Origin of the sequence: Clostridium sp. KLE 1755 (genome assembly GCF_000466465.2) — a bacterium.
In the GTDB taxonomy this organism is placed as follows: domain Bacteria; phylum Bacillota; class Clostridia; order Lachnospirales; family Lachnospiraceae; genus Eisenbergiella; species Eisenbergiella porci.
In genome coordinates, this window is sequence record NZ_KE992760.1 from 1 (window position 1) to 57671 (window position 57671).

Below are 57671 nucleotides of genomic sequence, written 5' to 3' on the forward strand. Positions count from 1 at the left end.
AACGTGATTCCGGAAAAGATGCCGCCGCCCGCCCGCCGCGCTCGGAAAGATATGAATCCCGTCAGGGCTCGCAGACACCCCGTATGGCGGATTCCGAACGGCCCAACAGGACATCCTCCGCTGCGATGGCTGCAAGAAACGGCGCCGAACGCAGCGCGAACTCCAAAGCTGCGGCAGCTGGCCCGGAAAAAAGCAAGAGGGCTTCGGAATACAGAGGAACTGAAAGGGAAGAATATATACGCCGTTCACAGTCGGATAGAAATGCCGGAAAACGCCGTCCCCGTGAGAATGACAACTGGGACGAGGAAGCTGAAGTACGCACGGCCAATGCGAAAAAACGTACCCAGCCGCCTTCCGGTAAAAGCAGGGACTATGCAGAAAATACCTCTTCCCGGAATCCCGGCAGAAAAAGCGCATCCCATAAAAAACAGGAAAATCCTGTGGTGGAATTTTGGAACAGCCTGCATACAATGGACAAAGTAGTAGGTTTCATGGGGATTTTCGTATGCATTTTTGCCGTAGTTACGTTCTCCGTACTTGCGAATGCCAAGTCTGTAGATGAACAGGTGGAGGCTTTTGCCTCTGTGGGACAAAATCTTTCACAGCTCAATATAGCAGGGGAAAGTACTTTCATGGCCGTTGCGGATGCGCATAAGGCGAAACAGGAAGCGGCGGATTTCTCGGAGTCCATGGAGGAATCGGAGGAGTATAACGAAAAGGATGATAATTCCGACGTTCAGGTAGGTCTGAACATGACTTCTGTGGAAAAGGATCTGAAAATCAAGTTCGTTAACAGGAAGACCGGAAAGCTGATTCCTCATGTGGATTTCCAGGTGGAGATCAAGGGACCGGATAAAACATATAACAAAGATGATGATAATACGGACGGAATTATTTATCTGACCGGAATTACCCCTGGCAAATATACGGTTAGAATAACCGGCCCGGAGAACCAGGATGGATATGCCATGCCTTCGGATGCCCAGGAGGTTACCGTAAAGGATCATATTGAATATAAGAAAATTGATGTCAGTGATGAGGTCAAAAAAGAATCTGAGGTAAACGCCGCCAAAGAGGATACACAGGTTAAAACCCAGACGGAATCGGTAATCCAGGATACCGTGGAATGGGTGGAATCCACCAAAACACCGATAGGCAGCACCGACGGCAAGGGGGAATATGTGGAAGTGAAGAAATCCGATATTCCGGATCCTTCTGCTTCGGCGGGCATTGCATTTGATAAATTGTCCGGCATGAAGCCGCAGAAGGCCTGGATAATGAGGGAAAATGATACGGCACAGCCAATAACCGAAGGCGGCGGCACAAAAACATCGGATACAAATCAACCGTCTGTTTCTGATGAGGAACCCGGCTCCAAACCTTCGGAGTCTACGGAGAATCCATCGGAGCCTTCCAAGCCTGACCCGGATCCTTCCAAACCGGATCCGGATCCCGATCCTTCTAAACCGGATCCTGAGCCGTCAGATCCGGATCCCGGCCCGGTGGAGGTAACAGGCGTATCTTTAAGCCCGTCCAGCCTTTCGGGAAAGGTAGGAGAGAGTGCAACACTCATTGCCCAGGTCAGCCCGGATAATGCTGCGGATAAGAGTATCAGTTGGTCCAGCAGCAACGAAAGCGTAGCAAAGGTAAGCGGCGGAACCGTTAACTTTGTAGGAGCAGGTAATGCAACAATCACCGTAACCACCAACAGCGGAGGTAAGACGGCAACCGCGGATGTAACAGTATCTGCCAAAGAAAATCCGGTAGACACTGTAACGGTTACCGGAGATTCTACCGTAACCGTAGGCGGCAGCATTACCCTGACGGCTAAAGTCTCGCCTGATGGCGCCGGCTATGACGGCATCAGGTGGTCGTCCTCGGATACAAGTATCGCAACCGTGGACGGCGGCAAGGTAACTGGCATAAAGGCCGGAACCGTAACCATCACAGCGGAAGCGGGAGGAAAATCAGGGAATATTTCCGTGACAGTAAAAGAGGCGGAGGCCGTATTAAAGAGCATTAAAATAACCGGTGCAGACAGCGGTAAGAAAGGAACCACGGTTCAGCTTTCCATTACTCCTGATCCGGCCAATGCAGATGCATCCGTTAACTGGAAATCCTCGGATGACAAGATTGCCAAAGTGGATGCAAACGGTAAAGTGACCTGCGTCAATACCGGTAAGGTTACCATTACCGCAACCTCCAAGAAGGACACAGGTAAAACAGCAACATTTTCCTTCCAGGTTACAGCTGATGAAAAAAATGAGTTTGACGTGAGAGAAGTAAAGGTAACGGCAGGCGAAACCAAAAACGATTATTTCACCATTAAAGGAGATGTGGAAAGCCGTTCCTTCTCCATCGCCAACACCAAGTATGCGACGGTGGATGGCAATGGCAAGATCAGGGCAATCCGCTCCGGCGAAACGGAAATAACGGTTACTGCGAAATACAGAAACGGCGATACCAGGTCCAAAAAAGTGAAATTAACCGTAGTTGCAGCCAAGGTTGAAAAAATCGTCCTTGACAAGGATAAATTGACCATGAAGGTAGGGGATACGGTAAAGCTGAATCCCACGATTACCACATCGGGATATACAGGCTGTCTCTGGTATACTTCGGATAAAAGCATTGTTTCTCTGGAAGAGCATGGAAACGGAACCATCAAAGCCCTGAGGCCTGGTAAGGTAACAATAACGGCCAAGAGCTCCGAGGATACTTCCAAGACCGCGACCTGTGAAGTGACGGTAACGGGAGACGATCCCAGGAATGATACCAAGACGCCTTTAAAGGACAGAAGCGGCAATCTCCTCTATGTTAAAACCGCTGATGGAAAATTCGTGGCGGCAGTGGTTGCAGATTATTACAAATATGATACCTTCTACAGAGTCAATGAAAACACAGAGTACAAATACACCGGCTGGCAGACCATAGACGGCAGGCGCTATTATTTCGATAAGAACGGCAACAAGGTAACCGGCGAACAGGTTATCCAGGGTGTGAAATACACCTTTGGAAGCGACGGCGCACTGAATGCGGGCTCAGGTGTCCTGGGAATTGACGTATCCAAGCATAACGGCAATATTAACTGGACGGAAGTAAGGAATTCAGGGGTATCCTATGTCATTATACGATGCGGATACCGTGGTTCTTCCACAGGAGCGCTGATTGAAGATCCGAAATTCAGGGCCAACATTCAGGGGGCGACTGCCGCGGGGCTGAAGGTGGGAATTTATTTCTTCACTCAGGCGGTAAACCAGATTGAAGCGGTGGAGGAGGCCTCCATGACGGTGGCGCTGATCAAAAATTATAAAATCTCCTATCCTGTATTTCTGGATGTGGAAGCCAGCGGCGGCCGTGCGGACGGCCTGGATACTGCAACAAGAACGCAGATTGTTAACGCTTATTGCCAGACCATTGCCAACAGCGGCTATACGGCGGGAGTTTATGCCAATAAAACATGGCTCAGCTCCAAGCTGAGCGTAGGCGCCCTGGGAAGCTACAAAATCTGGCTGGCCCAGTATGCTGCCGCACCTACGTATAACGGAAGATATGATATGTGGCAGTATTCCTCCAAAGGAAAAATCGGCGGAATCAGCGGTTATACGGATTTGAATATCAGCTATCTTGGCTACTGATTTATTTCCGCGGGCAACGAGCCAGGTAGCCATGCGTGCATGGATATTTGGCGACTGCCGCGAGGGTCAAAGACCCCGCTGCTTAGCAGCGTTGCAAGTTTGATATCCCGCTGCTTGCGGCGGGGGCTTTGATTGCTTTCGGCAGAAGCTGTTTTTGCCGAAAGCATAAATTTTGACAGGGAAACATAACAGTATAGGTTCTGAACTGCAGTAACAGTTCAGCCTTCGTCCGAACTGTTACTGCATCCGCCCATTAAAAGTCGCCTTCGGCGAGGGGCGGATGTTTGCTTCCACCACGTTTTCTCACGGTTTGCGCATTCACTGCGCAAACCTGCCTGAACTATTATGAATAACTACCATTTTCAAGGTTTTATTTGGTAAAACAAGAATTTTGTGGTATACTAATTAAAATTAAGCTTAATGTCAGTTTCTCTGCCTGTTTAACAGCTTTTTAAAGCGGCGGCAGCCTGCGGTGCAAAAGAAGACCGGCCGGATTCCGGCAGAAAGAACGGCTGCAGGGCATTTAATTTTTAAGGCGGAGACAAAGGAGAAAAATATGAGAACTTATTTGGTAACAGGCGGCGCAGGATTTATTGGTTCCAATTACATCCACTATATGTTCAGGAAATATGACAACGAAATCCGGATTATCAATGTGGATGCCCTCACCTATGCCGGCAATCTGGAAAATCTGAAAGATTTGGAGGAGAGGGAGAACTATACCTTTGTTAAAGCCAACATTTGTGATAAGGAAGCGATTGAAAAGATTTTTGCGGAAAATGACATTGACAGAGTGGTGCATTTTGCGGCGGAAAGCCATGTGGACAGAAGCATCCGCAATCCCGAAATTTTTGTTCAGACCAATGTTTTGGGCACTGCAGTCATGTTGAACTGTGCCAAGGCGGCATGGGAGAATCCCGACGGCAGCTTTAAGGAAGGGAAGAAATTCCTTCATGTATCCACGGACGAGGTATACGGTTCCCTGGAAAATGAGGGTGAGTATTTTTACGAGACAACTCCTTATGCGCCTCACAGCCCCTATTCCGCAAGTAAGGCCAGCTCGGACATGCTGGTTAAATCCTATATGGATACCTATCATTTCCCGGCGAACATTACCAACTGCTCCAACAATTACGGCCCTTATCAGTTCCCGGAGAAGCTCATTCCGCTGATTATTAACAATGCGCTTCATGGAAAGAAGCTGCCCGTTTACGGAGATGGCAAAAATGTGCGTGACTGGCTGTACGTTGAGGATCATGCAAAGGCCATCGATATGGTACAGGAGAACGGCAGACTTTTTGAAACATACAATATCGGCGGACATAATGAAAAGCAGAATATACAGATCATTGAGATTATCATAGATACCCTCCAGGAAATGCTGGCTGAGGACGATCCGAGAAGGGCGCTGGTTTCCAGAGATCTGATTACCTATGTGGAGGACCGCAAGGGCCATGACCGCAGATATGCCATTGCGCCGGATAAGATCAAGGCGGAAATCGGCTGGGAACCGGAAACCATGTTTGCGGAAGGCATAAAGAAGACCATTGCATGGTACTTTGAGCATGAGGATTGGATGAAAAACGTTACCAGCGGTGATTACCAGAAATATTACAACGAGATGTACAAATAATGGTAGCGGTTCGTAACAGTTCAGCGGGCAATGTCATTTAATTAAGACAGTGCAGACACTGCAGTGTGACAGCCTTTATTTGGCGGCAACACTGCAGTACTTTATGAAATAAGGTTTCAGGTAAGTGATGAACGGCCCGGCGGAAAAAAGGGCCTCTGAAAGGAGCAGCACGACCATGAAAGGAATTATTCTTGCAGGAGGAAGCGGAACCAGACTGTATCCGCTGACCAAGGCAATATCCAAGCAGATTATGCCGGTATATGATAAACCGATGATTTATTACCCTTTGTCCATATTGATGCTGGCGGATATCCGTGAAATCCTCATCATATCCACACCGAGGGATCTTCCGATATTTAAGGAACTTTTAGGGACCGGAGAGCAGCTTGGGCTGACTTTATCCTATGCCGTACAGGAAGCTCCGAGAGGACTGGCGGATGCATTTATTATCGGAGAGGAATTTATCGGAAAAGACAGCGTGGCGCTTGTACTGGGAGACAATATTTTCTATGGGCAGAGCTTTTCCAAAGTGCTGCGGACTGTTGCTTCCCGGGAGAAGGGAGCTACAATTTTCGGTTATTATGTACGCGACCCCAGAGAATACGGCGTAGTTGAGTTTGATGAGGACGGAAAGGCACTTTCCATTGAGGAAAAGCCGGAGCATCCCAAGAGCAATTATGCGGTTCCCGGGCTGTATTTTTATGATAATGATGTGGTGGAAATTGCAAAGAACGTAAAGCCCTCCGCAAGAGGAGAGATAGAAATTACGGCTGTAAACAATGAGTACCTGCGCAGGGGTACTCTTCGTGTGGAAACTCTGGGAAGGGGCTTCGCCTGGCTGGATACGGGAAGCCACGATTCCCTGCTGGATGCGGCGGATTTCGTATCCGCATTCCAGAAAAGACAGGGCCTGTATATCTCCTGTATTGAAGAAATTGCCTTTAAGCGCGGCTTTATATCCAGGGAACAGCTTTTGAAGCTGGCGGAGCCGCTGATGAAAACGGATTATGGAAAATACATGGTAGAGGTTGCCAACGGACTGTAAAGGCCTTCCTTTAGCGGGCGGCTGTGCTAAAGCAAAATATTGATATCAGAAACGAGGAATTACAGAAATGGGAAAAATTACGGTAGAAACATGTGAAATTGAAGGGCTGAAGGTGATTACGCCCACCGTTTTCGGTGATAACCGCGGATATTTTATGGAAACCTATAATTATAATGATTATAAAGAGGCCGGAATCGATCAGATATTCGTGCAGGATAATCAGTCTGCTTCAAAAAAAGGAGTGCTCAGAGGCCTTCATTTCCAGATACATTATCCCCAGGATAAGCTGGTGCGCGTCCTGAAGGGCGAGGTGTATGATGTGGCGGTGGATTTAAGAGCTGATTCCCCCACCTTCGGAAAGTGGTTCGGTGTGCTTCTGACAGAAGAGAATAAAAAGCAGTTTTTTATTCCGAAGAATTTTGCCCATGGCTTCCTGGTGCTTTCTGACTATGCCGAATTTGCCTATAAGTGTACGGATTTCTATCATCCGAATGATGAAGGCGGCCTTGCATGGAATGATCCGGATATCGGCGTGGAATGGCCTATTCCCGAAGGTATGGAGCTGATCCAGTCTGAAAAGGATACTAAATGGGGCGGAATTAAAGAGTATAAAGCGGAGTGAACCGGAAAACAGGAATGAATAACAAGAAGAGAAAAGAGAAGCCCGCGCTCAGACAGGGCGTCAGCAAAAAGACAGGACTAACTATATTCACCCTCGTAATGTTAATCATGGGGGTGATTATTGCGTGTTACCATAATCCGCTGGCAAACCAGACGGACGAGCTGATAAAGAAGATCATCGCCTGCACGTTAATTGCGGCAGCGGTAGTAGCCGTACTGAAATTTTATGATAAGATAATCCTCCTCCCGTTTGAGCTTTACCAGAACCGGCGGCTGATATGGCGTCTGGCGAAGAACGATTTTAAGCGCCGGTATGCAGGTTCCTATATGGGAGCCATTTGGGCCATGGTGCAGCCGGTAGTCACTGTGGCGATGTATTATGTGGTATTTCAGGTAATTATGCCGCAGAAGGCGCAGCTTCTGGGAGATGGGATTGAAGTCCCTTACCTGGTATTTCTGACGGCGGGGCTGGTACCCTGGTTTTATTTTTCCGAAGCGCTCACTAATGGGATGATGGCGCTGCTTGAATATGAATATCTGGTAAAAAAAGTAGTATTTAAAATAAGTATTCTGCCTATTATTAAAATTATTGCAGCCACGTTTATCCATGGCTTTTTTGTGTTGGTGCTTTTAGCCATAGCCTTTCTTTATGGTTTTCCCCCCAGCCTGTATACGCTCCAGATTTTTTATTACAGCTTCTGTATGTTTGCCCTGGTGCTGGCCATCAGCTATACCACCTGCTCCGTGGTCATTTATTTCCGCGATCTTCAGCAGATAGTGGGCATTGGCCTGCAGATAGGCATGTGGGCGACTCCGGTTCTCTGGCAGCTGGGGACTTTGAGCAAAAAGGCACAGATGCTGGTGAAAATCAATCCGCTTGTCTATATTGTGGAAGGCTACCGCAGCTCCATTTATGAGAAACAGTGGTTCTGGGAAGATTTTTATTCCACGATGTATTTCTGGATTATCACGGTGGTGCTGTTCTGTATCGGCGCGCTTGTTTATAAACGCCTGAAGGTGCATTTCGCGGATATCATGTAAGCGCCGTATCGTCAAAAACGCGCAGTTGGGAGCAAAAATGGAAGAAAGACAGCTTGCCATCCATGTGGAGGGCTTAAATAAAGTATATAAACTCTATGATCATAACAGGGACCGTCTGGTGGATTCCCTGGGCCTGGCCCGTAAGAAAAGGTACAGGGAGCATTATGCCCTGCGTAATGTGGATTTGGATATTTATCAGGGGGAATGCGTGGGGATCATCGGTACCAACGGCTCCGGTAAATCCACAATTCTTAAAATCATTACGGGTGTACTCAATGAGACGGACGGCGTGGTGGCAGTCAACGGGCGGATTTCCGCGCTGCTGGAGCTGGGCGCCGGCTTTAACATGGAGTACAACGGGATTGAGAACGTATATCTGAATGGAACCATGATCGGGTTTTCAGAAAAAGAAATAGATGAAAAGCTTCAGGATATCCTGGATTTTGCGGATATCGGAGAATATGTATACCAGCCCGTCAAAACGTATTCCAGCGGTATGTTTGTAAGGCTGGCTTTTGCTGTGGCCATCAATATCGATCCGGAAATCCTGATTGTGGATGAAGCGCTTTCCGTTGGCGATGTTTTTTTCCAGGCAAAGTGCTATCATAAGTTCGAAGAATTCAAGAAGCAGGGAAAGACCATTCTTTTTGTCAGCCATGATTTGAGCGCCATCAGCAAATACTGCGATCGGGCCGTACTGCTCAATCAGGGCGTAAAGCTTGGTGAGGGCAGCCCCAAGGAAATGATTGACGCCTACAAGCGTGTGCTGGTGGGACAGTATGAAATGCCCGAAACAGGCGGCAAAGGCGGATTGCTTCAGGATAAGGACATACGGGCCGCAGCGGCAAAGGCGGACGGCGGTACGGTCAATGAGAATGTTTTCGGAAACGGCAGCGCTCAGGAAAACAACAGTAAAGAAAACAACGGTAAAGGAAACAACAGCGCGGAAAACGAAGCCTCCGCCAGTGAAAAGTCAGGTCGGACTGCGTTGAAAAAGCATCCCCGCACACAGGCGCAGGGAGTAAATCCTCAGGCGCTGGAATACGGAACGAAGGAAGCGGAGATTATAGATTATTATGTGACGGACGGAAATGGTGTGGAGACAACAACCATACTGAAGGGTGATCCCTTTACCATGCATATGAGGGTGCATATCCACGAGGATGTGCCCGCGCCGATTTTTGCGCTTTCCATTAAAAATATCAAGGGCGTGGAAATTACCGGGACGAATACCATGGTGGAGCGGGCGTTCCTGGAAGGGGTAAAGGCCGGGGAAGAGCTGGAAATTACTTTTTCACAGAAGGTGAGGCTGCAGGGCGGCGATTACCTTTTGTCCCTGGGAGTGACCGGATATAAGGGGGATTCCTTTACGGTATACCACCGTCTGTATGATATTATGAACCTGACCGTGATTTCCGACAGGGATACGGTGGGATACTTCGATATGGAATCTGATGTGAAGGTTGCCAGATTATAGAGTGCGAAAGGCAGGGGCCAAAGATGACTGAGCAGATAGGGAAAGTGAAACTGGACTTATCCTTTTACCCCGGAGAAGACTTCTACTGTGACGGAACGGTAGAGGATGAAATATTGGATATTGTAAAAAATTATCCGCCGGAGGAATACCAGAAAAAAATAGAGGAAAAGCGCAGCTGGCCTGTGTTTTATCATCTTTCGCCGCAGCGGGAAAATATTGCGGCCTGGCTTCCCATGGATAAAAATACGAAGGTGCTGGAGGTAGGCAGCGGTATGGGAGCGGTCACAGGAGTGCTGGCCCGTAAGGCCGGCAGCGTCACCTGTGTGGATTTATCCAAAAAAAGGAGTCTCATCAATGCCTATCGCAACAAGGAATATGACAATGTAACGATTTATGTGGGGAATTTCAATGATATAGAACCGATTCTGCCCTGCGATTACGATTATGTTCTGCTGATAGGCGTTTTCGAATACGGGCAGAGCTACATTCCCACGGAAACGCCCTTTGAGGATTTCCTGAACATTAACCAGAAGCATGTAAAAAAGGACGGCAACCTAGTCATCGCCATTGAAAACAAGATGGGGATGAAGTACTGGGCTGGCTGCGCGGAGGATCATTTATCCCGGTTTTTCGCGGGGATTGAGGATTATCCTGATGGCGGCGTGGTGCGCACCTTTACCAGGAACGGCCTGGAGAAGCTGATGCGTAAATGCGGTGTTGCTGACTATCATTTTTACTACCCTTACCCGGATTATAAATTTGCCGACACCATTTATTCCGACAGACGCCTTCCCAAGGTGGGCGAGCTGAGCAAGAACCTGCGGAATTTTGATGCGGACAGAATGCTTCTTTTCGATGAGAAAAATGCCTTTGATATGGTGATCCGGGAAGGCATATTCCCCATGTACAGCAACTCCTACCTGGTGATGACGGGGCCTGCGCCGGACACCGTTTATACGAAATTCTCCAATGACCGGGCGGATATTTATGCTATCCGTACGGATATTGTGGAGCAGGAAAACAGGCGTGTCGTCCGCAAAATACCGGATTCCCCGGCAGCGGCCGAGCATGTGGAAAATATAGCGAAATTTTATAAGGAACTGAAAAAAAGATACGAAGGAAGTGGACTTTTTATAAATGAATGTCATCTGATAAAGGACGGGAAGGGCCTGCCGGAAGTACAGCTTGAATATCTGGAGGGCTGTACGCTGGAGGAAATGATGGATGACTGCCTGGATCGGGAGGACATGAATTGCTTCCGCAGCCTTTTCGGGGCATATCTGGATAAAATCCGTTACAGGGCGCAGGTGCCGGTATCGGATTATGATCTGGTATTCGGAAACATTATTGTAGATAAAGAGGGCCGCTGGAACCTGATTGATTATGAGTGGACCTTTGAGGAATGTGTGGATTCCAATGCACTGGCTTTCCGTGCGTTGTACTGCTATCAGATGGGAGACGGCAAGCGTAAGGGACTTCCTGTGGAGGAATTCCTGAAGGAGCTGGGAATCAGCGAGGAGGCGGCGCAGGAATACCGGGCCAGGGAACGGCGTTTCCAAAAGGCCGTTACGGGCAACCGTGTGTCAGTTTCCGATATGCGGGTGCTGCTTGGCAGGAGGGCGATCCCCTGGCAGGAGTTTTTTTCAAGGCTTGATCGCAAAAAGGTGGAGATATTCGAAGATTACGGCGCGGGCTACAGCCCGGAGCATTCCTATCATCATTTTCCAAGCTATCTTGTGGATGATCACATGCGTATCAGTGTGCCTGTGAAGGAGGGCGTCAGGGGAATCCGTATCGATCCTGCGGAAAGCTCCTGTATTGTACGCATGGAGAGCGCTGTGCTGAACGGCATGGAGCTGCCGTTGTCGGATCCGGCTTATCTGGCGATGAACGGATGGGAGCTGACGCCGAAAAAGGATCCCCATCCCGTATTCTTTTTCCACAGCAATGATCCCAACATCAATATCCGGCTGGATAAAGTGCCGGAGGGCGGCGACGGGATTTTAGAGGTGGAGTTCGAGATAGAATGGCTGTCGGAGGAAACGGCGTCCGCGGTGGATGCCAATCTCAAAAGGAGGCACTGGTTTTGAACCTGAAGAAAATATTGCAGGCTCCCATGCGGAGACGACAGACTTTAAAATATGAAAACAGAATCGTAAGTCAGACGGTTGCCTATCATGACTGGATTCTGAAAAAGGAACAGCAGGAAAGGGAAGGCTCTGTCCTGCTTGGGCAGGATCTTTCCATGGAATATATCGCCTACAGCGGCTGCGGGGAAAAGTTTTCCTTAAAGGAGGTTGAGGCGGACATTGCGGTGTTCTATGGGGACGGCGGAAAACCGGAGAAGGAAGAAATGGCCCTTCTTGCAGATTATTTTGCCAGACATCCAAAGGCGCTGCTGGTTTATGCGGACGAGGATGAAATCGACAGCGCTTCAGGAGAACCCAGGCGCCGGAATCCATGGCTGAAGCCGGACTGGTCCCCGGATACGCTGATTTCCTATTTTTATTTCGGGAACCTCTTTGCGGTGAGGACCAAAAGCCTCCAGGATATCCCGTGGCTGGGCTCCGGGGATTTCAGAAGCAATCTGTATGATTTCTGTTTGAAGGCGGTGGAAAAGGCGGGGGAGGCCTGCCATTTTGACAGCGTGCTTTTCCATAATACAAGCCCCATCCGTCCGTTCGGTATGGAAGAAAAATATGAAGAGCTCAAAAGCGCGGCATACATAAGACGGGGATGGCCCCTGAAGGCGGAAGGCATGGTTTCCATCGTGATTCCTTCCAAGGACAATCCGGGCGTCCTGTCCACATGTATCCATTCCGTGATGGAAGCCAGTACCTACCGTAATTTTGAAATCATCGTCGTAGATAACGGAAGCAGTGAAAAGAACCGGAGGCGCATTGAACTCATGCTGTCCCTGATGACGCCGGAGTGCCGGTTCCGTTATGTGTATGAGCCGATGGAATTTAATTTTTCCGCCATGTGCAACAAAGGCGTGGGGCTGGCGCGCGGCGAATATGTAATGCTTTTGAATGATGATATAGAAATTATCCAGGAAGACTGGCTGGAAAAAATGATGCGTAAGGCCGTGCTTCCCCATGTGGGGGCGGTGGGTGTGAAGCTTTTCTATCCGGGCAGCCATACCATCCAGCATGCCGGCATCACCAATATCCGTCTGGGCCCGGCCCATAAGCTGCAGTTTCGGGATGACAGGACGGATTATTATTTCCTCAGGAACCGTCTGGCCTTTGATGTGCTGGGCGTGACCGGGGCCTGCCTGCTTGTGAAAAAAAGTATTTACGAGGAGGCCGGAGGTCTGTCCGAGGCGCTGCGCGTGGCCTTTAATGATGTGGAATTCTGCTATCATGTCTATGAAATGGGCTATTATAATGTGATCTGCAATGATGTGGCGCTTTATCATCATGAGTCCTTAAGCCGGGGCATGGACGACAGCGTGGAGAAGCTGAAACGCCTCCATCAGGAGCTGAACATGCTTTATGAGCTGCATCCGGATATTTACGGACGGGATCCTTTTTACCACAGATATCTGGTGAAGGATGTGCTGGATCAGGAATTTTACGCCGGAAACAGATATGAGTATACGGATCGGCTGGATACCGTGGAGCCTGAAAGCCTGCGGGATGGTTTACGTCCGGAGTGGTGCAATGAGGTGCTGCGCATGGGGATTGAATTTGCCGGTGATCTGTGTAAGTGGGAAACCGGCCGCAGCGGCGGCGGAAATTATTTTATCCAGGGCTGGTGCTATGCGCTTCAGGTGGACAACAGCCAGTATCGTTTTAACCTTCTGTTAAAGCCGGTGGATCGGGGCGACGGCCCGTCGGCGGAGAATGGCGGGGAGGAAGGCGCTGTGTGGAAGCTGCCCGTCAGCAGGCAGTACAGGCCGGATATCCAGGAAAATCTGGGCCATCTGCAGATGGTGGCGCTTACGGGCGTATGCCTGCAGTTTGGAAGAGAGGCGCTGCCTGAAGGGGAATACCGCATCGGTTTCCTCTGGGAGGACTGCTGTTCCAGGCAGAAGCTGTATCAGTGGACGGCGGAAACCATGGAGATCGTACACTGAGCGGCAGCTGTGGGAATGCCGGCCGGCGGCCGTCTGGCTGTATGAAAAGGAAGGCGGCCGGATGCACCGTACTTTGAGAGGAGCAGGACAATTCGTATGGATCAGAAGAAAGAAAAGAACGGCGGACAGGAAGCGGTCGTGCCGGAAAAGGATTATAAAGAGGCTTACGAGCAGGAGCATTATAAAAGCACCTATCTTGCGGGCCGTGTGGCGGAGCTGGAGGATCAGGTGGATGACCTGCAGTTCAAGCTGGACAGAATTAAAAACAACCCTGTCTGGAAAGCGAGCACGCCGCTGCGCAAATGCATGCATTTTGCCATCCGCCAGGTGGACCGTGTGAAAAACTGCGGCAGCATCGGCGGTGTTGTGACGAAGATGAAGTATAAAGCCAATGAACGCAGGGCCATGAAGCATTACGGTACGGAGAGCTTCCCCTCGGAAGAGGAAAGGAAGCGGCAGGAGGAAACCGTTTTTCCCAATATGGTGAAAATCAGTATCCTGACCCCCCTTTGGAATACGCCGGAAAATTTCCTGCGGGACATGATCGGCTCCGTGCAGAAACAGACCTACGGGAACTGGGAGCTGTGCCTGGCGGACGGCTCGGATGATGCCCATGCTTACGTGGGAGAAATCTGCAGGGAGCTGGCGGGGAAGGATGAACGAATCCGTTACAGGAAGCTGGAAAAGAACGAAGGCATTGCAGGAAATACCAACCAATGCCTTACAATGGCCACGGGAGAATATATCGGCCTGTTTGATCATGACGATATGCTGCATCCCTGTGTGCTTTTTGAATATGTAAAGGCAATCAATGAGAAAAATGCGGATTACGTTTACTGTGATGAAGCCACCTTTAAAAACGGCGACATCAACCAGATGATTACCATGCATTTTAAACCGGACTACGCTATCGACAACCTGCGGGCCAATAATTATATCTGCCATTTCAGCGTTTTTTCCAGAAAGCTTCTGGACGGGACCGAGCTGTTCCGTACGAAATTCGACGGCAGCCAGGATCATGATATGATTCTGCGGCTTACAGATAAGGCAGAGCATGTGGTGCATGTGCCAAAGCTTTTGTATTACTGGAGACTGCACGCAGGCAGCGTCGCCTCGGGAATTGAAGCCAAGCCCTACGCCATTGAATCGGCAAGGGGTGCGGTGGCGGATCATCTGAGAAAGCATGGTTTTGAGCATTTTACCATCACAAGCACCAGGGCCTTTGAGACCATTTTCAAGATCACCTATGAAATCATCGGGGATCCGAAAATATCCATTATCATCCCCAATAAGGATCATGTGGAGGATCTGCGCAGATGTGTTACTTCTATTATAGAGAAGTCCACCTATGACAATTACGAAATCGTCATTGTGGAAAATAACAGTGAAACAAAGGAAATCTTCTCCTATTATGAGGAACTAAAGAACAATCCTTCCATAAAAATTGTAACCTTCAAAGGGGCCTTTAATTACTCTGCCGTGAATAATTTTGGAGTGGGCGCGGCCACGGGAGATTACGTTCTGCTTCTGAATAACGATACGCAGGTCATAACCGTAAACTGGCTGGAGGAGCTGCTTATGTACGCACAGCGTGAGGATGTGGGTGCTGTGGGCGGAAAGCTGTATTACGCGGATAAGACCATCCAGCACGCTGGCGTGGTAATCGGCCTTGGCGCCCACCGGACGGCGGGGCATACACATTACCGTCAGAAACGGGAAAACCTGGGGTATATGGGAAGGCTTTGCTATGCGCAGGACGTTTCCGCGGTAACCGGGGCCTGCCTTATGGTGAAAAAAAAGCTGTATGAAGAGGCCGGCGGCCTGGACGAAGGCTTTGCCGTTTCCCTCAACGACGTGGATTTCTGCCTGAAGCTGCGGCAGCTGGGCTATCTGAACGTATTCACCCCTTTTGCGGAGCTGTATCATTATGAATCCGTGTCCAGGGGACTGGATACGGATGGGGAAAAGGCGGCGCGCTATAATGAGGAATCCGCCCGTTTCCGGGAAAAGTGGAAGGTGCAGCTGGAGGCGGGGGATCCTTATTACAACCCGAATTTTACGCTGGATAAAAGTGACTTTTCTTTACGGGTATAAAAAAATGTAGTATACTGAACAAGGACAGTATGACTTCTTCAACGATTGAGATCAGAGATAACCGCCCGGCGGGGCGGCACATTTGCTGCACAGGCCCGCGGAAGCGGAAGAAAAGGAGGAGAAACACATGGGATATATGGAGGAATACAAATTCTGGCTGGAAGCTCCCTATTTTGACCCGAAGACAAAAGAGGAACTGAAGGGAATCGAAGGAAACGAAGCGGAGATCGAGGACCGGTTTTATAAGGAACTGGAATTCGGTACCGGCGGCCTGCGCGGCGTAATCGGCGCGGGAACCAACCGCATGAACATTTATACGGTAAGAAAGGCCACACAGGGCCTGGCAAACTATATTTTAAAGCAGGGCGGAGAGAAAAAGGGCGTGGCAATCGCCTATGACTCCCGTTTCATGTCCCCTGAATTTGCGGACGAGGCGGCGTTGTGCCTGGCGGCCAACGGCATTAAGGCCTATGTTTTTGATGAATTACGGCCCACACCAGAGCTTTCCTTTGCGCTGCGCACCCTGGGCTGTATTTCCGGAATCGTGGTAACGGCAAGCCATAACCCGCCGGAATATAATGGCTATAAGGTATACTGGGAGGACGGCGCCCAGGTGACCGCGCCCAAGGATAAGGAAATCATCGATGAGGTGAAGGCGGTTACCGATTATGCCGATGTGAAGACCATGGATAAGGATGCCGCTGCGGCAGCAGGGCTTTACCAGGTAATCGGCTCCGAAATCGACGATGCTTATATGGTAGAGCTGAAAAAACAGATCATACATCCCGAAGTGATTCAGGAAATGGCTGATGATATCAAGATTGTATACACCCCCTTCCACGGCACGGGCAACAAGCCGGTCAGAAGAGTGCTTTCCGAGCTGGGCTTCAAGCATGTATATGTGGTTCCGGAGCAGGAGCTTCCTGATCCCGAATTTACCACGCTGGATTATCCCAATCCGGAAGATCCCAAGGCATTTACGCTGGCGCTGAAGCTTGCTAAGGAAAAAAATGCGGATATCGTGATGGCAACCGATCCGGATGCCGACCGTCTGGGCATTTATGCGCTGGATACAAAGAGCGGTGAATATGTGCCGTTTACAGGAAACATGTCCGGCATGCTCATTGCGGAATACATCCTGAGGGAACGCACCGCCACAGGGACCATGCCCGCCAACCCGGCTATGGTGAAAACCATCGTTACCACCAATATGGCAGACCCCATTGCGGCGGATTACAACGTAAAATTGATTGAAGTTCTCACAGGCTTTAAATTTATCGGGGAACAGATCAAGCTGTTTGAGCAGACCGGCTCCAACAACTACGTATTCGGCCTGGAGGAAAGCTACGGCTGCCTGGCAGGAACCCACGCGAGAGACAAGGATGCCGTTGTAGCGGTTATGTGTCTGTGTGAGGTAGCTGCATGGTGCAAGAAGCACGGCCTGACACTGTGGGATCAGATGCTTGCCCTCTATGAAAAATACGGATATTTTAAAGAGGATCTGTACACCATTACCTTAAAGGGTATCGACGGCTCCAGGCAGATCGGGGAAATGATGGATAAGCTGAGAAAGAATCCTCCCGCTCGTTTTGGAGAGCTGGAGGTGGTAAATGTCCGTGATTACGAGACAGGAATTACCAGGGAGCTGGCAACCGGGAAAGAAACCCCTACGGGACTGCCCAAGTCCAATGTCCTGTATTTTGACCTGACCAACGATTCCTGGTGCTGTGCAAGACCTTCCGGAACCGAACCCAAGATCAAATTCTACATGGGCGTTAAGGGAACCAGCCTGGAGGATGCGAAGGCTAAGAACGAAAAGCTGACGGAAGAACTGAAGGCAGTGATCGAAGCATAAAGCAAGGGAAGCTGCAGGGACGTTATTATGCTGCGTGTACGGACTGTGCAGTGTATGCGCAGTACCCTGACGGAAGCTTATTTTTACAGTAATGAATATCACGGCGCAGAAAGCCGGCAGGTATCGGTGCCCATCCGTTCTTTTTCGGGTGGACACCGCTTCTTGCACTTTAGAGTTTAAAAACAGGAGAGTTGCATGGGACATATTCTGAACCTGTCCAATTTCACAAAGGCATTCCGTTATCTGAAAAAAAACGGCTTGGGCGCGGCATTTTCTGCCGTGGAAGAACGTATTTTACAGGAGCGTTCCCAGGCGGAGGAGGCCGGAGTCAATGGTACGTGCAGCCGGTACCAGCCGCCCACTGAGACAGAACTGGATGCCCAGCGCAGACGCAGCTGGCCTGAACCGGTGCTCTTCAGCATTGCGGTGCCGGCTTATGAAACCGATCCTGTTTACCTGAAGGAGCTTTTGGATTCCCTTCAGGAACAGACCTACCCCTGCTGGGAACTTATCCTGGCGGATGCGGGCACGGGAGACAGTGTCAGAAAAGCGGCCGAAGCCAGGGCTGATGAGAGAATCCGCTACATCAGGCTGGCCTCGAATGATGGAATTGCCGGAAATACCAATGCGGCGATAGAACTGGCACAGGGAGCCTATATCGGCCTTCTTGACCATGACGATATTCTCACCCGGGACGCTCTTTACGAAATGGCCTGTGCCCTGGAAAAACAGGAACAAAACGGAATACATCCCGTATTTTTGTATTCCGATGAAGATAAATGTGACGGCGAAGCGCAGAATACCTACGAGCCCCACAGAAAAACGGACTTTAACCTGGATCTGCTGCTGTCTAATAATTATATCTGTCATTTCCTGGTGATGGACGCTGCGGTTATGAAACGTCTGCGTCTGCGCACCGGATTTGACGGCGCACAGGATTATGATCTGGTGCTTCGCGCGGCGGGACAGGTTCTTGAAGGGACGCCCGAGGAAGCCTATGTCCATATCCCAAAGATCCTCTACCACTGGCGCTGCCACCGTAATTCCACGGCCTCCAATCCTGCCAGCAAGACCTATGCCTATGAAGCGGGGAGGAGAGCCCTTGAGGATTTTGGCAGGGAACACGGCTGGAAAGCGCAGGCGGAAGATACCAGGCACCTGGGCTTTTACCGCCTGGAGTTTATGCCGGACGCGCTCAGCCAGCGCAGTGATCTGGGCGCTGTAGCCGGCCCCCTTCCTTCCAGAAATGGCCGTCTGGTGAGCGGAATTTACGACGAAGCGCCCGATTCCACCGTTACCATGCGCTATGACGGCCTTAAACGCCGCTTCAGCGGGTACATGCACCGGGCGGTCCTCACTCAGGATGTGGAGGCCGCAGACATCCGCACCATGCAGGTCCGGCCTGAATTCAGGAAGGATTTGGATCTGGCCCTGCAGGAAATACGCGCCGGCGCAGATCCGGTCAGGACAAGCATCGCCTTCTGCCTGGCCTTAAGAAAACGAGGCTTCCGCATTCTGTGGGATCCTGACAGGAAAGAGGGAATCCATTGAAAACAACCGTAGTTATCCCCAATTATAACGGCATACAATATCTGGAAAACTGCCTCCGCTCCCTGGAACATTGCTTCCCGGAGCACGGCGGACCCACATTTTCAGTCATTATCGTTGATAACGGTTCCGACGATGGCAGCGCGGAAATGGCAGAACGTCTTTTTCCCTGGGTACGTCTTATCCGTTTTCCGGAAAACAAAGGCTTTGTGGAGGCTGTAAACGAGGGAATCCGACAGTCGGCAACTCCTTATGTCTTCCTGCTGAACAATGACACCACCGTGGATCCCGGCTGCATCCGCAGGCTGGAACGCCGCATGGACAGCGATCCCGCCCTTTTTTCCGTTGCAACCAAAATGCTTTCCATGACACAGCCGGACGTCATGGACGGCGCCGGAGATCTTTACAGCGCCCTTGGCTGGGCCTATGCAATAGGAAAGGGACGGCCATCCGCCGACTACAATGCTCCCGTGCCCGTATTCTCCGCATGTGCAGGCGCCGCCCTCTACCGCAGGGAATACCTGGAAAAAACCGGGCTGCTGGACGAAATCCATTTTGCATACCTGGAAGATGTGGATCTTGGCTACCGCGCCCGAATCCTGGGCTACAAAAACTGTTACGAACCCACTGCCAGGGTGTACCATGCCGGCAGCGCCACCACTGGTTCCCGCTACAACCCTTTTAAAATTGCCCACTCCTCCAGGAATAACATATACCTCATTTACAAAAATATGCCGTTTTTCCAGTTATTGCTGAACCTCCCCTTCCTGGCCGCAGGATTTTTCCTGAAAATCCTCTTCTTCTGCGCCAAAGGCTATGGAGGCGTATACCTCAAGGGCATGGGCCAGGGCTTCAGACTCTGCGCAACGCCCGAAGCCCGCGCCCGAAAAGTCCGTTTCAAACCCGCCAATTTCGGGCACTATATAACCATACAGCTGGAACTCTGGCTCAACATGTTCCGCCGTATATAAGCCGCCGGCTTAAAAAGCACACAAACCGCCGGAAAAATATTTTGATTTTTAAAACTTTCAGACAACCAATTACATCTTAATATAAGACACACCTTAGTTCCCCTCAATTTGCCCCGGCAATGTCCTCATAACCGGCTTTCGAAAGCTTTCCGACGTTATGTCTGTGGTACGTCAGCTATCGCTGCCCGGTCTGGGTCCGCTTCGGGTGGGATGGGTCGTGGGTGAGGGGGATTTTCAAATGCCTGGGAAGCCTTGGAGCTGTTTCTTAAAGCCTGAAACGGCAGCTTAACCTGCCATACGGAGCTGTCTGAGGAGCGCCAGCGACGAGTTCCTGCCGTATCAAGGTCGTCCAAGCTGCCGTTTCAGGCTTTTAGAAACAGCCCAAGGCTGATATGGCAATTGAAAATCCCCCTCACCCATGCCCCATCCCATCCGAAGCGGACCCAGACCGGGCAACAATACCTAACGCACCACAGATACAATATCACACTGTCGTAAAATGGCGATTAAGGAAAATTTAAGTTGTGCTTTTAAGATTATTATTGTACAATACAATTTGTATATGGGGAAACAGGTGAAGCCATGATTAAGGACAACCAGCAATACTTTAACCGATTGCATGTCATAGTAGATGCATTTGTTATTGCAGGCTCCTATATACTTGCGTGGTATTTGAAAATAGGGAGCAATTTAAAAGATACGGGTCCTGAGGTGGGCGTGTTGGATATGAAGATATATTTCAGCGCCCTGTATTTTGTTGTGCCGGGATATCTGATTCTGTATTACTGGTTCAAGCTTTACTCACCCAAACGGGTTCAGCGCAGTGAATCGGAAATCGTTAATGTCTGCAAGGCGAACATCGTTGGCGTGACAGTTTTTCTGGCGGTGCTGTTTACGGTAAATAATACCTTCAGTTCCTTCCAGGTGCACGATTTTTCCCGTGGCATGGTTGGTATTTTCTGTGCCGTTAATACGGTAAATACCCTGCTAATGCGCGCCCTTATCCGCTATATACTGTATTATGTAAGGAAAAAAGGCTACAATCTCAAATACATTCTTCTGGTAGGATATTCCAGAGCAGCGGAAGAATATATCAACAGAATCAATTCCAACCCTCAATGGGGATATGTGGTAAGAGGAATTCTGGATGATAAAGTGCCCAGAGGAGCAACCTATAAGGGAGTGAAGGTATTAGGATCAATTGACAACCTTCTCTATATTTTACCGGAAAACAAGCTGGATGAAATCGCCATCACGCTCTCCCTGGAAAGCTATGACAGACTGGAGGAGCTGGTGGATTTATGTGAAAAATCGGGCGTCCATACCAAATTTATACCGGATTATAATTCTCTGATCCCAGGAAAGCCTTACATGGAGGATCTGATGGGGCTTCCGGTAATCAATATCAGGTATGTGCCGCTTTCCAATACGCTCAGCGCGCTGGCGAAGCGCTGTGTGGATATTGCAGGATCTTTTTTCGGACTGATCCTGATATCGCCGCTTTTGCTTGTTGTGGCGCTTCTGGTGAAAGCTACCAGCAAGGGGCCGGTCATATTCAAGCAGGAAAGAGTAGGGCTTCATAATAAAACCTTTATGATGTATAAATTCCGGACGATGCGGCAGCAGCAGCCCGGCGAAGAGAAGAAGGGCTGGACAGTGAAGGGCGATCCCAGGATTACCAGAGTTGGGGCATTCCTGCGCAGAACAAGCCTGGATGAACTGCCTCAGCTGTTTAATGTCCTGCTGGGGGATATGAGCCTGGTGGGGCCAAGACCGGAACGGCCTCAGTTTGTGGAGAAGTTCAGGGAAGAAATTCCCCGCTATATGATAAAGCATCAGGTGCGCCCCGGAATGACCGGCTGGGCACAGATTAACGGCTACCGGGGGGACACGTCCATCCGGAAGCGGATTGAATATGATATATACTACATTGAGAACTGGAGCATGGCCCTTGATATCAAAATCCTTTTTCTTACTTTTTTCAAAGGATTTATCAATGAGAATGCTTATTAGAAATACAGGAAACAGGAGAAAAAAGTATGGCATCATCATCGCAGAGAGGTAATGGAGGGAACCGGAACAGCGGCTCCCGCAACAGCGCGTCACGAAACGGCAGCTCACGCAGTGCAGGCGGACGTGATGAATACAGAGAGCCCCGCAGAGGCGGTTACCGTGACGAATATGACGAACCCCGCAGTTCCCGCGGCAGTTATGGCGACGGAAGGAATTCCGATGGAAGAGGCAGCAGTTCCAAAGGAAAAAAGTCCATGTCCAAAAAGAGGAAGGCCAGAAAGAGAAGAAGGATCATTATGTTTACAGTGGAAATGGTCGCTCTTGTTGTGCTGGCAGTTGTTCTCTGGGCGGTGCTGAAACAGACCTCCATTCAGAAAATCAATGTTAACGAAGAGGACATTGTAATCAACGATACGGTAGAGAATAATACAGCTATGAAGGGATACCGTAATATCGCTTTGTTCGGTATTGATGCCAGAAATGATAATCTGGATAAAGGAAACCGTTCCGATACAATAATGATCGCTTCTATCAATCAGGATACGGGAGAAGTGAAGCTTTGTTCCGTATACCGTGATACGTATATGAATCTGGGTAATGATAAATACAGCAAATGCAATGCTGCCTATGCGGCTGGCGGGCCGAAGCAGGCGATAGATATGCTGAACATGAACCTGGACATGAATATTACCAATTATATCAGCATTGGCTTTGAGGGTTTGATAGAGACCATTGACAGCCTGGGCGGAATACAGATTGATGTTAAGGAAGATGAAATCAAGCATCTGAACAATTACCAGGCCAGTATGTTCAGTACAGAAACCAAGGAAAAATTAACGGATAATTATGTCAAGGTAACGCAGCCCGGCCTCCAGACACTGAACGGACTGCAGGCTACGGCGTACTGCCGTATCCGTTATACGGCAGGGGATGATTTCAAGCGGGCGGAGAGACAGCGTACCGTACTGCTGGCCTGCTTTGAAAAGGCGAAGACCGCTTCCGTATCCACTTTGAACTCGATACTGGATTCGGTTATGCCGCATGTGGCCACCAATTTAAATACGGCGGAGATGCTGGAGGTATTGGGAGAACTGACCAAGTATAAGGTAGTGGCAACCGACGGCTTCCCGTTTGAAACCAACAGGGTTACCGGAAAGGTCGGTAAGGCCGGAAGCTGTGTTATCCCCACCTCGCTGGAGGATAATGTAGTGCTTCTCCACAAGTTCTTCTTTGAGCAGGAGGAATATACACCTTCTCCGTCTGTGAAGAGCTACAGCGCTATTGTGTCAAGGGATACCGGAAGGTAACCGGAAATCAGGACAAAAAAGAAGATATTACCTGAAATGAGCTAAAAGGGGCCAATCCAAGGCCCCTTTTTCTAAAATTAAGGATAACTGTTTATAGTTATTCTTATGTGCTTTAATCCGGCAATGAATGATGCTGGCCGGAAGGAAAGGGAAGTTACGAATGAAGATTGATGTTATTATCCCTGTATACAAGCCGGAGAAACGGTTTTTGGAGCTGATCAGCAGGCTGGAAAAACAGACTCTGAAGCCGAACCGGATCATAATAATGAATACGGAAGAAAAATATTTTGAAGCTCTTCTGTATGGTACAGATTTTGCCAGGGAGCATCCGAACGCCGAGGTGCACCATCTTTCCAAGTGGGAATTCAATCATGGTGGAACCAGAAATGATGGAGCAGCCCGCAGCACAGGGGATATTTTCGTATGCATGACTCAGGATGCGCTGCCGGCCGACAACAGGCTTCTTGAGGAGCTGACGACGGCGCTGAGCGCGGAAGAGGATATTGCTGTTTCCTATGCAAGGCAGCTGCCTGAAAAGGACAGCGGAGAGATAGAAAAATACACCAGGCAGTTTAACTATCCGGAGGAGAGCTGTGTAAAGGGGAAAGGGCAGCTGCCTGAAATGGGAATTAAAACCTATTTCTGTTCCAATGTGTGCGCTGCTTATAAAAAAGAGGTTTTCCGTAAGCTGGGAGGCTTTGAACGGCATGTGAATTTTAATGAAGATATGCTGTTTGCGGCTAAAGCGGTGCAGGCGGGATGGAAAATTGCTTATTGTGCCGGGGCAAAGGTGTACCACTGCCATAATTATACCTGCGCAGAGCAGTTTCACCGTAATTTTGACAACGGAGTATCCCAGGCGCAGCATCCGGAGGTTTTTAAGGGGCTTCCTTCCGAGTCGGAGGGGGTTAAGCTGGTAAAACAGACGGCGGCCCATTTGTGCAGTATCCATAAGCCCTGGCTTGTACTGCGGCTGTTTGCGGAAAGCGCGGCCAAATATGCGGGATTTTTCCTGGGGAGGCGTTATAAAAGCCTGCCCGCAGGCGTTGTAAGGGCCTGCGCAATGAATAAAGATTATTGGAAACAAGTGTAATGTGATTGAATGGAGGCAAGTATGTGTGGAATTGTAGGCTACATCGGTAAAAATCAGGCAGCACCCATCGTCCTTGATGGACTCTCCAAACTGGAATACCGCGGATATGATTCGGCGGGGATGGCCATTTTTGACGGCAGCAAAATCAACATCACCAAATCTGTGGGAAGACTGAAGGTATTGCAGGAGCTTACCCATGACGGGGCGACGATGCCGGGAAATCTTGGAATCGGCCATACCAGATGGGCGACCCACGGGGCACCCAGTGATGTGAATTCCCATCCGCATTTTAACGAAAAGGGCACAATTGCCGTCGTACATAACGGAATTATTGAAAATTATCTTCCGCTGAAGAAAAAACTGGAAAGCAAGGGCTATCATTTTATTTCGGAGACGGATACGGAGGTCCTGGCCCATATGCTGGACTATTATTACAAGGGAGATCCCATGGGGGCTATCGTAAAGGTGCTTCATCGTGTGGAAGGTTCCTATGCGCTGGGAATTTTGTTCTCGGATTTTCCCGGGGAAATGTTTGCGGTAAGGAAGGACAGCCCGCTTATTGTAGGGCAGAGTGGGGAGGGCTGCTTTATCGCCTCCGATGTGCCTGCCATACTGAAGTATACCAGAACGGTCACCTATATTGACAATCAGGAAATCGTCCGTCTGACTCCGGAAGGACTGCACATCTATAATGTGGATGAGGAAGAGCTGGAAAAAGAAAGCGTTACCATCGACTGGGATGCGGAAGCGGCGGAAAAGGCCGGCTATGAGCATTTTATGCTGAAGGAAATGTATGAGCAGCCAAAGACGGTAACCGATACCATAAGCCCCAGGATCAGGAAGAATGATATCGTCATTGAAGAGCTGGGAATGAGTGATGAGGATCTTCTGTCCGTAAGGAAAATCCATATCGTTGCCTGCGGCTCCGCTTATCATGCCGGAGTTACCGGGAAATATGTGCTGGAAGGGCTGGCACGTATACCGGTGGAGGTGGATCTGGCCTCCGAGTTCCGTTACCGCAACCCGATCCTGGAGGATGGGGGCATGGTGGTGGTGATCAGCCAGTCCGGGGAAACTGCGGATACCCTGGCCGCGCTGCGGGAATCGAAGAAACGTGGCTTTAAGGTTCTGGGCATCGTCAATGTGGTGGGAAGCTCCATCGCCAGGGAGGCGGATAATGTTATGTATACCTGGGCAGGACCGGAAATTGCGGTAGCTACGACAAAGGCCTATAGCGCCCAGCTGATTGCGCTCTATCTGCTTGCTTTAAAGCTGGCCCGGGTGAGACACACGGTAACGGAAAGAGAATTTGAGGGCATGCTGGAAGATTTGGGCCGTCTGCCCGATCAGATAGAACTTCTTCTGAATAATAAAAACAGGATTCAGAGATTTGCCAACAGGTATATTGCGGCAAAGGATGTTTTCTTTATCGGCAGGGGAATTGACTATGCCATTTCCATGGAAGGCTCTCTGAAGCTGAAGGAAATTTCCTATATTCACTCGGAGGCCTATGCGGCGGGAGAACTGAAGCATGGCACAATATCCCTGATAGAGGAAGGGACGCTTGTGGCGGCGGTATCCACGCAGCCCTCGCTGTACCAGAAAACCATCAGCAATATGGTGGAGGTAAAATCGAGAGGCGCATTTGTGCTTGCCGTGACCTGTGAGGGAAACAGGGAAATCGAAAAAGCAGCGGATTATGTAATCTATATCCCGCAGACCAATCCTTTCTTCGCCAATTCGCTGGCGATTATCCCGCTCCAGCTTTTCAGTTATTATGTGGCGGTTGGAAAGGGCTGTGATGTGGATAAGCCGAGGAATCTGGCAAAATCTGTTACTGTGGAATAGTATTTCTGGCGCTAAAGTTTAATGCTATTTTTAGTAGATATATTTAGTTTATTAAAAAAACTGTAACGTATTAAATCGTTACAGTTTTTTATTATTGTGTATAAAATTTTAGTGTTCTAAGGTCAGAATAATAGGTTGATCATAATCACCGGCTTTTTCACCGAAGAGATTAATGCCGCCGCAATATTTACTTGATTCTCGACATTCAATACGAAATTTAATATAGCTTTTTAATTCAACCATTAATTCCTGAATTTTTAGACTGCTTACATATTCTCCATTAATGAAAGTGCCATCCTGGTTTATCTGCCAGGTGACTAATTTACCATATTGTGTTAATCCACTTTGCCAGAATTGAGGGGTATAAATACCGCGTCTTGCCCCAAAGTCACCAGTTGAATGGTAATGGCCACAGCTTCTATCATTAATGGAAAGATAAATATCCGAAGGATAATTTTCGTTATATCCAGGTGCTTCTGAGCATAGCTCCATCGATAAAGAAAGTTGTTTGCATTGTTTATGTTTAGGAAGGATATTGGGGACTTTGTATTCAAGAAATCCCTTGGCCATCCATATGAGTTGTGCATTTATTTTATCAAAAAGATAGAAAGAACGAAGCTCGTCTTCTGTACCAATAAAACTATCTTCGGATATAAGGCCGCATGGCATTTCAGCATAACAGTCAGTATAACTTCCTATTGGAATTTCTAAAGAAGATATATGATTGATGCTTGGTGAGGAAGAGCGCAATATTATATTTACCAAAAATTTTTCAACATAACATATTTTAAATATAGAGCCATTTCTGATTATTCTTTCTGAGCGTATTATTCCGGCATCTTCCAAAATTTGAATATGCACACCAGCAGAGGATTGAGGAAGGTGCAGTTGTTCAGCAACTTCCTGAACTGAAAGGGGATTTTGGTACAATAATCCTATGATATCAATCCGTGTAGGGACAGAAAGAGCTTTAGCCACCTGGCACAGAAGTTCTTTATTTTCCGAATTTAATTCAAATAAACCTGAAGATGACATGTTCATTCCCCCTATATTTTTAATATAAAATATTATACCAACAGTATAACGGGTTGTCGATTTCAAATATAAATTATTAATTGCTCCATAAAAACTGTTGTGATAATAGTTTTTTATAATAATATTTTTACAAAACAGAAAATATGGTTTGATATAGAAAAATGCCATATATTTTAAATAAAATGAGATATAATTGATTGACATATACAAAAGTTAACAATATATTAGTTGTATAATTTAACAAATTTATTATGGAGGGTCGCACATGAGAAAAATGATTGGGGTAACTTTATTGGTAACTTTGACGATGTTGTTTGGGGGATGCAGTTCCGGTGGAGAAGCTGCACCGCAAAATGTTGCGGATAATACTGGAGATTCAGGTGTTGTGGAAACTACAGCTGCTCCCGGTGATGCCGTTGTTCCAGAAGGAAAGAAGGGGACTCTGGAAATATGGACTATGTTCACAGGTGCAGATGGGGCTGCATTTCCTGATATTGTGGATAAGTACAACGCCACTAATCCAGATTATACCGTATTACACCGTCCTATGACTGCAGAAGATTTATATTTAAAATTACAGATGGCCGAAGCTTCAGGTGAAGGAATTCCCGATATGGCAATGAACCATATAGAGAGGGTTCCCTTATATCAGGAAGAGGGAAGAATTTTGGATTTAACCCCCTATTTAGAAGCATCTGATATTAAAAAGGATAATTATAATTCGAAAGCATGGGAAATGACTGATCTCAATGGCGGGCATTATGGAGTTCCTTTGGATGTACATTCTTATGTATTGTGGGTAAATATGGACTTATATGAAAAGTACGGATTAAAGGATTTGGACGATGGAGTTCTTACATGGGATGAATTAGCAGCTACTGCAGAAGTGGTTAAACAGGATAATATTATACCTATTGGTTTAAGCTGGTTCCGTCCTATATTCTTAGGATCCTATGCACAGTTAGGTGGAACCCTCAGTGAAGATGGAACAAATCCTTCTTTTAATAATGAACTTGCTGTTCAGACTCTGGAACAATATTGCAGTTTGGTGCAGGATGGAAATACTCAGAAGGACGGAGACGATTCTTGGAAAGCATTTTTAGGAGGAAATGTTCTTTATGAACCTGAGGGAGTATGGATGTATAATGCTGTACGGGATTCCGGATTAAATATAAAGGCTTATGACTTTCCTGTATTTACGCCAGAAGAAAAGGGGAACTGGACTTCATCACATCAGTTTACCATACCGGTACAGCCAAAACAGGATGAGGAACGAGTAAAGGCTTGCCTTGATTTCATTAAATTTGTAGAAGAAAATGCAGCAGATTGGTCAATTGCAGGTTTGGTTCCAGCTGCCAAGAAAGCGTTGGAGAGTGAAGAGTTTACGAAAATGCCTCAATATTTTCTGGCATCTGAAAGCGAGGAACTAAAAATTTATAACTATAAATATTATGGATATGCGGTGGACGCATTGGATAAAGTTCTGGGTGATATTATGTTTGGAAAAATTAGTATTGAGGATGGACTTAAGCAGGCTGAGATGGAAACAAAAGATAAAATTTCAATGGAATAAATTCTAAAAATATTAACGGGCGGCACTGATACATATCAGTGCCGCAACAAGAAAGGAGGGTATAATGGAAAAAGGTAAAAGCAGAAAAAAAGGATCTAAGGCACATTATTTTTTTCTCGCACCACATATGCTTATATTCATTATCTTTTTCTTCATTCCTTTTATTTATGGAATATATATATCTTTTACAAAATGGGATATGTTTTCAAAACCGCAATGGATTGGTTTTGAAAATTACTTGACACTATTTACTAATAAAGATTCTTCGTTTTACAGGCAATTTTGGAATGGTTTTGGCAATACATTAAGATTTGTAATTATGATTGTGCCATTTCAAATTGCTGTCCCTTTGATTATTGCTTTGGCTCTTTATGCAAAGCCCAAAGGAGCCAGAATATTTCAGGGTATTATATATATACCCACATTGTTCTCAATTTCAGCAGTTATTTTAACTTGGTTTTTTATTTTGCATCCAAGTTATGGACTGATAAATAAATTGTTTGGACTGGAAATAAATTGGTTTGGAGAACAGCCGTATGCCTGGACTTCCATAATTATAGTAACTATTTGGTGGATTATCGGTTTAAATATGGTTATTTATGTAGCAGCTCTCGGAGGAATCGATTCAAGCATTATAGAATCGGCTCAAATTGACGGGGCGGGGTGGGGGAGAAGGATTATTCATATTTATATTCCTTTAATTAAATTCCCTTTATTATTTACTATTTTATCCGCAACTACTTCTCAATTTAATATTTATGGTCAACCTTTAATGTTAACAAAGGGAGGACCAACTGAAAGTACGTTTGTACTCATTATGTATATTAGAAACTTAGCTTTTGGTTCAGGTAAGCCTATTGCAGGCATTGCCTCAGCAATGGCTGTTATATTAGGGTTTGTAATAGGAATCTTTTCGGTTGCACAAATGATAGTTCTTATTAAATTGCAAGACGAATAAAGGAGAATCAATGAAAAATAAAAAGTTTAATTTTGAAAAAGCAATATCCTTTATTATTTTGCTTATTTTTTCGATTTTATTTTTAGTACCTATTATATGGGTATTTCTTTCGGCATTTAAAGTAGATGCAGAACTTAATCGGGCAGGAGGATTTTTGTTTTTGCCTAAAACTTGGACGCTGCAAAATTTTATTGAAGTATTAGATCCTAAAAATGTGAAAGTCCCAATTTATAAATGGTTTGGAAATTCGGTTTTAGTGTCCGCAATATATACCTTGCTTTCAATACTTATTGTTTCTATGTCGGCTTATGCTTTTGGTAAACTTAAATTTAAAGGAAGAAATTTTCTTTTTTTAACAATATTATTTATTTCGTCTTTTCCAAGCATAGTAAATATTGTGCCTCTTTATCATACCATGAAACTATTAAAATGGGTAAATACTCCCATGGCGTTAATTTTTCCGGGTCTGGCAGGTACATTTAATATTTTTTTGGTAAAACAGTTTATGATAGGAGTGCCGGATAGTATAATCGAGGCCGGAAAAATTGATGGCGCTGGTGATATACACATCTTTTTTTCTCTCATTTTTCCGATATTAAAACCTATTCTGGTTGTAGTTGGCATATTTAGTTTTACCGGGATTTGGAATGATTTTTTATGGCCTTCTATTGCGATTAATGATATTGAAAAGCTTACATTAACGGCAGGGTTGCAGTTAGCCAGGGGAACTTATGAAACTTTTGTATCAAAGCTAAGTGCTGTATCGGTGGTTTCAATTGTTCCTATGATTGTTTTATATTGCTTTGCTGAAAAATGGATGATAAAAGGAGTTCAAATATCGGCAGGCGTGAAGGGATAATGATTAGCAGAGGAGAAAGGTTTTATGTGGTCAAAAAACGAAATAATGGAGTGGTATGAAAGACAGCCGTGGATTGTAGGATTTAATTATGTAACATCTAATGCAGTCAATAGTACAGAAATGTGGCAGGAAGAGAGTTTCTCTCCAAACTTGATTAGAAAAGAGTTAATGGCAGCAGCAGAATTGGGTTATAATTCATGTCGGATATTTCTTCAGTACATTTTGTGGAAAAGTGAAAAAAGGACATTTCTAAAAAATTTTGAAATTTTTCTGCATATAGCAAATGAATGCGGATTAACCGTGATGCCGGTATTATTTGATGATTGTGCATTCTCTCATAAGGAACCTTATCTTGGAAAACAAGATTATCCAATTAAAGGAGTCCATAACAGTGGTTGGACACCAAGTCCTGGATTCAGAATTGCTGACGATAAAAACGAGCGCCCTTTTTTAAAGGAATATGTATCGGAAATAATTGAAAGTTACAAAAAAGATAGAAGAATTCTTTTATGGGATCTGTATAATGAGCCAGGTAATAGTAACAGAAATGAAAAGTGTCTTTCTTTATTAGAAGATTCTTTTAACTGGGCACGTCTTTGCGAAGCTGATCAGCCATTGACAGCAGGCATATGGGCGTTTCGGGATTTCGATATGGAATGTGCCGGCTTATCTGATATAATAACATTTCACGATTATACCGCTTTGCCAAATACAAAAAAACGTGTTGAAGAATTGCTTATTTATGGTAAACCTATGATCTGTACTGAGTGGATGAATAGGATTGCTGATAACAGAATTGATACTCATTTGTCTTATTACAAAGACAAAAGGATTGGAGTTTTTAATTGGGGACTGGTAAAAGGAAAAACGCAGACTTATTTAAGTTGGGATGCTGAAGAAAATTGTATAGATGGTGAACCAAAGATCTGGCAGCATGATATCTTTTTTGACAACCTTGAACCATACAGCAAATTAGAAGCAGGAATAATCAAAGAACTAACTCAAAATGAAAATATTAAAATTAGAATTCCGATAAGGGAAATGACACATGAATTAATGGATGAATTAGAGAATAAAGGATTAATTTTACGGTTGTATCCTTCGCATCATCGTAATATAGTGGATTTGGATAAAAGTGTAGGCAAAGACATCTATATTAGCAGTAAAAAAGCAGGAGCGCATAAATTACTTTCGGTAACTATTAACAGAACAGATTTCAGCGCTTTTGGTATGCATGACGAAAATGAGGAAGTGCTTCTGATAGGAGGAGAGGGAGAAAAGGATCTATTCATCTTGTTTGGTCTTGGCACGTGGGATAGCTTCATGAAAAAAAAGAAAGAAAAAACACTATGTGAAGATGATTTTATTTGTGTTCATTGTAAATATAATGATCCTTTTGTCAGTTTTTTTACAATATGCAAAGGAGTTCTTCATGGGGAGGCAGTAGCGGGGGAAATGGGGATGCCTGCGACATTTTATGTGACTGAACCATCTGATATTAAATTAATGATATTTCCATTTAATAATTATAAAATTACATTTTAAAAAAATGCCAATGGGTTTAGGTGTAACCCATTGGCATTTTTTTAAAATGTAAGTATTGGATGTGATAAGATTTTGAGGTTAATATTAGGAATTTAACATATTTTCTATAGATTTATCACAGAAAGAACACAATTCCTGTATATACTGTAAATAAAGCTTGGGATAAACCTGAAATGATAAAGGAGAAAAGAGGTAAGCGATATGTTTGAAAACAATAATTATTCAAACGAAAACGTGAATGAACAAAATAATTCGCAGACTGTCCAGAGCGGCAGTGATGCTGCTCATACAGAACATAATAACGGACAGACGGCCGGCGGCGCCGCTGGCAGTGCGGACAGTACCGGCAATACCGGAAGCTATACCGGAAGCGGCTATACAGGAGGTTATTTGGGAAGCGGCTATACGGGCGGCTATTCCGGGATGAATGCGGGCGGCTACCAGAACAACGCAGGTTACCGGAGCGGCGCGGGAGCGCAGGGCGGATATCAGGGCAGCCCTTATCAGACTGGCGGATATCAGAATGCGGGACAGAACGGAACAGGACAAAACGGCGCCGGACAGGGAGGCATGGGGCAGAACGGACAGCCTCACGGCAGCTACAGCGGTTATGGCAGCTATCAGTCCCAGCAGGGAAATTACCAGTACGGCAGTACTTTTTCCAATAACGATTATGGCGCTGCACCCGGAGGCGGGCGTCAGGGAAAGAAGCATAAAGAGAAAAAGCCCAGGAAGCCGATGAACCCGCTGATGAAAAAAGTGATAGCTGTGGTGGTATGCGGCGTATTTTTCGGTGTATGTGCTGGAGTCAGCTTCCTTGCGGTAAATTCTCTTGGAAATGATAAGCAGCCCAAGGAAATCACCCAGGCCACTGCGGACGGAGCGGAGAACGCGCAGGATACACAGGAGTCTGGCGCAGCGAATGATTCGGGAATCAAATCCACAGTAACACAGGGAACCTCCAGCGCGGTGGTAACGGATGTGACAAAGGTGGTGGAAGCTACTATGCCTTCCATCGTTTCCATAACAAATCAGATGATTATTTCCGGCACGGATTTCTGGGGACAGAATATGGAACAGGAGCAGGAAGCGGCGGGCAGCGGTATTATTATCGGTGAAAATGATAAGGAGCTGCTGGTGGTGACCAATTACCACGTGGTTGCGGATTCCACTAAGCTTTCTGTGAAATTTATTGACGATGAAGTGGTTGAAGCGCAGATTAAGGGAACCAGCCCTTCCATGGATCTGGCGGTGATTGCCGTTAAGCTTGAGGATATCAACAGCTCCACCAAGGGCAGTATTGCCATTGCGACTATGGGCGATTCCGATACACTGAAGGTAGGCGAGCCTGTTATAGCCATCGGCAACGCGCTGGGCTATGGGCAGTCCGTAACCACTGGCGTGGTCAGCGCCCTGAACCGTACGCTTGAGGTAAGCGAAACGGGTACCAGCAATGCATTGATTCAGACCGATGCGGCGATCAATCCCGGTAACTCGGGCGGCGCTCTGCTGGATATCAAGGGCCAGGTTATCGGTATTAATTCCAACAAGATCGGCGGAAGCACCATTGAAGGTATGGGTTATGCCATCCCGATTTCTTCTGCAAAACCGATTATAGAAGAGCTGATGAACCGGGAGACCAAGGAAAAGGTAGATGAAAGTAACAGAGGATTCCTGGGAATTTCCTGTATCAACGTAACAAAGGCCATGGGTGAGGCATATGGTATGCCGGAGGGCATTTATGTTGCACAGGTATATCCTGCCACAGGCGCGGATAATGCAGGTCTGGTAAAGGGAGATATCATTACCGGTTTTGCGGGCGCTACGGTAACAACGCAGGATGATTTGACCAATTCCATGCAGTATTATGCTGTGGGAGACACTGTTGAGTTAACCATTATGCGCGGCAACCCGACGGAAGGCTATCAGGAGCAGAAGGTGAATGTAACCCTTACTTCCCAGGAAGCTATGAATACATCCGGCAGAAATTAAAGCTGGCGGGAAATTATGGATATAGAGCCCATACGGCGGATCACAGGTGGATTTTTGGTCTGCCGGACGGTTTCAATAAATGAAGCGGCTGCAATAAATGGAGCGGTTACAATAAATCGAGCAGCAATAAAGGAAGCAGCTGCAATAAATTACAGTAAGAAACGGCCTTGTTTTTAAAATACAGCCGTCAGATGAGGACAGATGCCCGGCAGTAAGGGCGCCTGTCCTTGTTTTTGCCTGTTTTATTTAGTTTGTTTATAGAAACTTAACTTGTATGGATATACACGATGATTTATAATGAAAACAGTTGCAGCTGCCCAGCTGATTGGGCTGGCTGCGACAGCTGCTGATACAATGTCTGTTGGCCAGAAACGGGAGCTTATGCTGTTGCGGCGGTGTCGCGGTGTGTATTAGCACAGGACTGCCGGAAGGACACAAATTAAATCAAACGGAGGATTGCCAGATGAGCGATTTTGATAATAGAGACGAAGAAGAAAAGAAGGAAACAGGCCTGGAAGAAAATAAGGGCAAGGAGCCTTCGGATAAAAAAGAAGAAAAGACGGATAAGCCGGAAAAGGAATATGAGGATGTTTGTTTTATCTGCAGGCGCCCTGAAAGCAAGGCAGGCAAGATGTACCATCTGCCCAATAATATCTGTGTCTGCGACGACTGCATGCACAGGACTATGGATGCAGTGAGCCAGTATGATTATCAGGGTATGCTGAACAATCCCGAAATGATGAACATGCTGAACAACATGAACAAGGACGGGAAATATCCCAATATCAGCTTTGTCAATCTGGCTGATCTTCAGGGAAACGACGGTATTCCCAACAAGCAGAAGATTAAAAAGAAAAAAGCGAAGGAAAAAGAGACTGAGCCTGTATTCAACATCCATGATATTCCGGCCCCTCATAAGATCAAGGCCAGCCTGGATGAATATGTTATCGGCCAGGAGCAGGCCAAAAAGATAATTTCTGTGGCGGTTTATAATCATTACAAGCGTGTTGTGACGAATACAATGGATGATATTGAGATAGAGAAATCCAATATCCTGATGATCGGGCCCACCGGTTCCGGAAAGACCTATCTTGTGAAAACCCTTGCCAGGCTTCTGGATGTGCCGCTTGCCATCGCGGACGCCACCTCTCTGACGGAGGCCGGGTATATCGGCGATGATATTGAGAGCGTGGTATCCAAGCTTCTTGCCGCGGCGGACAACGATGTGGAGAAGGCGGAACGGGGCATTATTTTTATAGATGAAATTGATAAAATTGCCAAAAAGAAAAATACAACCTCAAGGGATGTGAGCGGCGAGTCCGTCCAGCAGGGGATGCTGAAGCTGCTGGAGGGTTCCGAGGTGGAGGTGCCTGTTGGTGCGAGCAGCAAGAACGCCATGGTTCCCCTTGCCACCGTGAATACCAGGAATATCCTGTTTATCTGCGGAGGGGCATTCCCCGATCTGGAGGGCATCATCAAGCAGAGGCTGACGAAGCAGACCTCCATGGGCTTTAACGGGGAACTGAAGGATAAATATGATAAGGATCCGGATATCCTTTCCAAGGTAACTGTGGAGGATTTAAGGAACTTTGGCATGATTCCCGAGTTCCTGGGAAGGCTTCCCATCATCTGTACTCTGCAGGGCCTGACAAAGGAGATGCTGGTCAGAATTCTGAAGGAACCCAGAAATGCCATCCTGAAGCAGTATCAGAAGCTTCTTGCGCTGGATGAAGTGGATCTGCAGTTTGAGGAAGAGGCGCTGGCGGCCATTGCGGATAAGGCCACGAAGAAGGATACGGGAGCCAGGGCGCTGCGCGCCATTATTGAGGATTTTATGCTGGATATCATGTATGAGATTCCCAAGGATGATAACATCGGCAGAGTGACGATAACGAAGAATTATATTGAAGGGACCGGAGGGCCGGCTATACAGATCAGGGGGGCGGGCTACGCCATCCCGGATAAGCAGGCTGAGGCGGCGGAATAACAGACGACAGCATCGGAATAGCAACGGCGGCGAAATAATAAGCGGCGGAATAACAGACTGCGGAAAAAGCATGTATGCCGGAAGGGCAAGCGACATACATTGATAAAAATGGTGTAGGGAAGCTTGACGTCTATGGCATCTATGACATGTAAGGAAAAAATATTGTCAGAGGACTACATGGATCTGATTAACTATTTTATTCTTCCGGAAGGCAGCGTGCAGGGAAATGATGATGTTTTCTGCTATATCCCGATTAATGAAAGGTTTCTGTCCATTTATTACAGCAGGGCGGTGCTGCCGCCTTTGGAGGTTTCCAGTTATTTTTACAGATATATCCCCAGGCTGTACGGACTGATGGATTTGTTTGTGCCGGAAGCGCTGGACAGGAATTTCGATCCACAGCCGCTGATACGCAGCGGGATTTCCTTCGTACAGAAGGAGCCGCTGAATCTGACGGGCAGGAATGTTGTCCTTGGATTTGCGGATACGGGAATAGATTACCGGAATCCTGTTTTCAGACGGGAGGACGGAAGCACAAGAATATTGGCCATCTGGGACCAAAGTGTGCAGACCGGCACACCTCCGGATGGCCTTATTTATGGAAGTGAATATACAAGGGAGCAGATCAATGAAGCGCTTCAGCTGGATAATCCGCTGGAGCTGGTGCCTGTTACCGATGATATCGGACATGGTACAGCCATGGCATCCGCTGCGGCGGGAAGTGCGTTGAACGGCGGCATTGATTTTCTGGGAGCAGCGCCGGATGCGGATATTGTGGTGGTTAAGCTGAAGCAGGCGAAGCAGTTTCTTCGTGATTATTATATGACACCTCCCGGAGTCCCGGCTTATGGGACCAACGATATCATGCTTGCGGTAAAATACCTGAGTTCCTTCTGCATCCCCTTTCATCGTCCGGCGGTTATCTGCCTGGGGGTGGGAAGCAGCTTCGGGGATCATACCGGAAACTCCGCGCTGTCCCAGTACATTTCCACCGTTGGGACACAGATTAACCAGGTGGTGGTGGTGGCAGGAGGCAATGAAGGTAATTCTGCCCATCATTTCAGCGGACATATTGATGGTACCGGTTCGGTCAATGTGGAGATACGGGTGAGTGAAGGGACAAAAGGCTTCCTTCTGGAAGCCTGGGGAAGCGTGCCGGACTTCTTTTCCATTTCCGTCCGTTCGCCGGGCGGGGAGGTGATTCCACCGGTAAGCGGGCGGCTGGGACAGAGCCTGGAGTATACCTTTGTGTACGAAAAAACGAGAATCCGCCTGGATTACCAGCCTGTGGAAGCGGAAACGGGAAAGGAAGTGGCAGTGCTGCGTTTTGAAAATCCCACCCAGGGGATTTGGACGGTTATTGTCATCCGCGAGGGAGGAAACGGGAGCGGGAATTTTAACATGTGGCTTCCGATAAGGCAGTTTATTAATGGGACGGCAGAGTTCCTCCAACCCAACCCGGAGACTACGCTGACCTCTCCGTCGTTTGCGCAGCCGCCTATGGCGGTCACTGCCTATAACAGCAGAAACAACAGCTTTTATTATAATTCGGGCCAGGGGTTTGGTGCAAACGGTGAAATCAAACCGGATTTGTCGGCTCCGGGGGTGGATATCTCAGTGGCTACAGGCACCATACAGGGTAGAACTGTTGTGGGAACCGGAACGGGAACCTCCCTTGCCGCCGCGCTGACGGCAGGCGCTGCCGCCCAGTTTATGCAGTGGGCGGTTGTGGAATATAATTCGCCGTATGCCGGAGGAGTTTCCACAAGGAATTATTTCCTGAGAGGGGCCGCAAGGGACGCGGCCTATACCTATCCCAGCCGCCAGTGGGGGATGGGGAGGCTTGATATGGAAGGCGTATTCAACTGGATTGCCGGAATACCGCCATAAGAGGGACAGATGAAAGATAAGGACAGATTTGGGCGGCGGTGCTGCGGCTTAAATCGGAAAGGTACGGGTGGCCGTATGGTATATGCAGGCATTATTGCGCTGATATTTATCGGGGAACTGTTTATTAAGAACCATGTGGAAAAAAACAGGAAGGACGGGGAAGAGAAGGAGATACTGCAGGGCAGGATATTGTTGAGAAAATATCACAATAAGGGAGCCTGCATGAACCTGGGAGAAAAGAAGAGGAGCGTGGTAGCGGCAGTTTCACTGATTCTGACGGCTGTTCTTACTGTTGTGTTTCTCGTTACCCTTACGGCGAAGGGAAATGCATGGCTGAAGGCGGGGCTGTCTCTTCTGCTGGGCGGGGCGTTCAGCAATACCTATGACCGGCTTAAGCGGAAATATGTGGTGGATTATTTCAGCCTGGGCGTAAAATGGGCGCCTTTGAGAGCTGTGGTATTTAATATCTCGGATTTCTGTATTCTTGCAGGTTCGCTGATCGTGGCGCTGACCGGCGGGAATGGAGTGGAATAAGGGGCCCGGACGATAGAAGCAGGGCCTTTGAAAAAAGCGGCGGAGCGGAACTTCGGCCGCTTTTTTAGTGCGCCGGAGCGGAACTTCGACCGCTTTTTTTAGTGCGCTGCAGCATGGCGGGGCAATGAAAGAACAGTATAATACGTATGAAATAATGCACAAATTTTCATACATTTTTCTGGGAATTACTACAAAAACGTACAATATGTTAAATGGTTAACCAAAAATAGATTGACGTATTGCAAATTCTTTTTCGGAATGGTAAGATAATTGATGTATTACAAACAGTATAGGAATGTTTAAAAATATGATAATCCACCCGGGAATGATTGTCGGCTTTTTCGCATTCTGCAAAATCAGAGGAGGCAGACATGAGTATGACGAGAAGTGTCAAAACAGCCAGAAACGCGCAGCTTATGAAGCAGGTGAAGAAGCATGTCCCTTTTTACTTCTTCCTTTTGCCGGCGCTCGTTCTGGTTGTTGTATTCTGTTATTTTCCTATGTGGGGTATAGTCATTGCATTCAAGGATTATAAGATGGCGAGGGGGATCCTGGGCAGTGAATGGGTGGGTCTTTATCATTTTAAAAAGGTATTTTCCGATCCGAATTTTTACAGGGTACTGGGGAATACGATTAAAATCAGCATACTGACCCTGGTTACGTCTTTTCCGGTTACAATCTGCTTTGCCCTGCTTGTAAATGAGATCCTGAATATGAAATTCAAGCGGGTGGTGCAGACGATTACCTATATGCCCCACTTTCTTTCCTGGGTTGTTGTCGGGGCGTTTGTATATCAGATGCTTTCTCCCTCCAGCGGTATTATAAATGCGGTGCTGGTTAAGCTGGGAGTCCTGGAGAAGCCCATATTTTTCATGGTACAGCAGAACATGTTTGTTCCCATATATCTGCTGACAAACCTGTGGAAGTCTACCGGCTACAGTATCGTAATTTATCTTGCGACCATTTCGGGAATCGATCCTCAGCTGTATGATTCGGCGGCCATTGACGGCGCTAACCGTCTGCATAAGGTTCTGTACATCACTCTGCCGGCGCTTTTTCCCACGATGTGCACGCTGCTGATTCTGAATGTGGGTTCTCTTATCAGCGTTGGCTTTGATCCGATTTTCAACCTGTATAATGATGCGACCTATCCGGTGGCGGATGTTATTTCCACCTATGTTTACCGGAAAGGTATGGTGGACAGCCAGTATGATCTTTCCACGGCGGTGGGGCTGTTCCAGAATGTGGTCAGCCTTGTGCTGGTGCTGGGTGCGAACTGGCTTGCCAGAAAGGCAAATCCGGATTACAAGATTATTTAGGCCTCAGGAGCCGTCCGGGACAGGAGCTGCGGGCTGCGCAGATCCGGCTGCCCGGAGGCAGGCCATTGCTATGGGAGGGAGGATGCCATGAATAAGCATGCTTATACTAAGAAAAATAAAATAAAAAAGTCAAAGGCAAGCAGGATATTCGATACCTGTAATGTTATCTTTATGATACTGTTCTGTATTACCATTTTGATTCCTTTCTGGGATATGATAGTCCGGTCCTTCTCCAGGGCGCAGGATATTTCCTATATGCATATTAATTTTTTCCCGAAAGTATGGACGCTGAGCGCCTATCAGTACTGTCTTCAGAATAATGAAATACTTGGCGCGGCCTTTGTATCGGTTGCGAGGACCGTATGCGGCACTGTTTTCCATCTGCTGGTGTGCTGCCTGGCGGCGTATTCGCTCACAAGGACACAGATGCCGTTCCGGAAAATTATCACGGCAGTGCTGCTGATTCCCATGTTTTTTTCAGGCGGCATGATTCCTGCGTATTTAAATATGAAGAATCTTCATCTTCTGAATAACTTTATGGTTTATATCCTGCCCAGCGGGTTCAGCATTTTTAACTGCATTATCATCCGGAATTACTTTTTTTCGGTGGATAAGGGAATGGAGGAGGCTGCAAGCATTGACGGCGCATCCCAGACGAGGATTTTCTTTTCCATTATGATGCCTCTGTCTAAGCCGGTTATCGCTACGGTGGCGCTGTGGCAGATGGTCGGCCAGTGGAATTCCTGGTTTGACAACATGATTTACTGCCGCAGGAGCGCCAGCCTGACAACTCTACAGTACCTTCTGCGCAGAATGCTGGACAGCCTCAACCGGACGCCCGATACCCCTTATGAAATCGAGGCCATGGGAGAAATGGTGGATATGAACCCTGATACGGTAAAGGCGGCCACAACGGTCCTTGTCGTGCTTCCTATCATTCTTGTTTATCCGTTTTTGCAGAAGTATTTTGTGAAAGGAATCATGATTGGGGCCGTGAAGGGCTGACCGGAATTGGGACGCAGTTGCAGCAGAATGCGCGCCGGAACGTGCAGCCGGGAGGCTGTTGGACGGCTTCTTTCAAACTGCTGATTGATGCGGTATTGCAGGAAAATGCGATATCGAGGGAGGATGAGTATGAAAAGAATGGAATTGGGGAGTGTAAGTCTGGATCTGGTCCCCGGGCCGGACAATCCCAGAAACAGTGAGGGAGCGTTCCTGACGCTGCCGGATGGGGAAATTCTGTATGCGTACAGCCGCTATAAGGGGAAGAGCTGTTCGGATGAGGCTACAACGGATTTATGTCTTCTGCGGTCACGGGATGACGGAAGAACCTTCGGCGAGGAGAGCACCATTCTGACCTGCGAAGGTGAGGACGGCGTCAACGCCATGTCTCTGTCCATGATGCATATGGAAAACGGGGATATCGGACTTTTTTACCTGGTCAGGACCACGTATACGCTGCTGCGGATGTTCCTCCGGCGATCCCGGGACGGGGGAAGAACTTGGGGGGAACGGGTGCTGTGCACACCGCAGGAAGGTTTCTTTGTTGTAAATAATGACAGGGTGATACGGCTTTCCAACGGAAGGATACTGATCCCGGCAGCATCCCACAGGTCTGGGCTGCGTGGTGATATGGAGGAAGGGAGCAGATTTTTTGACAGCCGGGCGGAGGATATGTTTTTTTATTCCGAGGATGACGGCGCCACCTGGAAGCCTGCTTCCGGGAAATGCAGCATGCCTTACTCTAACTGCTGTTATTCGGGACTGCAGGAACCGGGAGTTATGGAACTTACGCCCGGACATCTGTGGGGCTGGGCAAGGACCGATTTGGGGCGGCAGTATGAAATGTTTTCCATGGATTACGGCAATACCTGGACCGCGTGCCAGCCATCCCGGTTTACTTCGCCCAACGGTCCCCTGAGTATGAAAAGGGATGAAAATGGGGTGCTGTATGCCATTTGGAATCCTATCCCACAGTATAACGGGAGAGAAGAGCCGGGGAAGGTTTTCATGGGAGGCAGGACGCCTTATGTGATTGCAGTCAGCAGGGACAATGGACAGACCTTTACGGAGCCGGTGAGCTTTGAAGAGGAAGAGGATCACGGTTATTGCTACTGTGCCATTCATTTTACAAAAGATGCCATGCTGCTGGCTTACTGCGCAGGCGGGCCGGAGGACGGAAGCTGTCTGGCCAAAACGAGAATCCGGAGGATACCGCGTTTCCAGCTGGAGGAAATACGCTGAGCCGCAGGGAGTTTTCATGATTAAGTAACTGAAAATGATTGGGAGGAGGAGAACAAATGAAGTTAAGAGCATTGAAAAAGGGGATTGCATTGGGGCTGGCCTGTATTCTTACGGCATCGCTTGCCGGATGCGGAGGAAATACCGCGGGCGGAAATTCAGGTACGGCGGATGCCCTGGCAACACAGGAACAGGGAAGCACGGCGGTGGAGTCTGCCGGAGGCGGGGAAACAAAGGACGCGCCTGCGGATATTCCCCAGCCTGACCCGGATGAAAGGTACAGCATCAGCTATACCGGTATGTGGTCGGGAGCGGATTATGAGGATGGATCCTACATAGAAACCATGATTGAGGATGCGTTGAACGTTGACATCACGGTGGAAAAGGCGGAAACCAACGATACCATCGACCTGCTGCTGGCCTCCGGGGAGATGCCGGACTGCGGATGGTTCAACAAGACGGTGAACTGGATGTATGAGCAGGAACTGGCAAGGACGATACCCAGGGCAATGGTGGAATATTACTGCCCGAAGCTGATTGAATATTATGAAGAATTCCCGCTGATGTATGAAATGACGCTGGATCCGGAAAATGAGGATCAGTTCCGGTATCTGACGGGGATCACCTTCCAGTTCGTGGATTATTATCTGCCCAATGATTATTACCGTTATGACTGGATTCTTGACCTGGGCATTGATTTGGGCGTGAATGTGGAGCAGATATCAGATAATATTTATGTGGCTGACGACGGGATTGAACTGAGCAAATTCCTGGAAATTATGGATGCCTTTGTAAATAAGGATCCCAACCATACCGGGGCCAGGGATACGGTGGGCGTTACGGCTCCCAGCCTTACCCAGGGAGTATTTTTCTCCGGCTATGATTTTTACACCGGCGTGAATGATGTAAACGGCAGGGCGGAGCAGTATTATGTGATGGATGAATATAAGGAATTCCTGAAGGGCTTTGCGGATATGTATAAGAGCGGTCTGATTGATCCGGAAATCATCACGGGCGACAGAACCCTGTCCTGGGAAAAAGTGAACAATCAGACGGCAGGCTACTGGATTACCTCCACCAACTCCCTGAATTCCTGGGCAGTGGAACGTCCTCCGCTGACGCTGATTGAAAAATACCCCGATGTAAAAATCCTTGCTACGCCCGGAGTGAAGCCGGACGGCGGAGAAGTGAAGGCCAGAACCAATGAATCCCCCGCTTACGGCAGCTTTTTTGTGAATGCCAATGTGGATGATCAGAAGCTGGCGAAAATACTTCAGTTCCTGAACTACACACTGTTCGGAGATGGTGATCTTGATATCCATGCGTCCCTGTTTTACGGTGAAAAGGGAGTTGACTGGGAATGGGATGAAACCGGGGAAATGCCTGTGAAGCTCAACGTAATGCCTTCCGGAAAGAAGGGAACCTGGACCTTCGGCCAGTACGGACAGGATCGTGACGTAACCAGATGGACCACCTATGAGCCGCTGTTTGTTGCAGGGCTGAAATACTGGTCGGCGGAAGAGAACGGAAGCTGGATGAAGTGGCAGACGATCCCTTATAAATCCGATATCAGGAGTGAGACAGATTATGCAACCATTTCTTCCGAAATCAGCAGCGATGTATGGGCCTATGTGAACAATTACTGTACGGAAGCGGTTCTGGGACAGATAGATGTGGATGCCACCTGGGATGATTATCTGGCGGAACTGGATCGTATGGGCTATAACAAAATGATGGATGAACTGGAAAAGGTGGAATCGCTGGAGGACATTATCGCCAGCTATGGAAAGTAAAAGCGGTTCTTATTGACAGCATGGAGCGAGCGAGAGATGAATATTTATTTTCAGGACATCATGGAAAGAATCCGGATGCACTATAAAAAGATGACGAATACGGAGCGCATTATTGCCGATTTTTTCCTCAGCAATACGGAAAAGATGGAATTTTCCGCCAAGGCGGTGGCTGCCAGGCTGCATGTTTCGGAGCCTGCCATGACCAGATTTTCCAAAAAAATCGGGTTTTCCGGGTATCGGGAATTCCAGTATTTATATGAAATTAATTTTCAGATGGTACAGTGTGATGATGAGGAGCTGCTGCACAGAATCATTGATACCTACCAGAAAATACTGCTGCATTTTGACGGCGGGATTACCAAACAGGTTTACCGGTTCTGCGAATCTTTATCGGAGGCTGCCAGGGTTTACATTTTCGCCCTGGGCAGCTCCGCCTGCGCGGCGCGGGAGTTCAAGCTGCGTTTCATGCGGCTGGGGCTTTTGGTGGAAATTATCGACAATCCGCACCTGATGCAGATGCAGGCGGTGCTTACCAAGCCGGAGGATCTGGTGATCGGCATGAGCATCAGCGGGGAGACGGAGGCAGTGCTGGACGCGCTGCGCACAGCCGGGCTCCATCATACGGAGACGGTGCTGATCACAGCCTGCCGGAAGCAGCATTTCCAGGAGCAGTTCGGACAGATTCTGACGGTCCCGGCGGTGGAAGGGCTGTCTCTTGGGGACAATATATCCCCGCAGCTGCCGTTCCTCATAATTACGGACGTGATTTACAGCCTTTTTATGGGAATGGATTCCAAGTACAGGACGGCGCTTTTTCAGGATACACTGACCGCTATTGGGAAAAAAGAAAGCGGACGGAGAGGGACGGAGGATGAGGTGTGCTGAATAACAGGCCTTGCCCGTATTGACATATTGTTGAAGAGGATTGCCCTGGTTTTCCGAAAATTACCGGAAAATCAGGGCATTTTTCCGACTGCGGAGGGAGGAGAGGGGGGAAGGGATGGACAAGGTTTCCCGCAGGCAGAAGCTTTGCAGAAGGGCGTCTGATAAATCTTACGAAATTTTTGAAACCGGTTGCGAAGAAAAAATGACTGCGATAAAATAAATGGGAAATAATATGGATAAAGCATATTTCGTGTCGGGACACGACGAGGAGGAAAACAATGGAAAACACAATGATTGCTGAAAAGCAGCCTCTGACGGAGGAGTATCTGCAGAAGATGGACGCCTATTGGCGCGCAGCCAATTATCTGGCGGCGGCACAGCTGTACCTGCTGGACAACCCGCTGCTTCGCAGGCCTCTTACCCTTGAGGATGTTAAGAAAAAAATTGTGGGACACTGGGGAACAGTGCCCGGACAGAACTTTGTATATACGCATCTGAACCGTGCCATAAAAAAATACGATCTGGATATGATCCTCATTTCCGGGCCCGGGCACGGCGGCAACTTTTTCGTGGCAAACTCTTATCTTGAGGGAACCTACAGCGAGGTATATCCCAATGTGAGCCAGGATATGGACGGACTGAAGAGGCTGTGCAAGCAGTTCTCCTTCCCCGGAGGCATTTCCAGCCATGTGGCTCCGGAAACACCCGGTTCCATCAATGAAGGCGGCGAACTGGGCTATTCCATCGCCCATGCTTTTGGTTCTGTTTTTGATAATCCGGATCTGATCACCGCATGTATTGTGGGAGACGGTGAGGCGGAGACCGGCCCGTTGGCCACGGCATGGCATTCCAATAAATTCCTGAATCCTGTAACGGACGGGGCGGTGCTTCCCATTCTGCATCTGAACGGTTACAAGATCAGCAACCCTACTATTTTTTCCAGAATTTCCCACGATGAAATCGAGAGCTTCTTCCATGGCTGCGGCTGGAAGCCTTACTTTGTAGAGGGTGACGATCCCATGACCATGCACAGGAAAATGGCGGAAACGCTGGATCAGGCAATAGAAGAAATCAAGGCAATCCAGAAAAATGCCAGGGAGAACGGTGATACAGCCCGTCCGTTCTGGCCGATGATCGTCCTGCGCACACCCAAGGGCTGGACCGGCCCTAAGGAAGTGGACGGAACGCAGATTGAAGGCTCCTTCCACGCCCATCAGGTGCCGATTCTGATGGATAAGCCCGAGGAGCACCTGAAGGTGCTTAAGGAATGGCTGGAAAGCTATCATCCAGAGGAACTGTTTGATGAGGATGGCCGTCTGATTCCGCAGCTTCGTGCGCTGACTCCGGAAGGAAACCGCAGAATCAGCGCCAATCCCCATGCTAACGGCGGACTGCTGCTGCGTGATCTGCGCCTGCCGGATTTCAGGGATTACGGGATTGAGGTCCCTGCGCCCGGCTCTGTGGAATCCCAGGATATGATTAACCTGGGCAGCTTTGTAAGGGATATTTTCAAATTAAATGAAGAGACGAGGAACTTCCGCATTTTCGGACCGGATGAAACCATGTCAAACCGCCTGGGCGCCGTATTTGAAGAGACGAACAGGAGCTGGAATGCCGAACAGAAGGAACAGGATGAATTCTTGGCTGCGGACGGAAGGGTTATGGATTCCATGCTCAGCGAGCACATGTGCGAGGGATGGCTGGAGGGTTATCTGCTCACCGGACGCCACGGCTTTTTTGCAAGCTATGAAGCGTTTATCCGTATCATTGACTCCATGGCGGCGCAGCATGCAAAATGGCTGAAGGTATGCAACGAGCTTCCCTGGAGACAGAAAATCGCTTCCCTGAACCTGATTCTTTCTTCTAATGTATGGCAGCAGGATCACAACGGATTTACCCATCAGGATCCCGGTTTCCTGGATCATATCGCCAATAAGAAGGCGGATGTGGTGCGCATGTATCTGCCGCCGGATACGAACTGTCTGCTTTCCTGCTTTGATCACTGCATCAGAAGCAAAAATTATGTGAATGTGCTTGTGACCTCCAAGCATCCCAGGCCGCAGTGGCTGACCATGGAGCAGGCGGTGAAGCACTGCACCCAGGGCGTGGGAATCTGGGAGTGGGCAAGCAGCGACCAGGGCGCGGAACCGGATGTGGTAATGGCCTGCGCGGGCGAAACACCTACGCTGGAAACGCTGGCTGCAGTTACCATTCTGCAGGATGCCATGCCGGAGCTGAAAATCCGTGTTGTGAATGTGGTTGACCTGATGAAGCTGCAGTCCGCATTCCAGCATCCGCATGGCCTGAGCGATACGGACTATGATGCGTTATTTACGAAGGATAAACCTATCATATTTGCGTTCCATGGCTATCCGACCATGATCCATGAGCTGACCTATTACCGTACCAACCGGAACCTGCATGTGTACGGCTATCAGGAGGAAGGGACGATTACCACGCCTTTCGATATGCGCGTACAGAATGAAATTGACCGCTATCATCTGGTGCAGTCGGTGATCAATAACCTGCCCCAGCTTGGAAACAAGGGCTCCTATCTGCTGCAGAAGATGCGCGACAAGCTGGTGGAGCACAAGCAGTATATTGCGGAATACGGACAGGATCTGCCGGAGGTGCGCGACTGGAAATGGCATACGCCATTCGGAAGATGATATAACAGTCCTGCCAAAACAGCGTTACTTTTTCTTTACAAAAGCATTACAGTACTTTGATGTTAGAACTGCCCTTTTCCGGGTAGAATAAAACTGCGGGGATATTTGATTCAAATGGAACTGACTTTTTTATCCGGAAAGGGGTTTTTTCATGAAATTTACACAGAATTCAGTGAAAAAAAGAATGGGATTGCTGGGGCTGGGCTCTGCGGTGCTGGTTGCGGCCGCCGTCCTGGGGATGCATGGGTTCCAGATCCTGGGAACGGAAGCGGGACAGGAGGCGCGGCTTGAAGGACAGGAGTCACAGCTTGAAAGCGGCGCGGAAAGGGATGCGGCCGGGACTGGGGAGAATGCGGTTTTAGATGCGTATCCGGAGGAAGAGTTCTTTGAGACGGAGACGGATATGACGGAGTTTGAGGGGAGGCTGGAGGATATTAGGGCCTGAAAAACAGTTGCTGTGCAGGCCTGTGGAATTCAGTCCTATGAAGTTTAGCTCTGCGGAAATAATTTATTATCTGTGTACAGCGGATATCGGAAAAGGAGGATGCCTTGTAAAGGGGACATCCTCCTTTTGGTATTGTAATTTATGCTAGTGGAGAGTTGAAGGGCTGATTTTAAAGGGGCAGCGCTTTAAGCGGTAATCACCGTCCCGGCCTTCCCCTTCACCGCGTCCGCCACGAAATCCAGCGATGTGATCAGCACGCTTCCGGTAGGAACCGCCTCCAGATAAGAGATAGCGGCTTCGATTTTGGGAAGCATGGTGCCGGCTTCGAACTGGCCATCTGCAATATAAGCTTTGGCTTCCGCTGTATTCATACGGCGGATAGGGGCTTCCGTTTCCTTCTGGTAATCCTTGTACACCTGTTTTACACTGGTGAGGATGATCAGCTGATCAGCTTTCAGATCCACGGCCAGCTTGCCTGCGATGCAGTCCTTTTCGATGACTGCGGAGGCGCCTTTTAAGGCATGCTCCTGAGGGATGACGGGGATGCCGCCGCCGCCGCAGGCGATGACCTCCTGGCCTGCATCAGCCAGGGCGCGGATGGCGTCGATTTCCAGGATATCGATGGGCTTGGGAGCCGCTACGATACGGCGGTAGCCTTTGCCCGGTTCTTCTATTACAAAGTTGCCTTTTTTCTGTTCTATTTCCGCATCTTCCTTTGACATATAACGGCCGATGAGCTTGGTGGGCTCATAGAACGCTTCGTCATAAGGGTCAACGGTGACCTGGGTGAGGATGGTGCTGACTGACTTGGATATCCCGCGGCTTAACAGCTCTGCGCGAAGGGAATTCTGGATATCGTAGCCTACGTAGCCCTGGCTCATGGCATTGCAGACGCACATGGGAGCGGGGGTGTAATCAATGTAAACACGGCGCAGCTCTGTCATGGCCTTATGGATCATGCTTACCTGCGGGCCGTTGCTGTGGGTGATGGTCAGCTGGTAGTCCGCCTCAATTAAGTCGGCCAGCGCTTTTGCCGTCACTTTCACGGCGTCCAGCTGTTCTGTGGTAGTATATCCCAGAGCCTGATGCCCAAGGGAAACAACTGCTCTTATTTTGCTCATATGCGGTTCCTCGCTTTTATAGTTTGTTGGCGGCCCCGGCGGACCGGGCGCCCTGTCTGTATCATGTTTCTTCCGGCAACTGCCCGGATGATTGGACAGTTACTTTTTTATGTTCCTATTATAGCAAAAACAAAAAAGTTTGTATACCGCAAAGATGCCGGATGACTTTTGCAGTGAAGTATGCTAGTATGCAATTAGACTACATGGCGGCGGTTTTTGGGGCCGGGAGGGCGGCCGTCGCTGCAGTAAGATAAGGGGTGAAGAATATGTATTTTAAGCTGATGAATAACAGGCCGGAGCTTCTGACCGGAATGAGAGAGCTGCTGGAGGAAAGGCGCCATCAGGTGGTTACAGACGCCCAGACGGTGAATCCGGTGCTGAACGGCGGGCTGGAAATGCCTGTAGAGGTTACAATGGATCTCACCGGCGTGGAAGATGGCAGGGAGGTGTCGGTTACCTACAGCTGCTGTGAAGAAAAGGGCTGCCGCAAAGGGAAAGCGGTGCTCAGGGCCTGCGGGAAAACGTTCCTTTTCCGTGCGCTGATGACGCTTGTACGGGAACTGGAAAGAAAAGGGACGGACGATAGCTTTGAAAAAAAGGAAACCGTGTACCTGGATAAAAACGGTACCATGCTGGACTGTTCCAGAAACAGTGTACTCAATGTGGAAACGATAAAGAAGTATATCCGTATCCAGGCAGCGCTGGGCATGAATACCATGATGCTTTACACAGAGGATACCTATGAAGTGCCGGAGTATCCTTATTTCGGCGCGTTCCGCGGCAGGTATACGAAGGAAGAACTGGCTGAGTGCGACAACTACGCAGCCCTGTTTGGAATTGAAATGATTCCCTGTATTCAGGCGCTTGCCCATCTGAAGACGGCACTTCGCTGGGATGTGATGCAGGGAACCCGGGATACGGAGGATATTCTTCTGGTGGGGGAGGAGAAGGTCTATGATTTTGTAAAGGCCTGCATCAAGTCCGCTACGGAGCCGTTCCGCAGCAGGAGGGTGCATCTGGGAATGGATGAAGCCTGGTCGCTGGGCCTTGGCAATTACCTTCTGAAAAACGGGTATCATACCAAAGCGGAGATTATGACCGAGCATCTGAAGCGGGTTGCGGATATTTGCAGGGAACTGGGGCTGGAGCCCATGATATGGTCGGATATGTATCTGCGCATGGTATCGCCGGCCAGCGAATATTATGATGTGCCGCTGGATTCCGATCTGTCGGATGCCGTGAAGCCGCCGCAGGAAATCGGGCTGGTTTACTGGGATTATTACCATGATGATGAGAATTTTTATAAATCATATCTGCGTATGCACAGACAGCTGTCGGGAAAGACTGTTTTTGCCGGGGGCGGCTGGGTATGGAACGGCGTGGCTCCCAACTTCCGGGTGGCCTTTGCAACTACGGAAGCGGCGATGCGCGCCTGCAAGGCGGAGGGCGTCCGGGAAGCGGTATGCACCATGTGGCAGGATGACGGCGCGGAAACTCCCATGGCGGCAGGCCTTCCCTCTATCGTGCTTTTTGCAGAGCATGGATTTTCCAGGGAGCCTGACAGGGAGTGCCTGAAGGAGCAGTTTGAATTCCTGACGGGCAGCAGCTTTGACGCGTACCTTGCCCTGGGTGAATTTGACGCGGCGCCGGGAAGCGAAACCTTTGACAATCCTTCCAAGTATCTTCTTTATCAGGATGTGATGATGGGATTATTTGACGGGCAGGTGAAGGAGGCCGACGGTTCCATGAAAGCCGGCGGCGCGGCGGAATCCTGTCTGGAGCGTTATTATGAGCGGCTCCGGGAGAAGCTGCAGGGGCTGGCGGGAAGCGAGGCGGCTATTGAGGATGAGGTGCTGGAGCTGTATATTCATCTGGCGGATGTGCTTTCCGTAAAGGCCGGCATGGGCAACCGCCTGTGCGCGGCATATGCGGCTGGCGACAAGGCGGCGCTGAAGGAAATCGCGGAAAAGGAGATCCCTTCCTGCATGGAAAAGATAAAGGAGTATAAACGCTGCAGAGAGGAAATCTGGGATTCGGAGAGTAAAATTTTCGGCTATGAGGTGCTGGATATCCGTCTGGGAGGGCTGCTGTCCCGTATGGAAACAGCGCAGCGCAGGCTGAAGAACTACCTGACCGGGAGGCTTGATAAGCTGCCGGAGCTGGAAGAGGCGCGTCTGCCTTACCGGCCGGTGAAGGACGGGGAGGAGCATAAGCTGTGCAGCTGCAATAGCTGGAGGATGATTGTTTCGGCTTCACCGGTGTAAGAAGAACAGCAAAAGAACAACAAAATAACAGAGAGAATAGACTGAAGGGAACTGCTCGTGAGGGCAGTTCCTTTTTTTTACGCTTTGGGGAGAGGATGGGATGATGAAAAATAATTGGGGGAGGAAGTGGTTTTTATTGGATTGGAAAGATATTAAATTTTATTTAATAAATCTTTTTTTAAAACCTGCTTTTTAATTACGGACTTAGGATATCAGCTGGAAGGCATTTTATTTACGTTAAAATTGCTAAAATCACTCTTTTGATTTTATGCATATATACAAAATAGATGCAATTATTAAAAAAAGTTTAATTAGTAGTTGATTTATTATTAAAGATAGTATATATTGATATCAGAAAAAGAAATGGCACATAAATTTATTGAAAAGCTAATTTTTGTATACATAGTGCCTAAAAGTTTTGTGGGGAAAAGGAGAGGATAAATTGAATTCGAAGAAAAGAAACAAGTACGCGTATCTTTATCTGGCACCATTTTTTATAGTTTTTTTAATATTTAGCGTATTCCCGATTGTATATTCCTTTGTGCTGAGTTTTTGCAACATGGATGTACTGTCCGGGAAATTTACATTTACGGGACTGGATAATTACAAGCGGATGATAGATTCCGGATATTTTTTCAAATCCATTCTAAACACGCTGCTGATTTGGATTATGTCCATTATACCACAGCTGACCATTGCTTTTATACTGTCATTAATTCTCAGTAATAAATGGTTCCGCGGAAAATTTATTTTAAGAAATCTGTATTATTTCCCAAATCTGGTTACACCGGTTACCATTGGCCTTTTATTCGGGGCTTTGTTTTCCTATCCTGGCGGCGCGGTCAACAACATTATTACAATGCTGGGACTGGAGGCGGTGGATTTTCAAAATCACCAGATGCTTGCAAGAATTGTTATTGCGATAGCAATCTGCTGGAAAAATTTCGGTTTTAATATCATTTACTTTACAGCCGGCATCAATTCCATATCAGATGAGGTTATGGAGGCTGCGGAAGTGGATGGCGCAAGCGCATGGCAGAGAATTACCAAGATTACCATTCCACTGATGAAGCCGATTCTGATTTACGTTATGGTTACCTCCATCATCGGCGGCCTGCAGATGTTTGATGAGTCTAAGCTGGTATTTACCTCTGTGCCGGGAGATGCAACCACTACAATGGTAAAATATATGTACGATTCTGCATTTGTGAGATTCCAGTTTGGATACGGCGCTGCGGTTGCCTATGGTATTTTCGTAATTATTGCAATTTTCAGCGTGTTTTCGCTTCTCGTAACGAAGGACAAGCAGGATGAATATGGAAAGAAGAAGGGAGGAAAAGCCTGATGGACAATAAAGATAATCTTGTGATTCAAACTAAAATCAAACGTTTTATAAGCAGGGGGCTGATATATCTCTTCGCAATACTGGTGGCGGTTGTGGCGTTTTATCCCTTTTTTGTCATGATTATCTCTTCCACACACGACAATTACAATATCGTTGCCAGAATCAATATTCTTCCCGGCACGCATCTGAAGGAAAATTTCGAGCGTCTGACACAGAATATTGATTTGTACAGAGGAATCATTAACAGCCTGATACTGGCAGCGGCTGTCACCATAATACAGAATTACTTTACGATGATGGCGGCGTATGCTTTTTCGAAATATAACTTCAAGGGAAAGAATTTTCTGTTCTCCGTCGTCTTGGTAGCTATGATGCTTCCCGGACAGCTTGGGATTATCGGTTTCTATAAAGAAATCCAGGCACTAAAGCTGCTGAACAGTTATTTTACACTGATAGTCCCCACAATTGCCAACTGTTTTGCAGTGTTCTTTTATAAACAGTATATTGACGGGGCGCTGCCCAATGAACTGATCGAAGCTGCCATCATGGACGGCTGCGGAGAACTTACCATCTATCATAAGCTGGTGCTTCCGCTGGTAATCCCGGCGCTCGTTACCCAGGGGGTAATGACTTTTATCGGAACCTGGAACAGCTATCTTACGCCTTTGATTGTATTGAATGATAAAAAGAAATTTACGCTCCCTCTGATGATTGCAACGGTGCGTGATGCAACACATGCCGATTATGGAGCGCAATATGTGGGTATGCTGGTTTCCATTATTCCTATGGTTATCGTATTCTGCTTTGCATCCAAGATTATTATGGAAAAAATTTCAATCGGGGCAGCGGTAAAGGGATAAACAGAGAGAACTTTAAAAGATATTTAATCAGTTACAGTGCTGATGAATATAGAAACTATGTTACAAAACAATATTTAAGGAGGGTTTTACTATGAAGAAGAAATTATTGTCAGTTCTTTTGAGCGCCGCTATGCTGGCCGGTGTCCTTGCCGGATGCGGAAGCAGCGCACAGACAGAGAACACCAGCAGCAATACAGAGGGCGCGCCTGCAGCAGAAAGTACGGCGGCTTCCGAGGCTGCGGCGGAGACGACGGCAGAGAGCGCTGCGGAAGTTGATCCTGCAAGCGTAACAGGAGAATTTACATACTGGACCTATACGGACAGTGCAAATAATCTGGTAAGTGCATTCAATGAGGTTTATCCCAATGTGAAGATTGATCTTCAGGTATTTGGCGGTGATGAATATAAAACCAAAATCCTGACAGCGCTTCAGAGCGGCGATAATGTGCCGGATGTATTTGACCTGGAAGAAAATTATATGTACGAATTCCTGGACAGCGATTTGATTGCGGATCTGTCTTATATGAATATTGAAGAGCTGACAAAAGACTTCTACGACTTCCAGACCGCAGGAATGAAGGATTCCAATGGAAAGTTTAAAGCGCTGTGTTTCCAGTCTTCGCCGGTTGGATTCTGGTATCTGAGAGACGCCTGCGAAGAATGGCTTGGGACAAGTGATCCGGATGAAATTTCTGCAATGCTTACCGACTGGGATACAGTAATTGCAAAGGGCGAAGAGATTTATGAAAAATCCAATGGCACAGTACAGCTTTGGCCGAATATTACCGAGATGGTTAAGGTGGATGCCTTCTCCTTTGACCCGCTTGTAAGAGACGGTAAACTGGAAATAACCGATGATTGGACTGGTTTAATTGACAATATGCGCACCATGTTCGGCAGCAAGGCAAATGCTGAGCTGGGCAGCTGGGGATCCGAATGGGCTGCGGCATGGAATGACGGGACACTTCTTTTCAGAGTAATGCCTTCCTGGGATTTCTTTACCGACTGGGATGCCAATAAAGGAAATGTGGGAATTGCAACACCCTTTAATGCTTCTTATGAAGGCGTTACCGGTACGTGCGTATACAATGATTCAGAGAAAAAGGATCTGGCTGCAACCTTTTTAACCTATATTGCTTCCGATGATTTCCAGAAGCTGAATATGGAACAGTATAATCAGGTTCCTGCAAGCAAAAAAGTATGTGATGAGCTTGCGGAAGGATTTTCCTCAGAAGACTTCGGAGGACAGAATCTGCTGAAGACCTATAGTGAAATCTGTGATAAAATTGTTGGTATAACACCCGATAAATATACAAGAGCAACACAGAATTTGTTCCAGAAAGTAGCAACAGACGGAATTAAAGCCGGCCTGGATAATGATGGCATTATAGAAGAATTCAAAAAGCAGTTACGTGACCAGTATCCTGAAGTTACGATTGAATAATCTGCCTGATTATCCGGAGCCTGAGTAAGAAGTTTGGACAGGAAGCGATTGCGCTTCCTGTCCGAAAATGATAAAAGGAGCGAGGGGCAGATGGGAGAACAGACAAATCAGGTACAGCTGAAAAATTTTAACAGAAGGACAGTCCTGAATTACATCAGAAAAAATGGAACCGCAACCAAAGCGGGGCTGGCTTCGGTTACCGGACTTACCTTTATGGCAATCAAAAAAATACTGGAGGAGCTGGAAGAGCTTCAGCTGATCCGGTGTGATGAAATGGAAGCGGGCGGTATGGGGAGACGTGCGGTCACCTATGCTGTCAATGAAACCTACAGATATACGGTAGGAATACATATCAACAAGTTTGTAACCAGCATTGCACTGCTGGATCTTCGGGGAGAAATCCTTGAGATAGAAAGATGCTCCATGCAGCAGGAGTTCCCAAATCAAAGCGCGTTTGTGGAAATGCTGGCTGCTTCTGTGGAAAATATAATCCGCAGATCCGGTGTCGGTAAGGAAAAGGTTCTGGGAATCGGTGTGGGTGTCCCCGGTCCGGTGGATACGGAGACCGGTGTGATTATGACGCCGCCTAATATGCCGATGCTGAACTATCTGCCTTTGAAGGAAATACTGGAGCAGAAATGCGGATGCAGTGTTTACGTACAGAAGGATACCAATGTAATCGCTTTCGGTGAATATTGGTATGGAGAAGAAAAAGACTGCTATGACCTTGCCTATGTGGATGTGGATATGGGTATTGGTTCCGGCTTGATAATAGATGGAAAGTTAAATATTGGCGCCAACAGCATCGCAGGTGAGTTCGGACATATTACAATTGATATCAATGGTCCGCTGTGTAACTGCGGGAACCGGGGCTGTCTTGAGGCCATGAGTTCAGGAATCGCGGTGCTGCGGGAATTAAAGAGCCAGCTGGTAAAGGAGCCGGGGCATCCTCTCTACGAAAAGAGAGAGAGCCTGGTGATTGAGGATGTATTTGAAATGGCGGAAAAGAAGGATTTGCTGACGATTTCTATTTTGAATCAATCCGCCTTTTATGTGGGAGTTGCCATCAGCAATCTCATAAATATATTGGATCCTCAGATTATTATCCTGGGAGGGATCCTGATACAAAAATATCCCAGATATTTTGATATTGTTTCAAATGTGGCAAATGCAAGGAAGGTAAAGGGTGCTAAGGAAAACCTCCTTGCGATATCAAAGCTGGGAGAAAATGCGGGAGTTATAGGCGCAGGCGAAATTGTTGCTGATAATTTCTTTAATGAATTGGTTAACGAAGTATTTTCCAGGAATACCTGAAATGGAGAAAAAACATGTTTAGAAATAATACCGGAAAAGAATTCCCTGTATCAAGCTCAATTGTTCTGGAAACGGAAGAAGGCGTAAAGGTAAGTCTGGAAACACAGGCGGATACCGGGGAAGAACAGGCAGACGCTTCCGGGAAAATCCAGCCGGTTATAAGCGGGCTGCAGCTTTTGGGGGATGAGAGTACCGCTGCAATTTATCTTCATGCCAGGAAACAGCCGGAAGAACCTTTTTTCGGACCGCAGACTTTCCTGGATGCCCGAAAGGGTGTCAGCTACCGGATGAAGCTGTTGGGAGTAAAACGTATGATTGCTATTTACCAGCATAAGGACTGGTGGATACGTCCGGCATTTCCCGAAAGCTGCGAAGAGGTGCCTGAAAGGACACAGCTTTTGATTGCGGAAGGGGAAGCTGGTTATCTTGCCATACTGGCTGTGTGCGGGGAGGAATACCGCACTGATATTGCAGGGGCGGGCCGGGAGCTTCGAATTACAGCAGCCTCCAACTGCATTAATAAACGCAGTGTGGATGATTTGGGGTTGGTTATGGCATCAGGGGTAAATCCTTATCAGTGCTGTGAGCTGGCAGTGAAAAAAGCGCTTGCGCTGCTTGGAAAAACGAAGATGTTCAGACGGGAGAGAACCTATCCGGAAATGTTTGAATACTTTGGCTGGTGCAGCTGGGATGCTTTTTATCATGAGGTTTCACATAAAGGGATTATAGAGAAAATGCAGGAGCTGAAAGACAAAAGGATTCCTGCAAAATGGGTGCTTATAGATGACGGCTGGCTGGATGCCGATTATAAAAAACAGGTTCTGAAGGGACTGGATGCGGATGCGGATAAATTCCCGGACGGACTGGGGGCGTGTATTCGGGAAATTAAACAGGATTATGATGTAAAGCAGGTGGGCGTCTGGCATGCGGTAATGGGTTACTGGAACGGATTAGAGAAGGACAGCAGTGCCGGCCGGAAACTCAGAGATGAAAGCAGGACACTGGAGGATGGAAGGATCGTGCCTGATACGGAGCCGGGCAGAGCTTTTGCATTTTATGATACCTGGCATAGCTATCTGAAAAACAGCTGTGATGTGGATTTTGTCAAGGTCGACGGTCAGAGTGCAATTTCCTTATTTTATGCCGGCAGAAAGGAGTACGGCAGAGCTTCGGCCGGAATTCAAAAGGGTTTGAATGCTTCGGCGGCGCTGCACTTTAACAACCGGATTATTAACTGTATGGGGATGGCAGGGGAGGATATGTGGAACCGGCCCAGCAGCGCAATTTCCAGAAGCAGTGATGATTTTGTACCGGACGTGCCCCACGGATTCAGGGA

The 57671-nt window shown here is 47.8% G+C and carries 39 protein-coding genes (1 of these 39 running past the window's edge); 37 read left to right on the plus strand and 2 right to left on the minus strand.

Annotated elements, in window-relative coordinates; translation table 11 throughout:
* Nucleotides 1-83: 83 nt before the first annotated feature.
* The 16 genes from HMPREF1548_RS22710 to glmS all read left to right on the plus strand — a co-directional run bounded on the left by HMPREF1548_RS22710 (nucleotide 84) and on the right by glmS (nucleotide 26262).
* Nucleotides 84-3635 (plus strand): Ig-like domain-containing protein, encoded by a 3552-nt coding sequence (locus tag HMPREF1548_RS22710; RefSeq protein WP_157065729.1) that lies wholly within the window; start codon nucleotides 84-86, stop codon nucleotides 3633-3635.
* 556 nt (nucleotides 3636-4191) lie between these two features.
* Nucleotides 4192-5268 (plus strand): dTDP-glucose 4,6-dehydratase, encoded by a 1077-nt coding sequence (gene rfbB / locus HMPREF1548_RS22715; RefSeq protein ID WP_035323537.1) that lies wholly within the window; start codon nucleotides 4192-4194, stop codon nucleotides 5266-5268.
* A gap of 175 nt (nucleotides 5269-5443) precedes the next feature.
* Nucleotides 5444-6313: a glucose-1-phosphate thymidylyltransferase RfbA gene (gene rfbA, locus HMPREF1548_RS22720; protein WP_025488565.1), complete on the plus strand. Its 870-nt coding sequence runs from the start codon at nucleotides 5444-5446 to the stop codon at nucleotides 6311-6313.
* 67 nt (nucleotides 6314-6380) lie between these two features.
* The gene (gene rfbC, locus HMPREF1548_RS22725) at nucleotides 6381-6935 is read left to right on the plus strand and encodes a dTDP-4-dehydrorhamnose 3,5-epimerase (protein WP_021638982.1); all 555 of its coding nucleotides are present in this window, start codon (nucleotides 6381-6383) and stop codon (nucleotides 6933-6935) included.
* Between the two features lie 14 nt (nucleotides 6936-6949).
* A complete protein-coding gene (locus tag HMPREF1548_RS22730) occupies nucleotides 6950-7975 on the plus strand; it encodes an ABC transporter permease (RefSeq protein ID WP_021638983.1) in 1026 nt (341 codons plus the stop codon).
* 37 nt (nucleotides 7976-8012) lie between these two features.
* Nucleotides 8013-9452 (plus strand): ABC transporter ATP-binding protein, encoded by a 1440-nt coding sequence (locus HMPREF1548_RS22735; protein ID WP_021638984.1) that lies wholly within the window; start codon nucleotides 8013-8015, stop codon nucleotides 9450-9452.
* Between the two features lie 44 nt (nucleotides 9453-9496).
* Nucleotides 9497-11542, plus strand: coding sequence for a class I SAM-dependent methyltransferase (locus HMPREF1548_RS29205; RefSeq protein WP_276945642.1), 2046 nt, complete (start codon nucleotides 9497-9499; stop codon nucleotides 11540-11542).
* Nucleotides 11539-13533: a glycosyltransferase family 2 protein gene (locus tag HMPREF1548_RS22745; protein ID WP_021638986.1), complete on the plus strand. Its 1995-nt coding sequence runs from the start codon at nucleotides 11539-11541 to the stop codon at nucleotides 13531-13533. Before HMPREF1548_RS29205 ends, HMPREF1548_RS22745 begins: the two co-directional genes overlap by 4 nt.
* A 96-nt stretch (nucleotides 13534-13629) precedes the next feature.
* Nucleotides 13630-15627, plus strand: a complete 1998-nt coding sequence (locus HMPREF1548_RS22750; protein WP_021638987.1) for a glycosyltransferase family 2 protein — start codon at nucleotides 13630-13632, stop codon at nucleotides 15625-15627.
* Between the two features lie 127 nt (nucleotides 15628-15754).
* Entirely contained in the window at nucleotides 15755-17482 is a 1728-nt protein-coding gene (locus HMPREF1548_RS22755) for a phospho-sugar mutase (RefSeq protein WP_025488567.1), read from the plus strand.
* Between the two features lie 195 nt (nucleotides 17483-17677).
* The gene (locus HMPREF1548_RS22760) at nucleotides 17678-19033 is read left to right on the plus strand and encodes a glycosyltransferase (protein WP_021638990.1); all 1356 of its coding nucleotides are present in this window, start codon (nucleotides 17678-17680) and stop codon (nucleotides 19031-19033) included.
* Nucleotides 19030-20001 (plus strand): glycosyltransferase family 2 protein, encoded by a 972-nt coding sequence (locus HMPREF1548_RS22765; protein ID WP_021638991.1) that lies wholly within the window; start codon nucleotides 19030-19032, stop codon nucleotides 19999-20001. Before HMPREF1548_RS22760 ends, HMPREF1548_RS22765 begins: the two co-directional genes overlap by 4 nt.
* A 582-nt stretch (nucleotides 20002-20583) precedes the next feature.
* Nucleotides 20584-22014 carry an undecaprenyl-phosphate glucose phosphotransferase gene (locus HMPREF1548_RS22770; protein WP_021638993.1) on the plus strand — a complete coding sequence of 477 codons (1431 nt, stop codon included), beginning with the start codon at nucleotides 20584-20586 and terminating at the stop codon, nucleotides 22012-22014.
* A 26-nt stretch (nucleotides 22015-22040) separates the two neighbouring features.
* Nucleotides 22041-23321, plus strand: coding sequence for an LCP family protein (locus tag HMPREF1548_RS22775; RefSeq protein ID WP_025488568.1), 1281 nt, complete (start codon nucleotides 22041-22043; stop codon nucleotides 23319-23321).
* 160 nt (nucleotides 23322-23481) lie between these two features.
* Complete coding sequence (locus tag HMPREF1548_RS22780) at nucleotides 23482-24414, plus strand: glycosyltransferase family 2 protein (protein WP_025488569.1); 933 nt, start codon at nucleotides 23482-23484, stop codon at nucleotides 24412-24414.
* A gap of 21 nt (nucleotides 24415-24435) precedes the next feature.
* A complete protein-coding gene (glmS, locus tag HMPREF1548_RS22785; protein WP_035323520.1) occupies nucleotides 24436-26262 on the plus strand; it encodes a glutamine--fructose-6-phosphate transaminase (isomerizing) in 1827 nt (608 codons plus the stop codon).
* 108 nt (nucleotides 26263-26370) lie between these two features.
* Here the strand turns inward: glmS and HMPREF1548_RS22790 are convergent, their stop codons facing one another.
* Entirely contained in the window at nucleotides 26371-27297 is a 927-nt protein-coding gene (locus tag HMPREF1548_RS22790) for an ArsR/SmtB family transcription factor (RefSeq protein WP_025488570.1), read from the minus strand.
* A gap of 265 nt (nucleotides 27298-27562) precedes the next feature.
* Between HMPREF1548_RS22790 and HMPREF1548_RS22795 the strand changes: the two genes are divergently transcribed.
* From HMPREF1548_RS22795 to HMPREF1548_RS22870, 15 genes are all read left to right on the plus strand, one after another.
* Nucleotides 27563-28870 carry an extracellular solute-binding protein gene (locus HMPREF1548_RS22795; protein WP_021638998.1) on the plus strand — a complete coding sequence of 436 codons (1308 nt, stop codon included), beginning with the start codon at nucleotides 27563-27565 and terminating at the stop codon, nucleotides 28868-28870.
* A 64-nt stretch (nucleotides 28871-28934) separates the two neighbouring features.
* Nucleotides 28935-29828: a carbohydrate ABC transporter permease gene (locus tag HMPREF1548_RS22800; RefSeq protein WP_021638999.1), complete on the plus strand. Its 894-nt coding sequence runs from the start codon at nucleotides 28935-28937 to the stop codon at nucleotides 29826-29828.
* A gap of 10 nt (nucleotides 29829-29838) precedes the next feature.
* Entirely contained in the window at nucleotides 29839-30687 is an 849-nt protein-coding gene (locus tag HMPREF1548_RS22805) for a carbohydrate ABC transporter permease (RefSeq protein ID WP_021639000.1), read from the plus strand.
* Nucleotides 30688-30711: 24 nt separating this feature from the next.
* Complete coding sequence (locus HMPREF1548_RS22810) at nucleotides 30712-32232, plus strand: glycoside hydrolase 5 family protein (RefSeq protein WP_021639001.1); 1521 nt, start codon at nucleotides 30712-30714, stop codon at nucleotides 32230-32232.
* Nucleotides 32233-32433: 201 nt separating this feature from the next.
* Nucleotides 32434-34224, plus strand: a complete 1791-nt coding sequence (locus tag HMPREF1548_RS22815) for a S1C family serine protease (RefSeq protein ID WP_021639002.1) — start codon at nucleotides 32434-32436, stop codon at nucleotides 34222-34224.
* Nucleotides 34225-34687: 463 nt separating this feature from the next.
* Nucleotides 34688-36211: an ATP-dependent Clp protease ATP-binding subunit ClpX gene (clpX, locus tag HMPREF1548_RS22820; RefSeq protein WP_021639004.1), complete on the plus strand. Its 1524-nt coding sequence runs from the start codon at nucleotides 34688-34690 to the stop codon at nucleotides 36209-36211.
* Between the two features lie 132 nt (nucleotides 36212-36343).
* Nucleotides 36344-38101 (plus strand): S8 family peptidase, encoded by a 1758-nt coding sequence (locus HMPREF1548_RS22825; protein ID WP_021639005.1) that lies wholly within the window; start codon nucleotides 36344-36346, stop codon nucleotides 38099-38101.
* Nucleotides 38102-38176: 75 nt separating this feature from the next.
* Entirely contained in the window at nucleotides 38177-38635 is a 459-nt protein-coding gene (locus tag HMPREF1548_RS22830; RefSeq protein ID WP_025488572.1) for a signal peptidase II, read from the plus strand.
* Nucleotides 38636-39006: 371 nt separating this feature from the next.
* Nucleotides 39007-39954, plus strand: a complete 948-nt coding sequence (locus tag HMPREF1548_RS22835) for an ABC transporter permease (protein WP_021639009.1) — start codon at nucleotides 39007-39009, stop codon at nucleotides 39952-39954.
* 87 nt (nucleotides 39955-40041) lie between these two features.
* A complete protein-coding gene (locus tag HMPREF1548_RS22840) occupies nucleotides 40042-40959 on the plus strand; it encodes a carbohydrate ABC transporter permease (protein WP_021639010.1) in 918 nt (305 codons plus the stop codon).
* 129 nt (nucleotides 40960-41088) lie between these two features.
* Nucleotides 41089-42198 (plus strand): sialidase family protein, encoded by a 1110-nt coding sequence (locus HMPREF1548_RS22845; protein ID WP_051358458.1) that lies wholly within the window; start codon nucleotides 41089-41091, stop codon nucleotides 42196-42198.
* A gap of 56 nt (nucleotides 42199-42254) precedes the next feature.
* Complete coding sequence (locus HMPREF1548_RS22850; protein ID WP_021639012.1) at nucleotides 42255-43988, plus strand: type 2 periplasmic-binding domain-containing protein; 1734 nt, start codon at nucleotides 42255-42257, stop codon at nucleotides 43986-43988.
* Between the two features lie 36 nt (nucleotides 43989-44024).
* Nucleotides 44025-44873: a MurR/RpiR family transcriptional regulator gene (locus HMPREF1548_RS22855; RefSeq protein ID WP_021639013.1), complete on the plus strand. Its 849-nt coding sequence runs from the start codon at nucleotides 44025-44027 to the stop codon at nucleotides 44871-44873.
* A gap of 278 nt (nucleotides 44874-45151) precedes the next feature.
* On the plus strand, nucleotides 45152-47542 hold the full coding sequence (locus HMPREF1548_RS22865) for a phosphoketolase family protein (RefSeq protein WP_021639015.1): 2391 nt from the start codon (nucleotides 45152-45154) through the stop codon (nucleotides 47540-47542).
* A gap of 151 nt (nucleotides 47543-47693) precedes the next feature.
* On the plus strand, nucleotides 47694-47987 hold the full coding sequence (locus HMPREF1548_RS22870) for a hypothetical protein (protein WP_021639016.1): 294 nt from the start codon (nucleotides 47694-47696) through the stop codon (nucleotides 47985-47987).
* A 185-nt stretch (nucleotides 47988-48172) separates the two neighbouring features.
* Here the strand turns inward: HMPREF1548_RS22870 and arcC are convergent, their stop codons facing one another.
* Nucleotides 48173-49108 (minus strand): carbamate kinase, encoded by a 936-nt coding sequence (arcC, locus tag HMPREF1548_RS22875; protein ID WP_021639017.1) that lies wholly within the window; start codon nucleotides 49106-49108, stop codon nucleotides 48173-48175.
* Between the two features lie 266 nt (nucleotides 49109-49374).
* On the opposite strand from arcC, the gene HMPREF1548_RS22880 reads away from it, so the two are divergent.
* From HMPREF1548_RS22880 to HMPREF1548_RS22905, 6 genes are all read left to right on the plus strand, one after another.
* On the plus strand, nucleotides 49375-51372 hold the full coding sequence (locus HMPREF1548_RS22880) for a beta-N-acetylhexosaminidase (RefSeq protein WP_021639019.1): 1998 nt from the start codon (nucleotides 49375-49377) through the stop codon (nucleotides 51370-51372).
* A gap of 442 nt (nucleotides 51373-51814) precedes the next feature.
* Nucleotides 51815-52717 (plus strand): carbohydrate ABC transporter permease, encoded by a 903-nt coding sequence (locus HMPREF1548_RS22885; protein WP_025488579.1) that lies wholly within the window; start codon nucleotides 51815-51817, stop codon nucleotides 52715-52717.
* Entirely contained in the window at nucleotides 52717-53577 is an 861-nt protein-coding gene (locus HMPREF1548_RS22890) for a carbohydrate ABC transporter permease (protein WP_021639021.1), read from the plus strand. Before HMPREF1548_RS22885 ends, HMPREF1548_RS22890 begins: the two co-directional genes overlap by 1 nt.
* Nucleotides 53578-53668: 91 nt before the next feature.
* Complete coding sequence (locus HMPREF1548_RS22895) at nucleotides 53669-55021, plus strand: ABC transporter substrate-binding protein (protein WP_021639022.1); 1353 nt, start codon at nucleotides 53669-53671, stop codon at nucleotides 55019-55021.
* 90 nt (nucleotides 55022-55111) lie between these two features.
* Complete coding sequence (locus HMPREF1548_RS22900) at nucleotides 55112-56335, plus strand: ROK family protein (protein ID WP_025488581.1); 1224 nt, start codon at nucleotides 55112-55114, stop codon at nucleotides 56333-56335.
* Nucleotides 56336-56349: 14 nt separating this feature from the next.
* On the plus strand, nucleotides 56350-57671 hold the 5' portion of the coding sequence (locus HMPREF1548_RS22905; protein ID WP_021639024.1) for a Sip1-related alpha-galactosidase. Its footprint extends 841 nt past the window's final position; only the first 1322 of its 2163 coding nucleotides appear in the window; it begins with the start codon at nucleotides 56350-56352; its stop codon lies beyond the right edge, outside the window.

Excerpts from the sequence above, each read along its gene's own strand:
- HMPREF1548_RS22800 (WP_021638999.1), top strand. The coding sequence starts at position 28,935 with ATGGAAAAAGGTAAAAGCAGAAAAAAAGGATCTAAGGCACATTATTTT.
- HMPREF1548_RS22755 (WP_025488567.1), top strand. The coding sequence starts at position 15,755 with ATGGGATATATGGAGGAATACAAATTCTGGCTGGAAGCTCCCTATTTT.
- HMPREF1548_RS22900 (WP_025488581.1), top strand. The coding sequence starts at position 55,112 with ATGGGAGAACAGACAAATCAGGTACAGCTGAAAAATTTTAACAGAAGG.
- clpX (WP_021639004.1), top strand. The coding sequence starts at position 34,688 with ATGAGCGATTTTGATAATAGAGACGAAGAAGAAAAGAAGGAAACAGGC.
- HMPREF1548_RS22750 (WP_021638987.1), top strand. The coding sequence starts at position 13,630 with ATGGATCAGAAGAAAGAAAAGAACGGCGGACAGGAAGCGGTCGTGCCG.
- HMPREF1548_RS22775 (WP_025488568.1), top strand. The coding sequence starts at position 22,041 with ATGGCATCATCATCGCAGAGAGGTAATGGAGGGAACCGGAACAGCGGC.
- rfbC (WP_021638982.1), top strand. The coding sequence starts at position 6,381 with ATGGGAAAAATTACGGTAGAAACATGTGAAATTGAAGGGCTGAAGGTG.
- HMPREF1548_RS22840 (WP_021639010.1), top strand. The coding sequence starts at position 40,042 with ATGAATAAGCATGCTTATACTAAGAAAAATAAAATAAAAAAGTCAAAG.
- HMPREF1548_RS22825 (WP_021639005.1), top strand. The coding sequence starts at position 36,344 with ATGGCATCTATGACATGTAAGGAAAAAATATTGTCAGAGGACTACATG.
- rfbB (WP_035323537.1), top strand. The coding sequence starts at position 4,192 with ATGAGAACTTATTTGGTAACAGGCGGCGCAGGATTTATTGGTTCCAAT.
- HMPREF1548_RS22770 (WP_021638993.1), top strand. The coding sequence starts at position 20,584 with ATGATTAAGGACAACCAGCAATACTTTAACCGATTGCATGTCATAGTA.
- arcC (WP_021639017.1), bottom strand. The coding sequence starts at position 49,108 with ATGAGCAAAATAAGAGCAGTTGTTTCCCTTGGGCATCAGGCTCTGGGA.
- HMPREF1548_RS22735 (WP_021638984.1), top strand. The coding sequence starts at position 8,013 with ATGGAAGAAAGACAGCTTGCCATCCATGTGGAGGGCTTAAATAAAGTA.
- HMPREF1548_RS22880 (WP_021639019.1), top strand. The coding sequence starts at position 49,375 with ATGTATTTTAAGCTGATGAATAACAGGCCGGAGCTTCTGACCGGAATG.
- HMPREF1548_RS22790 (WP_025488570.1), bottom strand. The coding sequence starts at position 27,297 with ATGTCATCTTCAGGTTTATTTGAATTAAATTCGGAAAATAAAGAACTT.
- HMPREF1548_RS22890 (WP_021639021.1), top strand. The coding sequence starts at position 52,717 with ATGGACAATAAAGATAATCTTGTGATTCAAACTAAAATCAAACGTTTT.
- HMPREF1548_RS22870 (WP_021639016.1), top strand. The coding sequence starts at position 47,694 with ATGAAATTTACACAGAATTCAGTGAAAAAAAGAATGGGATTGCTGGGG.
- HMPREF1548_RS22835 (WP_021639009.1), top strand. The coding sequence starts at position 39,007 with ATGAGTATGACGAGAAGTGTCAAAACAGCCAGAAACGCGCAGCTTATG.
- HMPREF1548_RS22850 (WP_021639012.1), top strand. The coding sequence starts at position 42,255 with ATGAAGTTAAGAGCATTGAAAAAGGGGATTGCATTGGGGCTGGCCTGT.
- rfbA (WP_025488565.1), top strand. The coding sequence starts at position 5,444 with ATGAAAGGAATTATTCTTGCAGGAGGAAGCGGAACCAGACTGTATCCG.
- HMPREF1548_RS22760 (WP_021638990.1), top strand. The coding sequence starts at position 17,678 with ATGGGACATATTCTGAACCTGTCCAATTTCACAAAGGCATTCCGTTAT.
- HMPREF1548_RS22730 (WP_021638983.1), top strand. The coding sequence starts at position 6,950 with ATGAATAACAAGAAGAGAAAAGAGAAGCCCGCGCTCAGACAGGGCGTC.
- HMPREF1548_RS22710 (WP_157065729.1), top strand. The coding sequence starts at position 84 with ATGGCGGATTCCGAACGGCCCAACAGGACATCCTCCGCTGCGATGGCT.
- HMPREF1548_RS22865 (WP_021639015.1), top strand. The coding sequence starts at position 45,152 with ATGGAAAACACAATGATTGCTGAAAAGCAGCCTCTGACGGAGGAGTAT.
- HMPREF1548_RS22845 (WP_051358458.1), top strand. The coding sequence starts at position 41,089 with ATGAAAAGAATGGAATTGGGGAGTGTAAGTCTGGATCTGGTCCCCGGG.
- HMPREF1548_RS22830 (WP_025488572.1), top strand. The coding sequence starts at position 38,177 with ATGGTATATGCAGGCATTATTGCGCTGATATTTATCGGGGAACTGTTT.
- HMPREF1548_RS22780 (WP_025488569.1), top strand. The coding sequence starts at position 23,482 with ATGAAGATTGATGTTATTATCCCTGTATACAAGCCGGAGAAACGGTTT.
- glmS (WP_035323520.1), top strand. The coding sequence starts at position 24,436 with ATGTGTGGAATTGTAGGCTACATCGGTAAAAATCAGGCAGCACCCATC.
- HMPREF1548_RS22810 (WP_021639001.1), top strand. The coding sequence starts at position 30,712 with ATGTGGTCAAAAAACGAAATAATGGAGTGGTATGAAAGACAGCCGTGG.
- HMPREF1548_RS22805 (WP_021639000.1), top strand. The coding sequence starts at position 29,839 with ATGAAAAATAAAAAGTTTAATTTTGAAAAAGCAATATCCTTTATTATT.
- HMPREF1548_RS22855 (WP_021639013.1), top strand. The coding sequence starts at position 44,025 with ATGAATATTTATTTTCAGGACATCATGGAAAGAATCCGGATGCACTAT.
- HMPREF1548_RS22795 (WP_021638998.1), top strand. The coding sequence starts at position 27,563 with ATGAGAAAAATGATTGGGGTAACTTTATTGGTAACTTTGACGATGTTG.
- HMPREF1548_RS22815 (WP_021639002.1), top strand. The coding sequence starts at position 32,434 with ATGTTTGAAAACAATAATTATTCAAACGAAAACGTGAATGAACAAAAT.
- HMPREF1548_RS22895 (WP_021639022.1), top strand. The coding sequence starts at position 53,669 with ATGAAGAAGAAATTATTGTCAGTTCTTTTGAGCGCCGCTATGCTGGCC.